This is a genomic window from Streptomyces sp. NPDC033845, from assembly GCF_055576225.1.
Genome location: NZ_JBVIRI010000014.1, coordinates 1 through 57,671, shown reverse-complemented (window position 1 = coordinate 57,671; position 57,671 = coordinate 1). Strand labels below are relative to the sequence as shown.

Sequence of the window (57,671 nt, the reverse complement as noted above, 5' to 3'; positions counted from 1 at the left end):
CAGATCCAGACAGACCCGCCCGGAATCGAACCACATGCCGCTCACCGGTCACCGCCTCGGTTCGCCACTCCGCCGGGGATGCCACCAGAGTGCCCCCGTCCGGTTCCGGACGGAACCCCTCCTGCGGTGGGCGGGTGCTCAGGGGGTGCCGTACTTGGTGTCGGCGGGGGTGTCGAGGGAGAGCCGGTAGCCGCGTTTGACCACGGTCTGGATCAGTTTCGGCGCCCCCAGGGCGGTCCGCAGCCGGGCCATCGCGGTCTCCACGGCGTGTTCGTCGCGGCCCGCCCCGGGCAGGGCGCGCAGCAGGTCGGCCCGGGAGACCACCCAGCCGGGCCGCCGGGCCAGGGCCCGCAGCAGGGCCATCCCGGCGGGCGGGACGGGGTGCAGCGTCCCGTCGAGCAGGACGGCGTGGCCGCGGATCTCCAGCCGGCGGCCGGCCACCGGCAGGGTCCGCGCCCGGGCGGGGAGTTCCTGGCAGAGCGACTGGACCAGCGGTCCGAGCCGGAACCGGTCGGGGGCCACCGTGTCCACCCCGCGCGCCTGGAGCGGCAGGGCGGTGACCGGGCCGACGCAGGCCGCGAGCACCCCGCCGCGCAGGGCGGCCAGGACCTCGGGCAGGATGCCGCGCTGTTCGGCGCGGGAGAGCAGGGAGGCGGCGGCGGGGGCGGAGGTGAAGGCGACCGCGTCGAGGCCGCCGGCGGCGACCGTGTCCAGCAGTCTGTCCAGGGGTGCCTGGTCGGCGGGCGGCATCCACCGGTAGACGGGTACGACGACGACCTCGGCGCCGCCGGCCCGCAGGGCCTCGACGAAGCCCGGGAGGGGTTCGCCGTGGAGTTGCAGGGCGATCCGCCGCCCGGCCACCCCGGCGGCCAGCATCCGGTCCAGGACCTCGGCGAGGGACTCCGATTCGGGGGACCAGGCCTCGACCAGTCCGGCGGCCCGGACGGCCCCCTTCACCTTGGGTCCGCGGGCGAGGAGTTCGGTGTGCCGCAGCCGGTCCAGGAGCTCCTCGCCGATCCCCCATCCGTCGGCCGCCTCGATCCAGCCGCGGAATCCGATGGCGGTGGTGGCGACGACGGTGTCGGGGGTGCGGTCGATGAGTTCCCGGGTGGCGGCCAGGAGTTCGCCGTCGTCGGCGAGCGGCACGATCCGCAGGGCGGGGGCGTGCACGACGGCGGCCCCGCGCCGCCGGAGCAGGGCGATGAGCTCGTCGGCCCGCCGGGCGGCGGTGACCCCGACGGTGAACCCGGCCAGCGGCCCGGGGGCGGCCGCGGCGGGGGTGCTGTCGTCGGTGGCTGTGCTGGTGCCCATCGTGACCTGCCTCGTGGTGCAAAGGGGGTGCGGTTCGGCGCGGCCCGAGCCTGCCAACGCGGCGTGTCAGGCTCGGTTCGCGCGGATTTCGCGGCGGTTACACGGTGCTGAGCCGGGTCTCGGGTGCGGCGCCGGGCGGGGCGGCGGCCGGGCCGGGGAGGGTGTCCCGGGCGGGCCGGCGAAGGTATACCGCCCAGGTGACGGTGCAGCACAGCGCGTAGAAGGCGAGGAAGGTGACGAAGGCGGCGGTGCCGGAGCCGGAGCTGCGGAAGGCCTCCCGGAAGACCAGGTTGATGCCGAGCCCGCCGAGGGCCCCGACGGCTCCGATGAGCCCCATGGCGGCCCCGGAGAGCCGCCGCCCGTAGGCCGCGGCGGCCTCGCCGGTCAGGCCTCGGGCGAGCGCCCGGGCGTGGAAGATGCCCGGGATCATCTTGTAGGTGGAGCCGTTGCCGAGTCCGCTGAGGACGAAGAGGGCGACGAAGCCGGTGAGGAACTCGGGCAGGGACTCCCGGACGGAGGCGTGGATCACGATCCCGGTGGCGGCCGCCATCGCGAGGAAGGCCCCCAGGGTGATCCGGGCGCCGCCCCACCGGTCGGCGAGGGCCCCGCCGACGGGCCGGATCAGCGAGCCGAGCAGCGGTCCGACGAAGGTGAGCGAGGCCGCCTCCAGCGGGGTCCGGCCGAACTGGGTCTGGAGGACCAGGCCGAAGGCGAAGCCGTAGCCGATGAAGGAGCCGAAGGTGCCGACGTACAGCAGGGCCATGATCCAGGTGTGCCGGTCGCGGAGGGATTCCAGGACGGCCCCGGTGTCGTTGGCGACCGGGGCCAGGTTGTCCATCCGCAGCCAGGCCAGGGTGGCGGCGAGCACGATCAGCGGCAGGTAGGCGGCGAGCAGCAGCCGGGGGTGTCCGGCGCCGGCGGTGCCGATGACCAGCAGTCCGGCGAGCTGGACCACGGGGACGCCGATGTTGCCGCCGCCGGCGTTGAGGCCGAGCGCCCAGCCCTTCTTCCGGAGCGGGAAGAAGGCGTTGATGTTGGTCATGGAGGAGGCGAAGTTGCCGCCGCCGACCCCGGTGAGGACGGCGACCAGCAGGAAGGTGGAGTAGGCGGTGCCGGGTTCGGTGACCAGCAGGGCGGCGAGGGTGGGGGCGAGCAGCAGGGCGGCGCTGACCACGGTCCAGTTGCGGCCGCCGAAGCGGGCCACGGCGAAGGTGTAGGGGATCCGGACGAGGGCGCCGACGAAGGTGGCGGTGGCGATCAGGAAGAACTTCCCGGCCGGGTCGACGCCGTACTCCGGGCCCATGAAGAGGACCAGGACCGACCACAGGGACCAGATGGAGAACCCGATGTGCTCGGACAGCACCGAGTAGAGGAGGTTGCGCCGTGCGGTGCGTTCCCCGGTCTCCTTCCAGAACGTCTCGTCCTCGGGGTCCCAGCGCTCGATCCAGCGGCCCCCGCTGCGGGGTGCGGTTCCGGTCATGCACGCCTCCACGGCCATCGCGTCCGTCCGTCTGTCGGTGCGACCGTAGGGAGGGCGCGTTTCGCCGCCGGTCCCCGGCGGGTGACCGCCGGGAAACCTTGCTCTCACCCGCCGCCCGGGCTGGATGTGAGCGGTTCCGGCCGCCAGCTGCCGGCCGGTACGGCGAGCCAGCCGCGGGCGGCGGCCAGTTCGGCGGCGGCGGTGCGCAGCGCGTCGGTCCCCGGGTGGCCGGATCCGCGGCGCCAGACCAGGGAGAGGGGGGACAGCGGCACGGGGTCCACCAGCGGCCGCTTCACACTGCCGGGCAGGTCCGCGAAGTCCACGGTGGCCAGCACCGGGTTGCCGGTCTTGGCCATCACCCGGCGGAACTCCTCCTTGCCCATGGCCACGGGTGCGGGCGGGGCGAGGGCGATGTCCCGGCCGGCGAACAGCCGCCGGGCGAGGTCGGTCCATTCGGCGGTCCGCGGGTTCCCGTCGCCGGCGTAGACGGTGTGGCCGGTGAGCGCGGCCACCGGTACGGCGGTCCGGGCGGCCAGCGGATGGTCCTCGGGCAGCAGCACCGCGAGGGGTTCGTACCGTACGGGCTGCCAGGCGAGCCGGGCCCGGACGGCGGGCGGGAGTCCGCCGACCCGGCCGAAGGAGGCGTCCAGCCGGCCGGCCAGGATCTCGGCGGCGGCGTGGGTGAGCCCGCTCTCGAACCGGGCCATCAGCTCGCTGCCGGGGGCGAGTTCCCGGGCCCGGTCCAGCACCGTGCGGGCGGTGCCGGGGCCGTCGGTGTTGAGGTCGACGAGCAGGGCCCGGGCGGGGTCGGGGGCGAAGGCGGCGGCGAGCTCGCGGTGCGCGGCGAGCACCCGGCGGGCGTACGGCAGCAGCCGCTGCCCGTCGGCGGTCAGTTCCACCTGCCGGGTGGTCCGGACGAACAGCTCGGTGCCCAGCTCCCGTTCCAGCCGGCGGACGTCCCGGCTGAGGGCCTGCTGGGCCAGGTAGAGCCGGGCGGCGGCCCGGGTGAAGTGGAGTTCCTCGGCCACCGCGAGGAAGCCGCGGAGCAGCCGTGGTTCGAGGTCGCGGTCGGTCACCGCAGGAGATTAACAACCGGGCCGGGTGAATGGCGGCCGGACAGGTGTTGGACCGGGCGGCCGGACCGGGCCGACGCTGGACCCATGCCCGCGACCACCACCGCCCCCGCCCCGACCGCCGCCGCTGCCCCGACCGCCGCCTCCGCCCCCGCCCGCCCGTCCCGCCGCTCCCCCGCGGCCCGGCCCGCCCCCGTCGCGTACCGTCCGCGTCCGGCGGCCGGTGGCGGCCCGCTGCTGGGGACCACCGGGCAGACCCTGGTGCTGGCGGCCACCGCCCCGCCGGACGGCCGGACCGCCGCCGGGCGCGGACCCCGCTCGCGGGGAGCCGGGCCCTACCGGCGGCTGCTGGCCACCCCCGGCGCCCGCGGGTTCACCACCGGCAACCTGATCGCCCGGCTGCCGATCGGGATGTTCGGGGTGAGCGCGGTGATGATGATCGCGGGCCAGCGCGGCTCGTACGCCCTGGCGGGGGCGGTGGCCGCCACCGGGATGGCCGCCACCGCGGTGGTCGCCCCCTGGACCGCCCGGCTGACGGACCGGCACGGGCAGGCCCGGATCGCCCTCCCCGCCACCCTGCTGTCGGTGCTGGGCGCGCTCGCCCTGGTCCTCTGCGTCCGCCGGCAGGCCCCGGACTGGACCCTGTTCGCCTGCTACGCGGCCACCTCCGCCACCCCCAACATCGGCGGGCTGTCCCGGGCCCGCTGGACCCATCTGCTGCGCGGGGACCGGGCCGCCCTGCACACCGCCATGTCCTTCGAACAGGCCGCCGACGAGGCCTGCTACATGCTGGGGCCGGTCCTCGCCGCCTTCCTGTGCTCCGCCGTGTTCCCGGAGGCCGGCACCCTGGCCGCGGCCGGCCTGCTGCTCACCGGGATGCTGGTGTTCACCGCGCAGCGGGGCACCGAGCCGCCGGTGGCCGCCGCCACCCGGCGCGGCTCCCCGCTGCGCGCCCCCGGGATCCGGCCGCTGCTGCTGCTGTTCGTGGTCCTGGGCGTGGTGTTCGGGTCGATGGAGATCGCCTCGATCGGCCGGCTGGACGCCCTGGGGCTGGGGGCGGCGGCCGGGCCGGTGCTGGCCCTGCAGGCGGCCGGGTCCTGTCTGGCCGGGCTGGTCTACGGCACCCGGCGGCCGGTGTCCCTGCGGGTCTGCGTGGCGGTGCTGGCCGGGGCGATGACCCTGCCGGCGGCCGCGGCGGCCACCGGGGCGCTGCCGCTGCTGGCGCTGGCCCTGCTGGCGGCCGGGACGGCCACCGCGCCGACGATGGTCACGGCGATGTCCCGGGTGCACCGGCTGACCCCGCCGGACCGGCTGAACGAGGGTCTGACGCTGGCGGTGACGGCGATCCTCGCGGGGATCGCGGCGGGTTCGGCGGCGGCCGGCGTCCTGGTGGAGCACGCCGGTTCCGGCACCGCCTACCTCCTTCCGGCGGCGGCCGCGCTGACGGCCCTCGCCGGGGCCCTGACAGCCACCCGGCGGAACGGGCATCCGGCGTCCGGGTGACCCGGGTCGCGTCCTCACCGGCTCGGTGTCATCATCCGCTTTTACTGGTGGAGGCCTCTCGCCCACCGGCCCGCCGCACAGCGGCCAGCGCCGGATCCATCGCCCTTTCCTCGCGGAGGAAACCCCCTTGCCTTCTTCCCGCAGCCTGCCCGCCGCCCTGGTCGTCGCCGCCGTCACCGCCACCTGTCTGGTGCCGGTGGTGCCGGCGTTCGCCGACTCGTCGAGCCTGAGGTTCTCCCAGCCGTACGTGCCGTCCATCGCCCCCGGGAACACCGGCCGGATCGTGATCGTGGCCTCCAACGGGGCCGATCAGGCGACGAGTTCCGGCTTCCGGATCATCGCTCCGGAGCGGACCACCTTCCCCGAGGCGCGGTTCTACTGGAACGGGCAGCGGGCCGCGGCACCGTGCACCCGCTCCTCGGACGCCCGGCAGCTGACCTGTGAGTCGGGCACCCGGGCCGGTTTCGCCTTCCCGTCGAACGAGCGGACCCGGCTGGGCGTGGCCCTGCGGGTGGACGCGGACGCCCCGGAGGGCACCACCCTGGACGGCGGCGAATGGGCGTCCGGTTCGGAGGGCTCCGCGCTGTTCGCGGTGGCGACTCCGGTGACCGGGCCCAAGGGCGAGAAGGGCGACAAGGGGGAGCCGGGCGGTCACGGCCACGACGGCAAGCCCGGCCAGCACGGCAAGCCGGGGCGCCCGGGCCCGAAGGGCGACCAGGGCGACAAGGGGGACAAGGGGGACCAGGGCGAGCGCGGCGAACGCGGCGAACGCGGTGAGAAGGGCGACCGCGGGGACCGGGGTCCGCGGGGCGACCGCGGTCCGGCCGGCCCGAAGGGCGACACCGGCCCGAGCGGCGGCCCGCAGGGCCCCAAGGGCGACAAGGGAGACCGCGGCCCCGCCGGTCCGCAGGGCCAGCGCGGCCCGTCCGGCCCGCAGGGCCACCAGGGCGAGAAGGGCGACCGCGGCCCACAGGGACCCAAGGGCCACAAGGGGCCCAAGGGCGACCAGGGTCCGCGCGGACCGCAGGGACCCAAGGGCCCGAAGGGCGACACCGGCAAGCCCGGCAAGCCCGGCCACTGCAAGAAGTGCGGCGGCCACCACGAGAAGCCGAAGCCGCACCCCAAGCCCCAGCCCAAGCCGCACCCCAAGGCGGGCAAGGCCAAGATCCTGGCCGGCGGGCACGGTCTGAGCATCCGCTCCGGCCCGTCCACCACCTACAAGCAGACCGGCAAGGCCAAGCCCGGCACGGTCGTCGCCGTCCAGTGCAAGGCCAACGGCCAGAAGGTCGACGGCAACGCCCTCTGGTACAAGCTGGCCGACGGCCGCGGCTGGATCACCGCCCGCTACGCCGAGAACCTCAACAAGATCCCGTATTGCTCCTGACCCGGGCCACCCCGTGACGAAGGCCCCGCGACCGGAAACCGGTCGCTGGGCCCGCACCGAGGACATCCGGTCCATCAGCGAACAGCGCCTCGTCGGCCGGCGCCCCCTCGGCCTGATCACCGACAAGGAGAAGGCCGAGGTCCGCCGATACCTCCGCCTCATGCTCGACCTCTGACCCGGGTCACCGCATGACGAAGGCCCCGCGACCGGAAACCGGTCGCGGGGCCTTCGCCCACATGGGATGAGTGGAGATGGCGGGAATCGAACCCGCGTCCAACGGTGCAGAAGCAGGGCTTCTCCGAGCGCAGTCCGCTGCGCTTTTCTCAGCCCCGGAGATCACACGGACAAGTCTCCGACGGGCTCAGTCACTGTTTGATTTCCCTCCAACCCCCGTGACCGGGGCTAGAGGTTTAGATCCCTTGTTGACGCCAGGATCCGGACCGGGACCACTTCCGGGCTGACGCTCCTCACAGAGGCTTCAGCTCACTGTTATTAGGCAGCGAGGGTGAAGCGGGAGTTATCGCTCTTGGAGTTGGCGATTATTGTTTGCGACATATGGTTAGCGAGATCATTGCCGCTTCCTCGGCTCGCTTCCCCTGCATCGACATCCGCTGTCGAAACCGATCATCCCCATGTTTTGTTAACAAGCTGCTCCCACCGCGAGCGGCGGGTGCTGACGCCATGGTACGCGACGTGGACCACCGCGTGCCAGGAGATTAGACCGTACCGCGCTGCTGGCGGCGGATCGCCGAGATCGTGCGGTTCGTCTCGCGGGTGTCCTGCTTCTCCCGCATGGTCTGCCGCTTGTCGTACTCCTTCTTGCCCTTGGCGAGCGCGATCTCCACCTTGGCCCGGCCGTCCTTGAAGTACAGGGACAGCGGCACCACCGTGTGTCCGGACTCGTCCGCCTTGCGCTCCAGCTTGTCGATCTCCTCCCGGTGCATCAGGAGCTTCCGCTTGCGCCGCGCGCTGTGGTTGGTCCAGGTGCCCTGGCTGTACTCGGGCACGTGCACGTTGTACAGCCAGGCCTCGCCGCCCTCCACCGAGATGAAGCCGTCCACCAGGGAGGCCCGGCCCTGGCGCAGGGACTTGACCTCGGTACCCGTGAGCACGATCCCGCACTCGTAGGTGTCGAGGATCGTGTAGTCGTGCCGTGCCTTCTTGTTCTGGGCGATCAGCTTGCGCCCTTTTTCCTTAGCCATAGTGCGGTCATTTTCGCACTACGGACCCACCCCGAGGCCACCCAATACCCGGACCGCCCGCTCCTCGGCCCGCTCCCCGCCCGCCGTCAGGTCCGGGGTGATCCCCCGGCCGTCCAGACTGCGCCCGCCCGGAGTGCGGTACGTGCCCACGGTCAGCTCGGCAACCGAGCCGTCCGGCAGCTCGGTGGGCAACTGCACGGCCCCCTTGCCGAAGGTGCGGCTGCCCACGGTCACGGCCCGGCCCCGGTCCTGGAGCGCCCCGGTGAGGAGTTCGGCCGCGCTCATCGTGCCGCCGTCCACCAGGGCGACCAGCGGGCGCGCGGTGTCCCCGCCCGGCTCCGCGTACAGGGCGCGCTGCGCCCCCCGTACGTCGTAGGTGGCGACCAGCCCGCCGTCGAGGAAGGCGGAGGCGGCGCGGACGGCCTCGGACACCAGCCCGCCCGGATTGCCGCGCAGGTCGAGGAGGACCCCGGCACCGGCCGGGGCGGCCGCCACCGCCTCGCGGACCCGGTCCCCCGAGCCCCGGCTGAAGGCCGCCACCTTGATCACGGTGGTGCCGCCGGCCAGCCGCCGGACGGTCACCGGCTCGGTGTGCAGCCGCTCCCGGACCAGGCTCCGGGACAGCTCCCGGCCGGACCGGCTCAGCCCCAGCACCACGGTGCTGCCCGCGTTCCCGCGCAGCAGGGTGACCACCGCGGCGGCGGGGAGCCCGGCGACCGCCTTGCCGTCCACGCTCAGCAGCCGGTCCCCGGCCCGGATCCCGGCCCGGTCGGCCGGGCCGCCGGGCTGGACCCGGTCCACCCCGACCCCGTCGGACCCCGGCCGGACCGCGCCGGCCCACAGGCCGACCCCGGTCCAGCTGCCGTCCAGGTCCGCGGCGAACCCGGCGTACTCGGTCCGGTCGTAGACCACTCCCCAGCGGTCCCCGCTGCGGCTGACCACGTCCTGGGCGGCCTTCTTCCCCGACTTCCCCTCGGCCACCGCCTCGGCGGCGGCCCGGCGGACCGCCTCCCGGTCGGCGGTCCCCGGCCGGGCCGGGGCCGCGGGACCGGCCGCGCTGGGCGCCACCACCGGCAGCAGGACCGTGCGGTCCCGCTGCCCGTCGAAGCATCCGGTGCTGGCGGCGGTCCCCAGACCGCCGAGCAGCACCAACGTCAGAACGGCCCCGCGACGCAGGTCACGGGGCCGGATACAGAACGGGGGGAGGCCCGGCATGGCGCCGAGTCTAGGACAAGCACCGCGGCCGGACGGCTGGTCCGCCGTACCGCCCACGGGGCACTTGTCACACCTTCAGGTACTTGCGCAACGCGATGAACGCGGCGAGGGAGGGCATCAGCACGCCGATGACCAGCACCAGCGGCAGCTTGGTCAGCACCGAGTCCCAGCCGATGAAGTTGATCAGCTCCATCTTGTCGCGCAGCCCGGCCCCGTGGTCGATCACGAAGTACTGACCGGCGCCCAGCATGGTGCAGGCCAGACCGGCCCCGATCAGACCGGCGAACGCGGCCTCCATGATGAACGGCACCTGGATGTAGAAGCTGGACGCGCCGACCAGCCGCATGATCCCGGTCTCCCGCCGACGGCTGAACGCCGAGACGCGCACCGTGTTGACGATCAGCAGCAGGGCCACCACCAGCATGATCAGCATGATGCCGAGGGCCGCGTAGTTCAGGTAGTTCAGCATCCGGAACAGGTTGTCCAGGTAGGACCGCTGGTCCTGCACCGAGTGGACCCCGTCACGGCCCGCGAAGGCACTGGTGATGACCTTGTACTTCTCCGGGTCCTTGAGCTTGACCCGGAAGGACTCCTGCATCTGGTCCGGGGTGATGGTGGAGGCCAGCGCGGTGTGCCCGTACTGCTCCTTGTAGTGCTTGTACGCCTCGTCGGCCGACTCGTACCGGACCGACTCGACGATGTCGAGCTTCTTCAGCTCCCCGTCGATCTGCTGCTTCTGCTCCGCGGTGACCGCGCCCTTGCCGCACAGCGCGCCGCCGCCCGAGCCGGCCGAGCCGCCGGGCGCGCCCTTGGCGCTGTCCTCGGCGTCGTTCTTGTTGCAGAGGTAGATCGTGACGTTGACCTTGTCGTACCAGTAGCCCTTCATCTGGCTGACCTGGTCGCGCATCAGCAGGGAGCCGCCGAACAGGGCCAGCGAGAGGGCGACGGAAATGATGACGGCGAAGGTCATCGTCAGGTTGCGGCGGAGGCCGACGCCGATCTCCGACATGACGAACTGGGCGCGCATGGCGTTTCCACGGGCCTTTCAGTGCTGGTAGCCGTACACGCCGCGCGACTGGTCGCGGACGAGACGGCCCTGTTCGAGTTCGATGACGCGCTTGCGCATCTGGTCGACGATCTGCTGGTCGTGCGTCGCCATGATCACGGTGGTGCCGGTGCGGTTGATCCGGTCCAGCAGCTTCATGATCCCCACGGAGGTCTGCGGGTCGAGGTTGCCGGTGGGCTCGTCCGCGATCAGCAGGGCGGGACGGTTGACGAAGGCCCGCGCGATGGCGACGCGCTGCTGCTCACCGCCGGAGAGCTCGCCGGGCATCCGCTCCTCCTTGCCGCCGAGGCCGACCAGCTCCAGCACCTGGGGGACGGCCTTGCGGATCTCGCCGCGCGGCTTGCCGATGACCTCCTGGGCGAAGGCCACGTTCTCGGCGACGGTCTTGTTGGGGAGCAGCCGGAAGTCCTGGAAGACGGTGCCGAGCTGGCGCCGCATCTGCGGGACCTTCCAGTTGGAGAGCCTGGCGAGGTCCTTGCCCAGGACGTGCACCTGGCCGTGGCTCGCCCGCTCCTCGCGGAGGATGAGTCTGAGGAAGGTGGACTTTCCGGAGCCGGAGGAGCCGACCAGGAAGACGAACTCGCCCTTCGCGATCTCCAGGGAGACATCCCTGAGTGCGGGGCGGTTCTGCTTCGGATAGGACTTGGAGACGCTGTCGAATCGGATCACGGGTGCACCACGGTCGCCGGGAGTAGGTGAGCGTGACCATACGCGAACGGGCGCGGGCCCGGGACCCGGCGTCCTGGGTTGCCCCTATATATCCCTGTTGCTCGGGGGCGCTCCGGCCGGTCCCGAGGGCGGGCTGTCGGACGGGCCGCGCCGAATGCCCTCGAAGCTGGCACAGTGGTAGGGGGAACGGATGGGTTCCCACCGGCGTTGTTCCGAGGGACGAGAGGAGGAGAGCGCGTGACGATAGACCGGCTCGTGTGCGCGAACTGCGCCGCGCCCGTCAGCCAGGGCCGCTGCCCGGTGTGCCGGGCCAACCGGGAGCGCCTCCAGCAGGAGCGTCCCTTCGCGGGCCTGAATCCCATGGCGCTGATCGCGCTGATGGTGGTCCTCGTGGCAGCTCTGGCGCTGCTGGCGCACCAGGGCGCGTAGCCCGCCGCCGCGTCCCGATCGTACGGAGAACACGGGAAGGCCCGGACCGAGGTCCGGGCCTTCCTCATGTGCGCGCGTGGGGCACTCGGCCGCTAGGAGGCCTGCTCCTGCTGCTTGCGCCAGCGGATCCCGGCCTCCAGGAAGCCGTCGATCTCGCCGTCCAGCACCGCCTGCGGGTTGCCGACCTCGAACTCCGTCCGGAGGTCCTTGACCATCTGGTAGGGGTGCAGGACGTAGGAGCGCATCTGGTTGCCCCAGGAGCTGCCGCCGTCCTTGAGGGCGTCCATCCGGGCCTGCTCCTCCTGGCGGCGCCGCTCCAGCAGCTTGGCCTGGAGGACGTTCATGGCGCTGGCCTTGTTCTGGATCTGCGAGCGCTCGTTCTGGCAGGAGACCACGATCCCGGTCGGGATGTGGGTGATGCGGACCGCCGAGTCGGTGGTGTTGACGCCCTGGCCGCCGGGGCCGGAGGCGCGGTAGACGTCCACCCGCAGCTCGGACTCGTCGATCTCGACGTGGTCGCTGGTCTCGACGACCGGGAGCACCTCGACGCCCGCGAAGGAGGTCTGCCGGCGGCCCTGGTTGTCGAAGGGCGAGATGCGGACCAGGCGGTGGGTGCCCTGCTCCACGGAGAGGGTGCCGTAGGCGTAGGGGGCCTTGACCACGAAGGTGGTCGACTTGATGCCGGCCTCTTCCGCGTACGAGGTCTCGTACACCTCGGTGGGGTAGCCGTGCCGCTCGGCCCAGCGCAGGTACATGCGCTGGAGGCGCTCGGCGAAGTCGGAGGCGTCGACGCCGCCGGCCTCGGCGCGGATGTTCACCAGGGCCTCGCGCTCGGCGTACTCGCCGGAGAGCAGGGTGCGGACCTCCATCTCGGCCAGCGCCTTGCGGACGGCGACCAGCTCGGCCTCGGCCTCCGCGAGGGTGTCCGCGTCGTCCATCTCCTGGGCGAGGTCGAACAGCACCTCCAGGTCGTCGATGCGCCCGCGCAGGGTCTCGGTCTTGCGGACCTCTGCCTGGAGGTGCGAAAGCTTGCTCGTGATCTTCTGGGCGGCTTCCGGGTCGTCCCACAGGGACGGCGCGGCGGCCTGCTCCTCAAGCACGGCGATGTCTGCCCTCAGCTTGTCGAGGTCCAGGACGGCCTCGATCGACCCCATGGTCGAGGAGAGGGACTTCAGCTCTTCGGATACGTCGACGACTGCCACGGGTCCAGCGTAGCCGGTCCCCGCACGGGGCCGACCGGCGTACCCTCGGGCTATGCCTCTTCTTCTCGTGCGACGTCGACATGTGGACTTCATGCGTGTCACGACCACGAGCTGTCCGCCGCCGGACCGAACCAGTTCCTGAACCGACTGATTCCCCCGGTCCTGTACGGCGGTCCGTGCGGCCCCGGCGCCACCCCTGCCGGCGGTCCCCTCTCCACCCGCCCTCCCACCACGACCGGGAGCAGGACCCCGTGACATCCGAAACGGAGCCGTCATGCCGTCCGCGCACACGACCTCTCTCTCCGCTCTCTCCGCACTTCCCGTGCTCGACCTCTCGCTGGCCGACGATCCCGCCCGCCGGGACGCCTTCCGGGAGGAGCTGCACGTGGCCGCCCGGGACACCGGGTTCCTGCATCTGACCGGCCACGGCATAACCCCGGCGGAGACCGCCCGCATCCTTGAGGTGACCCGGGCCTTCTTCGCGCTCCCGGAGGCCGACCGGCTGGCCGTGAGCAATCTGAACTCCCCGCACTTCCGGGGCTACACCCGGATCGGCCACGAGGTCACCGGCGGTTCCTCGGACTGGCGGGACCAGCTGGACGTGGGGGCCGAGCGGCCGGCGCCGCGGGTGGCGCCCTCGGACCCGGCCTATCTGTGGCTGGAGGGCCCCAACCAGTGGCCGGCGGCCCTGCCGGAGCTGCGGACCGTGGTCCTCGAATGGCAGCAGCGGCTGGCGGCCGTGGCGCACCGGCTGCTGCGGGAGCTGCTCGCCTCGATCGGGGCGCCCGCCGACTTCTTCGACGCCGCCTTCGCGGACCGTCCGCACCTGCACACCAAGCTGATCCGCTACCCGGGAGCCGATCCGACCGGGGGCGGGCAGGGGGTGGGCGCCCACAAGGACTACGGGTTCCTGACCCTGCTGCTCCAGGACACGGTGGGCGGGCTCCAGGTGGTGAAGGACGGCGGCTATCTGGACGTGCCGCCGCTGGACGGGGCCTTCGTGGTGAACCTGGGCGAGCTGCTGGAGATCGCGACGGAGGGCTATCTGAAGGCGACGGACCACCGGGTGGTGAGCCCGCCCGGCGCGGTGGAACGTTTCTCCGTGCCGTTCTTCTACAACCCGCGCCTGGACACCGTGGTGGAGACCGTCCCCGGCGCCTATCTGGAGCAGGCTCCCGGGCTCTCCCACGACGCCTCGAACCCGCTCCACCGGGAGTACGGGCGCAACGAGCTGAAGGGCTTCGCCCGCGCCCACCCGGCGGTGGCCCGCCGCTGGCACCCGGAGCTCGGCGCGGCCTGACCGCACGCCGCCCGGCGGTCCACCGCCCGGCGGCCAGCCGTGCGACCTCCCGCCGTGCGACCGGTCAGGGAGCGGCCGGGGTGGAGGTCTGCTGGTCCTCACGGGGCGGCGGGCTGTCGGAGGACGAGGCGAGCCAGCCGCCCACCCCGATGGCCGCGGCCACCACCACCCCGGCCGTGGTCAGCATCAGCCGGCGCCGCCGGACGGCGTCGGCCCGGTGGCGGGCCGAGCCGGGGCGGTGGCCGCCGGCCGGGCGCGGGACCCGGGCGGTGCCGAGCGCGCCGCCGGCCAGCTCCTCCGGACCGGGCACCCGCATCGAGGTGTGGGTGTCCCGGTTGGAGTCGGTGGCCGTGCCGGGCACCAGCGGGACCACGCCCCGGCGCCGCTCCGCCGGGTCCGGGGCGGGTTCCTCGGCGGGGTCGGGGGCCTCGGCGGGTTCCAGGTCGTCCGGCTCGTCCACGTCCAGTGGGGGCATTCCGGCCAGCGTCGGGAGCATGTCCCGGAGCCGGACGGACATCTCGGAGGCGCGCAGCCGGGAGGCCGGCCCCTTGGCCAGGCACTGGACGATCAGCTGCCACAGCTCGTCGGGGATGCCGGGCAGCGGCACCACGGTCTCGGTGACGTGCCGGCGCAGCACGGCCCCGGGGTGGCCGCCGCCGAACGGGGTGAACCCGGCCAGCAGCTCGTAGAGGACCGTCGCCAGGGCGTATATGTCCACGGCCGCGCGCGGCGGCAGCCCTTCGACGATCTCCGGGGCGAGGTAGTCCGGGGTGCCGATGATCCGGGTGGGCTGGGCGGAGCGCGGGGAGCCCGGCGGGGGGCCGGCCCGGCGCGGAGAGTCGATCAGTTTGGCGACGCCGAAGTCGGTGAGCAGGGCCGGGTGGGCGCCGCCCGGGCCGAGCGGGCCCTGCATGTCCAGCAGCACGTTCTCCGGCTTGACGTCCCGGTGGACCACTCCGGCGGCGTGCGCGGCGGCCAGCGCGTCGGCCACGTCGGCCACGATCGCCACGGCCGCCTCGGGGGCGAGTCTGCGTTCCCGGTCGAGTCTGGTGCGCAGGTCGGTGCCCCGGACCAGGTCCATGACCAGGGCCAGGTCGTTGCCGTCGACGACGAGGTCGCGGACGGAGACCACGTGCGGATGGTCCAGGCCGAGCAGGGCGCTGCGCTCCTGGACGAACCGGCCGACCAGCTCCTGGTCGGACGCGAGGTCCTCGCGCAGGAGCTTGACGGCGACGGGCCCGTCCGGGCCCTCACCGAGCCACACCGTGCCGGCACTGCCGCGCCCCAGGATCTGGTGGGCGGTGTACCGGCTGCCGATCTTCCGTGCCACGACTGCTCCCTCAGCGGCTGGCGTACGCCCCAAAGCTACGCGTCCGAATGAGGGTTGGAGGCCACCAGGGGCCCCGATTCGCGGCGACCTTCACTTCTGCGGGCGAAATCGTGACCCGGAAGTCGACAAATCCACTGACTCGGCGTTACGGAGTGCCGGAACCGCTGCCTCCGCCGTCTCCGCCACCGAGGTCCTTGACCGTGTTCACGGCCGAGGCGCCCCAGTCCCAGAGCTGGTCCCAGAAGCCCTTGGTGGTCCCGATCCAGTCCTGGAGCGGGGTGAGCTCCCAGATCAGCCAGCCGGCCACGATGAACAGCAGGATCGAGAACAGACAGCCCTTGAGGCAGCCCAGACCCGGGATCCGCATGGGGTTGGCGCTGCGCCGGGGTTCGCGCGGGGCGCGCGGCTCCCGGGGGGCGGGCTGCTGGGGCGGCTGCTGCGGGGGCTGGTACTGCGGCTGGTGCGGCTGCGGCTGCGGGCGCTGCTGCTGCGGCTGCTGGTACTGCTGGGGCGGCGGCTGCGGCTGGTACTGCTGCGGCGGAGGCGCGTACTGCTGCTGAGGCTGCTGGTACGGCTGGTGCTGCGGCTGCTGGTACTGCTGCGGGGGCGGCGGGCCCTGCCGGTACTGCTGCGGCTGCTGGGGCTGCTGCGGCTGCCGGGCGGGCCGGCGGCCGGGCTCCTGGTACGGCGGCGCGGGCGGCGGGGCCTGCCGCTGCGGGCGCCGGCGGAGCGGGTCCTCGGCGGGGTCCAGGTACTGGATCTGGGTCTGCTCGTTGCGGTCCCGGGCGGCCTGCATCTGGGACTGCCACGGGTGCGGCGAGTCGGGCCGCTGCACCGGGGGCATCACGGAGGTCGGATCGGCACCCTGGGCACCGGGACCGCCGCCCGGGCCTCCGGTGCTGGGCAGCACCGAGGTGGCGTCGTTCGCGCCGACCGGGGGCAGCACGCTGGTCGCGCCGTTGGGGTCGTAGGCACCCATCGGCGCGGCCTGGAGCCCGGCGGCCAGCACCTGGGTCGGGTCGGCGGCACCCGGGGTCTCGGGCACCGGGGCCGGCGAGGGGTCCGGGGCCAGCAGCCCGCCGACCCCGAGGGCGGCCTCCACGTCGGCCGGCGAGGAGTGCACCCCGATGCCGGCCGCGACCACGCGCAGGGCACGGGCCAGGGATTCGGCGCTGGGCCGCTCGTCGGGCTCCTTGCGCAGGCAGCGCTCGATGACCGTCCACAGCGGCTCGGGCACGTTGGCCGGGCGCTGCGGCTCCTCGCTCAGATGCCGGTGCAGCACCTCCAGCGCGGTGCCGCCGGCGAACGGCGGCCGTCCGGTCACCAGCTCGTAGAGCAGGATGCCGGCGCCGTAGATGTCCACGGCGGAGGTCTGCGGGCGGCCCTCGGCGGACTCGGGCGCCACATAGGCCGGGGTGCCGACGAACTCGTGGGTGCGGGTCAGTCCCGGGGAGTCGGCGAGCCGCGCGATGCCGAAGTCGGTGAGCATCGGGCGCATCTGCCCGTCGCTCTCGTCCAGCAGGACGTTGGCGGGCTTCAGGTCGCGGTGCACCACCCCGTCGGCGTGGCTGGCGGCGAGCGCGTCCGCGATCTGGGCGGTCAGCAGGCTGCCGGCGACCGGGGTGAAGGGGCCGTTCTGCCGGATGTACCTGTGCAGGTCCGGGCCCTCTACCAGGTCCATGACCAGGGCGAGCAGATCGCCCTCGACCACCAGGTCGCGGGTGCGGACGATATTGGGGTGGGTCAGGCGGAGCAGGACCGAGCGCTCCCGCAGGAAGCGCATGACGATGTCGGCGTCGTTGGCCAGTTCTTCCTTGAGTACCTTGATGGCGACCGGCTCACCGGACCCGGCGGTGTCCTGCTGGCGCGCACGCCAGACGGTGCCCGTGGCGCCGCGTCCGAGCGGCTCCTCAAGCAGGTATTTGCTGCCGACTGGCCGCACGTCTCGCGCTCCCCTGCTGTCGCTGTTGCTGTCGACCCACTTTAGGGGGTGTCCCCCGGGTAGACGCGGGGCGAGAGAGGTTGGTTGCCGTACATGCGTGCGAAGGGTGAGGTTGAGGGGGTATGCCGGGGGCGGTTTACGTCCGTATTTGCGTGAAGGAACGATCAAGCAAGATCATTTATTGGCGGGGGTCGGGCGTGTTGTCGGTGACAGGTGCGAGGATGCACCCAGTACGGAACCGCCGGGACGGGAGCCCGGGGTTCCGGCAGACCTGACCGGACGGACGCGTCCGTGCCGGGCGGGGGCGGACCGGGCAGCCATGTCCCGAGGTCCGGGTCCCGCCCGGCGCCGGACGCGCCGCGCAGAAGGGACCGCGACGGCGATGCAGATCCGGCTGACCGTCATCGGGCCGCGCAGCGGCCACCAGCCCGCGCCCGCCACCTGTGACGTACTCGTCACCGCACCCGTCGGCACCCCGCTGTCCGCGGTGGCCTCCGGGCTCGCCGCGACCGTCGGCGGACCGGACACCGGGGGCACCGTCGTGCTCTACGCCGGCGCCGAGCGGCTCGACCCGCAGCGGCGGATCCTCGGCGAGCCGCCGCTGGTCGACGGCGCCGTCCTGGCCCTGCACACTCCCGCCCCGGACACCGCGGGCATCAGCCTGCCGGGGGCCGCGGCACAGCTCCAGGTGGTGGCCGGCCCGGACGCGGGCGGGGTCCACCTCCTCCACCCGGGCCGGCTGCGGATCGGCCGCTCCGGCGAGGCCGACGTCCCGCTCGACGACCCGGACGTCTCCCGGCTGCACTGCGCGGTGGTCGTCGGCGAGGACGGCAGGGTCGGCATCGCCGACCTCGACTCCACCAACGGCACCACCGTCGACGGCAGCACCGTCGGCCGCACCCCGGTCCTCCTCCCCCCCGGCGCGCTCCTCCGCATCGGCGAATCCACCCTCCGCCTCACCCCCACCAGCCCCACCCCCCTCCCCCTGACCCCCGACTCGGAGGGCCACCTCTCCCTCCCACCAACCGCGCGGGGCGGGGTGGAAGGCTCCGGCGGCGCCGGGTACGGGTACGGGAGTTCCGGCGCGGGCGGGCAGGCAGGCTCGGGCCCGGCGGGACAGGGGCCGAACCGCGTCAGCGCGTACGGCAGTTCGGACGCGACCGGCAGCGGCAGTTCCGGCGGCTCCGGGTACGGGAATTCCGGCGCGGCCGGGTACAGCGGCTCTGCCGCAGGCGGATACGGCGCTACGAGCGCGGACGGCAGCTCCGGGTACGGCAGTTCCGGCACGGCCGGGTCCGGAGTCTCGGGTACGGGCGGGAGCGGCAGCTCCGGCGCGTCCGGCCACGGCACTTCGGGCACGAGCCGGTCCGGCACCTCGGCCACGGCCGAGCACGGGAGTTCCGGCGCAGCCGGGAACAGCACCCCGGGCACGACCCGGCACGGCAGCTCCGGAGCGGCCGGGCGCACCGCCGCCGGCGGGTACGGCACGGACGACCCGGCCGGATCCGGAACCTCCGGCACAGCCGGGCACGGCAGGTCCGGCACAGGCGAGTACGGGCGCTCCGGCGGCGCAGCCTCGAACGGCCCCTCGGGCACCAGCGGATACGGAACCGCGGGCACGACCGGGCCGGGCACCTCGGGCACGGCCGGGTACGGAACCGCAGGCACAGCCGGGTCCGGTGCCTCGGGCAGCGCCGGGTACCGCAGCTCCGGCGCAGCCGGGAGCGACACCCCGGGCGGAAGCGGAGGCTCCGGCGCAGCCGGGCATGGCACGGGCGAGTACGGCCGTCCCGGCGCAGCCGCGAACGGCCCCTCGGGCACGGGCAGATACGAAACAGCAGGCACGACCGGCCAGCGGACGGCAGGCACAGCCGGGTCCGATACCTCGGGCACGGCCGGGTACCGCAGCTTCGGCGCAGCCGGAAGCGAGACCCCGGGCCGAAGCGGAGGCTCCGGCGCAGCCCGGCAAGGCAGTTCCGGCACGGCCGGGTACGGCACCTCGGACACGGGCCGGTACGGGAGCTCCGGCACAGTCGGCGGCACCGCCCCGGGCACGACCCGGCACGACAGCTCCGGGGCGGGCGAGTACGGCGCCTCCGGCCCGGGCCGGTACGGCAGTTCCGGCGCGGCCGGGTACGGCAACTCAGGCACGACCGACTACAGGAGCTCCGGCACAGCCGGGAACAGCACCCCGGGCACGGCCCGGCACGGCAGCGCAGGGTCGGCCGGTTACGGCGCCTCCGGCCCGGGCCGGTACGGCAGTTCCGGCGCGGCCGGGAACGGCACCCCGGGCGCGGCCGAGTACGGGAGCCCCGCCGCAGCCGGGTACGGCATCCCCGCGCCGGCGGGCGAGCACGGCGCCCCGGGCGCGGCCGGGCACGGCACCTCCGGCGGCGGGCACGGCGCGGACGCCGGGGCGGCCGGGCGGCCGTTCCCGGCGCAGGCCACGGGCCCGGGGACGTACGGCACGTCCGGCACGTACGGCGCGGGACGCGGCGCGGCGGAACACGCGGCCCCCGCCATGGGCGCGGCGGCGGCCGGCCAGGAGGCATGGCCGGCCCCGGCCGGGCACCCGGGCTGGGGCCCGACGACGGGCGCCCCCGGCGCCACGGGCGCCCATGGCGCGGCCGCACCGGCCGCACCGGCCGTCCCGGCCGCCTCCCCCCGGCCCGGCCGGCCCTGGCACAACGAGCCCCGCGAGCACAGCCGCTCCGGCGAGGACGCCGGCCCGGGCCGCCCCGGACGCCCCGGCACCACCCCGGGCCCCGGCGCGGCCTCCACCACGGCCCCCACCCAGCCCAGCGGCCACGAAGGCCCCGCAGCCCCCACCGGATCCACCGGATCCACCGAGTCCGCAGGGTCCGCAGGGCCGGAGGCCGGGCGCGGCCGCCGCAAGGGCCTCGGCGCCTGGGCCCGGAAGCTGGTCGGCCGTGAGGAGGCCGCCGAGACGGCGGCGCCCGCCGCCGCCCCGGCCGACCTCATGGCGACCCCGTCCGGGGACAACCCCGCCGCCCTGCTGATCGCCGCCCTCGGCCCCACCGAGCAGTTGTGGCCCGGCGCCCCGGCGGAGCCGCTGTCCGTGGCGCTCGGCGCGGGGGCGCCGGTATCGCTGCGGGAGGCCGGCTCGCTCGGTCTGGCCGGCCCCCGTGCCCGGCTGACCGGCCTGGCCCGGTCCGTGGTCGCCCAGCTGGCGGCCCGGCACGCCCCGGGCGAGCTGGAGATCGTGCTGCTGGCCACCGACCGGGCCCAGCCGGTACCGGAGCGGATCCGCGACTGGGGCTGGCTGGGCTGGCTCCCGCACACCCGGCCGGCGCACGGCCAGGACTGCCGTCTGCTGCTGGCGTACGACCGCGACCAGGCCGCGGCCCGCACCGCCGAGCTGACCCGGCGGCTGGACGACAGCCCGCTCGGGGCGAACTGGGCGGCCGCCGACCGTTCGGAGGTCCGCCGGCTCGCCGACGCCTACGACGGCCCGTACACCCTTCTCGTCCTGGACGGCGATCCGGGCCCGGGCGCGCTCCGGGACCTGACCGGCCGGCTGGCCTCTCACGGTCCGGCCGCCGGGATCCATCTGCTCTGCCTCGCCGAAGCCCCGGCCGCCTCGCCGGCCTCCCCGGTGGAGGAATCCTTCGGCACGGCCTGCGCGACCGTGCCGGCCTTCCGGGACTGCGGGACGGTCGCCCTGCTCAGCGGGGACGTGGCCACCGCCGTACGGAGCTTCCCGGTCGGGGCCGGCCGGCTCCTCGGGCACGGCCGGTCCGCCACCGCCGACGGCGTGTCCGCCGCCTGGGCGGAGCGTTTCGCCCGTGCGCTGGCCCCGCTGCGTCCGGAGCCGGGGGCGGCCGGCCGGCCGGCCCGGCCCGCGGCGGCCGCGGCGCTCCCGCAGACCGCCCGGCTGCTCGACGAGCTGGGGCTGGCCCGTGCCACCCCGGCATCGCTGATGGCCCGCTGGGCGGCCGCCACCGACCAGGGCCAGGGCGTCGGCGGGCTGGCCGAACTGATCCTCGGCAGCGGCCTGCGCGGCCCGGTCGGGGCCGAACTCGTCGCGGACGGGCCGCACCTGCTGATCGAGGGGCCGCCCGGCAGCGGGCGCACGGAGCTGCTCCGCTCGGTGGCCGCCTCGCTGTCCTCGGCCGCCCGGCCGGACCGGCTGGGGCTGGTGCTGCTGGACGGGGCGGGCGGCGAGCGCGGCGAGGGGCTGGCGCCCTGTACGGAGCTGCCGCACGTCTCGGCGCACTTGGTGGCCTCCGATCCGCTGCGGATGCGGGAGTTCGCGCAGGCCCTGGGCGCCGAGCTGAAGCGCCGGTCGGAGCTGCTGGACGGGGTGCCGTTCGGCGAGTGGCACGCCCACCGCGAGCTGTCCGACCGGATGGTGTCCCCGCGCCGGCCGAGCGGCGCCGAACAGCGGGGCGCCGGGACGGGGCACGGTTCGGGGGCCGGTGGCGGTCCCGGTGCCGGGACGGGCGCCGGGTCCGGGGGCGGTGCCGGGGACCTGGACTCCCAGCGGACCGGCACCCTGCGGCTGCGTTCGGGTACCCGTACCGACCAGCCGGCAGGCCCGAGCCCGCTGCCCCGGCTGGTGGTCCTGGTGGACGATTTCGACGCGCTGGTCGCGCCCGCCCTGGGCAGCACCGGCCGTCCGGCGGCCGGTTCGGTGGTCCGGGCGCTGGAGGCGGTGGCACGGGACGGCGGACGGCTGGGGGTGCACCTGGTGGCGACCAGTTCGCGCCCCGAGCGCACGGCCGGGACGGAGCCGGCCCGGCTGGCCCGGCTGCGGGTGGAGCTCGACGCGCCCGACCGGCCGGGTCCGGGGCGGGGGCTGCTGCGCTTCGCGGACGGCCGGAGCCTGCCGTTCCAGGGCGGCCGGGTGACCGGCCGGATCCCGCGGACGGCGACCCAGCGGCCCACCGTGGTGCCGGTGGAGTGGGACCGGATGGGAGATCCGCCGGCCCGTCGGCCGGTCCGCGAGCTGGGCAACGGCCCCACCGATCTGGCCCTGTTGGCGAGCGCCCTGGACCGGGCCTCGCACCTGGTCTCCGCGATACCGGTGCTGTTCCCGCCCGCCCCCTGAGAGCACCTGGGGTGGCCCCTGGGTTATCCACAGGGCGGGTAGGCGGTATTGCGGGCCCCTGGGAGTCGGCGTAGACCTGGTGACACGGAACACACCACGGGCATCGGGGGCACGACCATGCGCAGCCGCGAACGAAACCGCACGAACACCGCCAACACCTGGGTGGCGCTGGCCGCGTTGGGGGCGCTGGCGCTGACCGCTTGCGGAGGCGGCGACAAGGACGAGAAGGATCCGCCGGCCGGGGCGGAGGGTTCGCCCAGCGCCTCGGCCGGGGTCCAATTACCGTCCCTGGCCGGGGAGAAGCTTGAGGTCGCGGCGGTGTGGACGGGGCCCGAGCAGGCCAACTTCACCAAGGTGCTGAAGGAGTTCGAGAAGCGGACGGGGGCGTCGGTCAGCTTCGTGCCGGCCCAGGATCCGATCGTGAACTTCCTCGGGACCAAGGTGGCGGGCGGCCAGCCGCCGGATGTGGCGCTGCTGCCGCAGGTCGGGGCGCTGGTCGCGGCGGTGGAGCGGAAGTGGGCGCAGCCGGTGGGTCCGGAGGCCCGGGCGCAGCTGGACAAGAACTACTCGGCGGGCTGGAAGTCCCTGGGCGCGGTGGGCGGCACCCAGTACGGGGTGTACTACAAGGCCGCGAACAAGTCGCTGGTCTGGTACAACGCGAAGGCGTTCGAGGCGGCCGGGGCGCAGGTCCCGAAGACCTGGAAGGAGTTCCTGGCCACCGCGGAGACCCTGTCCGCGTCCGGTGTCCCGGCGGTGTCCGTGGGCGGTGCGGACGGCTGGACCCTGACCGACTGGTTCGAGAACGTCTATCTCTCGCAGGCCGGTCCGGAGGCGTACGACAAGCTGGCGAAGCACCAGCTGAAGTGGACGGATCCCAGCGTCGGGCAGGCGCTGACCACCCTCGGCCAGCTCTTCGGCCGGAAGGACTATCTGGCGGGCGGGCAGACGGGGGCGCTGGCCACCGAGTTCCCGAAGTCGGTGACGCAGACGTTCACCGGTGGTGACCAGCCGGCCGCCGGGATGGTCTTCGAGGGCGACTTCGTGGCGGTGAACATCGCCGAGACCGAGGCGAAGGTCGGTGAGGACGCGCTGGTGTTCCCGTTCCCGGCGGTGGGCGCGAAGGCCCCGGTGGTGTCGGGCGGTGATGTGGCGGTGGCGCTGAAGCCCTCGAAGGGGGCGCAGGCCCTGCTGACGTTCCTGGCCTCGGCGGACGCGGCGGAGATCCATGCCGGGCAGGGCGGGTTCATCTCTCCGAACCGGTCGGTGCGGCCCGAGTCCTATCCGAACGACATCCAGCGGGACATCGCGAAGGCGCTGATCGCGGCGGGTGACGACTTCCGGTTCGACATGTCGGACCAGGCTCCGGCCTCCTTCGGCGGCACCCCGGGGGCCGGTGAGTGGAAGGCCTTGCAGGACTTCCTGAAGAACCCGGCCGACGTGGCGGGTGCGCAGGCGCGGTTGGAGGCCGCGGCGGCCAAGGCGTACGGGAACTGATTCCGGTGCCGGGGACCGCTCGGCGCCGCCACCGGACGGTGGCGGTGGCCTTCCTGCTGCCCGCCCTGCTGCTGCTCGGCGCGCTGGTGGTGCAGCCCATCGGGTATTCGCTCTACCGCAGCCTCTTCGACCGGTCCGGTGACTCCTTCGTGGGGCTCGGGAACTACGGGGAGATCCTGCGGGACGACGCGATCCGCGGGGCGCTGGAGAACACGGCGGTGTGGGTGGTGCTGGCGCCGGCCACGGCGACGGCGCTGGGGCTGGTGTTCGCGGTGCTGACGGAGCGGATCCGCTGGGGCACCGCGTTCAAGATCGTGGTGTTCATGCCGATGGCCATCTCGATGCTGGCGGCGGGGATCATCTTCCGGCTGGTGTACGACCAGGATCCGGACCGGGGCGTGGCGAACGCCGTGTGGGTGGGGGTGCACGACACCTTCGCGGAGAGTTCGGCGTTCCCGAAGGCCCGGCCGGGCCGTGATTCGCCGCTGGTGGCGGCGGGTGGTGGCGCCTTTGTCACCCGTGATCCGGTGCGGGCGGGGGCGCCGGTGCTGCTGCCGCTGGTGGGGGTGGCTCCGGCGGCCCTTCCCGAGGGCACCCGGAGCGCGGCGCCGGCGGCGGCGGAGCCGGGGCGGGTGACGGGGACGGCCTGGCAGGACTTCACCCGGGGCGGCGGCGGCCGGACCAACGCGGTGGATCCGGCCGAGTCGGGCTATGCGGGGATGCGGATCGAGGCGGTGCGGGACGGGAAGGTGGTGGAGTCCACCCGGGCCCGGGCCGACGGCACGTTCAGTCTGTCGGCGAAGGCGGACGGGGCGCTGCTGCGGCTCCCGGCGGCCAACTTCCGGGAGGCGTACGCGGGGGTGGACTGGCTGGGGCCCTCGCTGGTGACCCCGGCGGTCATCGGGGCGTACATCTGGATGTGGGCCGGGTTCGCGATGGTGCTGATCGGGGCGGGGCTGGCGGCGGTGCCGCGGGAGCTGCTGGAGGCGGCCCGGGTGGACGGGGCGAACGAGTGGCAGGTGTTCCGGCGGATCACGGTCCCGGTGCTGGCTCCGGTGCTGGTGGTGGTGCTGGTCACCCTGGTGATCAATGTGATGAAGGTCTTCGACCTGGTCTTCGTGATCGCTCCCGGCTCGGTCCAGGACGACGCGAACGTGCTGGCCCTCCAGCTGTACCGGACCTCCTTCGGGACGGACGCCGATCCGGGGGTGGGCAGCGCCATCGCGGTGCTGCTGCTGCTCCTGGTGGTGCCGGTGATGCTGGTCAACATCCGTCGCCTCCGGAAGGAGCGCACCCGATGACGTCGCCGCGCGAGAACCGGAAGGGCGGGGGGCGGGGCTCCCTGGCGGGCCGGCTGGCGGCCCGGCTGTCGGGCGGGGCGGTCCGGGTGTTCCTGCTGCTGACCGGGGTGTTCTGGCTGCTGCCCACGCTGGGGCTGCTGGTGTCCTCGTTCCTGGCCCCTGCGGACCTGAACCGGGAGGGCTGGTGGCAGGTGTTCGCCGAGCCGGCCCGGCTGACCACGGAGAACTACGGGAACCTGCTGGCGGACGACACCATCACCAGTGCGCTGCTGAGCACGGTGGCGATCACCGTGCCGGCCACGGTGTTGGTGGTGGTGCTCGGCGCGTTCGCCGGATACGCCTTCGCCTGGATGGAGTTCCCCGGCCGGGACTGGCTGTTCCTGGTGGTGGTGGGCCTGTTGGTGGTGCCGGTCCAGGTGGCGCTGATCCCGGTCTCCGAACTCTTCGGGGAGATAGGCCTCTTCGAGACGACCACGGGCGTGGTCCTCTTCCACACTGCTTTCGGGCTGCCGTTCGCCGTGTTCCTGCTGCGGAACTTCTTCGCGGAGATCCCGCGCGAGCTGCTGGAGGCGGCCCGACTGGACGGGGCGGGCGAACTCCGGCTTTTCGCCCGGGTGGTGCTCCCGCTGGGCGGGCCCGCGATCGCCTCGCTGGGCATCTTCCAGTTCCTGTGGGTGTGGAACGACATGCTGGTCGCCCTGGTCTTCGCGGACTCCTCGAACCCGCCGCTGACGGTGGCGCTTCAGCAGCAGGTCCGCCAGTTCGGCAACAACATCGACGTGCTCGCGCCCGGGGCGTTCCTGTCCATGGCCGTCCCGCTGGTCGTGTTCTTCGCGTTCCAGCGCCAGTTCGTGTCGGGGGTGATGGCCGGGGCCGTGAAGTGACCGCTCCGGGATCCCACCGGCCGTGGGGTTGACGGTCCGTAACCCGAATGCCACGTCTCGCGTAACCCGATGATCGCCACACCGGTTCCTGGGCAATATGCCCGCGCCGACCCCTGGATGTGCCGTGCCCCGGTTCAGCGTCATCGTGCCCGCGTACAAGGTCCAGGCGTTCCTGCAGGAAAGTCTGGATTCGGTCCTGTCCCAGTCGTATCCGGATCTGGAACTGATCGCGGTGGACGACGCGTCCCCGGACGCCTGCGGGTCGATCGTCGACGAGTGCGCGGCCCGTGATCCCCGGGTCACGGCCGTGCACCTGGCGCACAACCTCGGCCTGGGTCCGGCCCGCAACGCCGGTCTGGCCCGGGCCACGGGCGACTATGTGCTGTTCCTGGACGGGGACGACACCCTCGTCCCGGGGGCGCTGGAGGCCATCGCCGACCGGCTGAAGGCGACCGGCTCCCCGGATGTCCTGGTGTACGACTACGCGCGCGCCTTCTGGAGCGGTGAGACGGTCCGCAACCGGCTCGCGCACCGGCTCTCGGAGGAGGGTCCGGCCAGCTTCCGGCTGGCGGACCGGCCGGCCCTGCTGGGCATGCTGATGGTGGTGTGGAACAAGGCGTACCGCCGTGAGTTCCTGGAGCGGGAGAACCTCCAGTTCCCGACGGGACTGTACGAGGACACCCCGTGGACCTATCCGGCGCTGCTGGCGGCGGAGTCGCTGGCGGTGCTGGACCGGGTGTGCGTGCACTACCGGCAGCGGCGTTCGGGGTCGATCCTGACCACGACCACGGCCCGGCACCTGGACGTCTTCGACCAGTACGACCGGGTGTTCGCGTTCCTGGCGGGCCGGCCGGAGCTGGAGCGGTGGCGGCCGGTGGTGCACCGGCGGATGGCCGAGCACTACTGCGCGCTGTTCTCGGACCGGGTCCGGCTGCCGCGGGAGGCGCGGGCGGAGTTCTTCCGCCGGGCGGCCGAGCAGCTGCGCCGGCACCGGTCGCCGGGAGCCGGGGTGCTGCCGGTGTCCCGGGTGGACCGGCTGCGGCACACCCTGATGCGGTGGGGCGTGATGCGCCTGTACCAGGGGCTGTCGCGGCTGCGGGCCGCCGCCCTGGTGGCGGCCCGGGCGCTGCGGGCCGGCAGCCGGGGCCTGCGGGAGGCCGGCGGCCGGCTGCAATACCGGGTGCAGCGGCTGCTGCCGCTCCGCTCCGACCTGGCCGTATTCAGCGCCTACTGGCACGGCGGCTACGCCTGCAATCCGGCGGCCATCGAGGCGAAGCTGCGGGAGCTGGCTCCGGGGATGCGTACGGCCTGGATCTGCGGGCCCGGCCATGCCTCCTCCCTCCCCGAGGGCACGGTCCCGCTGCGGCCGGGCTCCCCCGCGTACTGGACGGCGCTGGCCCGCGCCCGCTATCTGGTCAGCAACGTCAACTTCGACCGGTCGCTGGTCAAGCGGCGCGGCCAGGTGCTGCTCCAGACCCAGCACGGGACCCCGCTGAAGCGGGTGGGCCTGGATCTCCAGGACCGTCCGGCGGCCACCCCGACCACGGACTTCGCGGGGCTGCTGCGGGGCGCCGACCAGTGGGACTACCTGCTGTCCGCGAACCGGCACTCCACCCTGGTGTGGGAGAGGGCGCTGCCCGCCTCCTACACCACCCTCGAATACGGCTATCCGCGCAACGACGTGTTCCACCGGGCCACCGCCTCGGACGTGGCGGAGCTCCGCGAGGGGCTGGGCATCCCGGCCGGCTCGACGGTGATCCTCTACGCGCCCACGCACCGCGACTACCGGCGCAGCCGTCCGGACCACCTGGACTTCGAGCGGGTCCTGCGTGACCTCGGCCCCCGCTTCACGGTGCTGGCCCGCGCCCATCTCACCTACGGCGACGTCCCGTTGTCCAGGGATCCGCACACCCGGCTGATCGACGTCTCGGGCCACCCGTCGGTGGAGGAGCTCTGCCTGGCCTCGGACGCCCTGGTGACGGACTACTCCTCGCTGATGTTCGACTACGCCTCCCTGGACCGGCCGATCGTGATCCACGCGGACGACTGGGAGGCCTACGAGGCGGCCCGCGGCACCTACTTCGACCTGCGGGCGTTCCCGCCGGGCGCGATCGCCCGCACCGAGGACGAGCTGGTGGACATCTTCGCCACCGGGCACTGGCAGGGCTCCCGCTCGGCCCAGCTCCGTGCGGCGTTCCGGGCCCGTTTCTGCACCCTGGACGACGGCCGCGCCGCGGAACGGGTGGTCCGCCATGTCTTCCTCGGCGACCCCACCACGGTGCCGCCCTTCACCCCCCTCGAAGAGCGCACCCCCTGCCCCCCGTCCACCCCCGGCCCCCGCCGCCCCGACTCCCTCCCCCAACTGACCACCCCCCGCTGGCCCTAGTCAGGGGCGGTGGGTGGCGCGGCGGGTGGCCAGGGTGAAGGCCAGGGAGACCGCGGCCACGGCCGCGATCGCGGCGCCGGGCGACAGCCACTGCGCCACGGCCCCGGCCAGTGCGGCCCCCACCCCCTGCATGGTCATCCGCCCGGCCGATTCCACTCCCTGCACCTGCCCCCGCACCCCCTCCGGGCTCAGTTCCAGCAGCCGTTCCTGCAACGGCAGGGTCGCCGCGAAGCCGACTCCCGCGAGGAACACCCCGATCGCCGCGGCGGCCACCGGCGGGTGCAGGGCCAGCAGCGGATACGGCGCCGCCATCAGCACCCGCAGACCGAACGCGGCGCGGCGGCGCTGCCGGGCGTCGAGGAGCCGGCCGACGAGCAGGTCGCCGAGGAGCATCCCGGCGGAGGCGGCGGCCAGATAGCTGCCGGCGTGGCCGGGGTCGTAGGAGATGAGCAGTGCTTCGCAGCCGACGACGAGGCCGTTGGGGACCCACAGGTTCAGCAGCAGGGTCCGCTGTGCGCGATGGGCGAGGAGTTCCCGGTTGGCGGTCCAGGTGCGGCTCAGGCCCGGCCGCCGGGTGAGCCGGACGGACCGTTCCCGTACGGTCGCGGCCACCACCGCCAGCCCGGTCCCGATCAGCGCCGCGGAGACCGCGAACAGCCCGTACGGGCTCAGGTGCCGCAGCAGCAGGGCGCCGGCCGCGTAGCCGAGGACACCGGTGATTCCGCCGGCGATGTTCATCAGGGAGCGGGCGGTGGCGTATCCGGCGGCCGGGACGATCTCGGCGAGCAGCCCCATCCGGGTGCCCGCGCCCAGGGACTGGAGGAGGCCCAGGAGGAGCAGCAGGGCGAACCGGACGGCCAGCGGGAGTCCGGGCACGGCCTGTGCGGCGGCTCCGGCCAGGGTGAGGGTCTGGAGCGTCATCAGGGTGCGGCGCGGCCGCTTCCCGTCCGCCACCGACATCAGGGTGAGCGCTCCGAGGACGGCGGCGAAGGTTCCGCCGTACAGGGTGACGGCGGTCAGGAAGGGGGAGCCGGTGCGGTGCTGGACCAGGCTGCCGAGGGCGAACCCGGACAGGGTGCCGGCCGCGACGGTCAGGGTGAACCCGGCGCAGAGTCCGGCGAACTCCCGGTCGCGCAGCAGGCGCGCGTAGCCGGGCGGTCGGGTGCCCCTCTCGTCGGAGGTGACGGCGACGGTGACGGCCGCGGAACCGGTGGGGGACGTGGGGTGAAGTGGTTCGGAAGGCATGAAAAAAGCCTCCGGACATCACCCGGTGCCGGGTGGTTCGGAGGCCAACCCCCGTATTTTACCGTCCTCTAGGGCGCGGCCCGCAAGCCGGCCACCGTCGACTGCGCCAGGCCGTCCAGATAGCCGGCCGTGACCCGTTCGCCGACGACCACCTGTCGCCAGTAGAGCGGTCCGATGGCCAGGTCGAGGGCGCGTTCCGGGTCGGCGCCGTCGGGGAGTTCACCGCGGGCGACCGCCTCGGCCACGATGCCCTCGGCCAGTCGCCGCTGCCCTTCCAGCAGGGCCCCCCGTACCGCTTCGGCGAGTTCCGGGTTCCGGGCGGATTCGACCAGCAGGTCGGGGATCACGGCGGAGGCGACCGGGTGCCGGAGCACATGGGTCATGACCTCCAGCAGGGCTCTGACGTCGCCGTAGAGGGAGCCGGTGGCGGGGGCAGGCAGGCCGTCGGCGGCGAACACCGCGATCAGGTCGAGCACCAGATGGAGCTTGGACTTCCAGCGCCGGTAGACGGCGGTCTTGCCGACGCCCGCCCGGCGGGCGATCCCCTCGATGGACATCCGGGCGAACCCGACCGTCGCCAGTTCCTCCAGCACCGCCGCGCGGATGGCCTCGGTCACGTCCTCCCGGAGGACGGCGGCCCCGGCCGGGGCCCGTCTGGGCGCGCTGGCGGCGGGGGTGGCGGCAGGGTCCTTGGTCATGCACAGAGCATAGCCGCGCACGCCGGCACCCCGGCGTCACGACGATACGGTTGCGTTCCGACGGTCCGGGTCCTACTCTCACCGTAACGACGATACGGACCCGTCCCGACGACCGAACCGGCGAAAGCGACCCCGCGTGACCACCACCAGCCCGGCCCCATCCGCGGCACCGACCGCGGCCCCACCCGCCCCCGCGCGGCGCCCGCCCACCGCCGCGGAGCTCGCGGCCGCCCACGGCCTGACCGTCAGCGGGGCCCGCCCCACCCTCCCGCGGTACGTCCGGGAGCTGTGGGGCCGCCGTCACTTCGTGACCGCCTTCGCCACCGCCAAGATGGCCGCGCAGTACAGCACCCAGCGGCTCGGCCAGATCTGGCACCTGGCCACCCCACTGCTCAACGCCCTGGTCTACTTCTTCATCTTCGGCGTGATCATGCGGGCCAGCCACGGGGTCCCGGACTACATCCCCTTCCTGATCACCGGCGTCTTCGTCTGGGACTTCATCGGCAGCTCCGTCAACGCGGGCACCCGCGCCATCCACGGCAACCTCGGCCTGGTCCGCGCCCTGCACTTCCCGCGCGCCAGCCTCCCCATCGCCACCGTGGTCCAGCTCTTCCAACAGCTGCTGGTCACCATGGGCGCCCTGGTCATCCTGCTGCTGGCCTTCGGCCAGACCCCCCGCCCCGGCTGGCTGCTCGCCGTCCCCGCCCTGCTGCTGATGGCCGTCTTCTGCGCCGGCTGCGCCCTGGTCATGGCCCGGCTCGGCAGCCGCGTCCCGGACATCAGCCAGCTGATGCCGTTCGTGCTGCGCACCTGGATGTACTCCTCCGGCGTGATGTGGTCCATCGACGCCATGCTGCGCAACGACCACCTGCCCGCCTGGGTCTCGCTGGCCCTCAAGGTCAACCCGGCGGCCGTCTACATCGACCTGATGCGGTTCTCCCTGATCGACAGCTTCACCGCCCACAACCTCCCGCCGCACGTCTGGCCGATCGCCGTCGGCTGGGCCCTGCTCGCCGGGGTCGGCGGATTCCTCTACTTCTGGAAGGCCGAGGAGGCGTACGGCCGTGGCTGACACCCCCACCACCCCGGTCCCCACCGTCGTCGCCGACGGCGTCCACGTGGTCTACAAGGTGCTGGGCGCGGGCGCCGGCCGCGGCAGCGCCACCGCCGCCCTCGGCCGGATGCTGCGCCGCGGCCGGAGCGCGGCCGACCGCCCGGCCGTCCGCGAGGTGCACGCCGTCCGCGGGGTCAGCTTCACCGCGTACAAGGGCGAGGCGATCGGTCTGATCGGCTCCAACGGTTCCGGCAAGTCCACCCTGCTCAAGGCCATCGCCGGCCTCCAGCCGCTGGCGGACGGCCGGATCTACTCCCATGGCCAGCCCTCCCTGCTGGGCGTCAACGCGGCCCTGATGAACGATCTGACCGGCGAACGGAACGTCATCCTCGGCGGCCTCGCCATGGGCATGACCCGGCAGCAGATCCGCGACCGCTACGCGGAGATCGTCGACTTCTCCGGGATCAACGAGAAGGGGGACTTCATCTCCCTCCCCATGCGCACCTACTCCTCCGGCATGGGCGCCCGGCTCCGGTTCTCCATCGCCGCCGCCAGGAACCACGACGTGCTGATGATCGACGAGGCCCTCGCCACCGGCGACGCCCGCTTCCAGCGCCGCAGCCAGGCCCGCATCGAGGAACTCCGCAAGGAGGCGGGCACCGTCTTCCTGGTCAGCCACGGCATCGGCACCATCCGGGAGACCTGCGACCGGGCGATCTGGCTGGAACGCGGCGAACTCCGGATGGACGGCCCCACCGACGAGGTCTGCGAGGCCTACGAGGCCTTCACCCGCCGCTAGGCCATACCCTCCTGACCCTGACCCTGACCCTGACCCTGCCTCACCGAACGCGGTCCTGAACGCGGTCCGGCCCCCCGGAAGATCCCGGGGGGCCGGACCGCGTACGCCGTTCCGCTGGACCGCTACGCGTGCGAGCGCAGCAGGCTGCGCATCGTGCGCATGGCCACCGACAGGTTGGCCAGGTCGAAGTCGTCCGAGCCCTGGATCTCCTCCAGGGTGGTCCGGGCGCGGCCGATGATCGCCGCGTTCTTCTCCTCCCAGGCCTCGAAGCGGTCCTGGGGGGTCGCGTCGCCGTTCCCGGCCGCCAGCACGTCGGCGGTCAGGGCGGCGTGCGCGGCGAACAGGTCCTCGCGGATGGAGGCGCGGGCCATCGACTGCCAGCGGTCGGACCGCGGGAGGTCGATGATGCGGTCCATCAGCTGGGTGATGTTCAGCCGGTCGGCGAGGTCGTAGTAGACCTCGGCGACGCCCAGCGGTTCGATCCCGGTGCGGTCGGCGATGGCGACGATGTCCAGGGTCGGGAAGGCCGAGGAGAACCCGGCGACCTTCGCCGCCAGCTCCTCCGGGACCTCGGCGGCGGTCAGTTCGTCCATCACCAGGCGGTACCAGTCCTGGTCGGCGCCGCGCAGCAGCTTGGGCAGCTCGGACCACAGCTGGGCCACCCGGTCGCTGAAGAACTCGATGGTCTCGGTGATCTCCAGCGGCTGCGGGCGGTTGTTGAGCAGCCAGCGGGTGCCGCGCTCGACCAGGCGGCGGGAGTGCAGCCGGATCCGGGTCTGGACCTCGGCCGCGACCTGGTTGTCGAGGGCTTCGACGGCGTCCCAGACCTCGGCCAGGCCGAAGATCTCGCGGGCCGAGAGCTGGGCCCGGACGATCTCTTCCAGGGAGGCGCCGGTCTCCTCGCGGAGGCGGTGCAGGAAGGTCGAACCGCCGGTGTTGACGGTGTCGTTGACGAGCAGGGTGGTGACGATCTCGCGGCGCAGCGCGTGCCCGTCGATCTGCTCGGGGAACTTCTCGCGGAGGGCCGACGGGAAGTAGGCGAACAGCAGCCGGCGCAGGTAGGGGTCGTCCGGGAGGACGGTGTGGATCAGGTCGTCCGCCACCGTGATCTTGGTGTAGGCGAAGAGGACGGCGAGTTCCGGCTGGGTCAGCCCCTTGCCGTTGCCGAGGAGTTCGCGGATCTGCCGGTCGGTGGGCAGGAACTCCAGGGCGCGGTCGAGACGGCCGTCGCGCTCCAGGCGGCGCATGAACCGCTGCTGGGCGTGGAGCAGGCTGGGGGCCTGGGCGATGCCGTTGGCGAGGGCGGTGTTCTGCGCGTAGTTGTTGCGCAGGACGAGCCGGCCGACCTCGTCGGTCATCTCGGCGAGCAGCTTGTTGCGCTGCTTGACCGTCATGTCCCCGTCCGCGACCACGGCGTTGAGCAGGATCTTGATGTTCACCTCGTGGTCGGAGGTGTCCACGCCGGCGCTGTTGTCGATGGCGTCGGTGTTGACCTTGCCGCCCTGGTGGGCGAACTCGATCCGGCCGAGCTGGGTCAGGCCGAGGTTGCCGCCCTCGCCGACCACCTTGACGCGGAGGTCCTCGCCGTTGACCCGGATCGCGTCGTTGGCCTTGTCGCCGACGTCCGCGTGGGTCTCGGCGGTGGCCTTGACGTAGGTGCCGATGCCGCCGTTCCAGAGCAGGTCCACCGGGGACTTCAGGATGGCCTGCATCAGCTCGGCGGGGGTCAGCTTGGTGACCCCGTCCTCGATGCCGAGGGCCTCGCGGATCTGGGCGTTGACCGGGATGGCCTTCGCGGAGCGCGGGTGGATGCCGCCGCCCGCGGACAGCAGGGCGGTGTCGTAGTCGGCCCAGGAGGAGCGGGGCAGGTCGAACAGGCGGCGCCGCTCGGCGTAGGAGACGGCCGCGTCCGGGGTGGGGTCGATGAAGATGTGCCGGTGGTCGAAGGCGGCGACCAGGCGGATGTGCTCGGAGAGCAGCATGCCGTTGCCGAAGACGTCGCCGGACATGTCGCCGACGCCGACCACGGTGAAGTCCTGGGTCTGGGTGTCGTGGCCGAGCTCGCGGAAGTGCCGCTTGACGGACTCCCAGGCGCCGCGGGCGGTGATGCCCATGCCCTTGTGGTCGTATCCGGCGGAGCCGCCGGAGGCGAAGGCGTCGCCGAGCCAGAAGCCGTAGGCCTGGGCGACCCCGTTGGCGATGTCGGAGAAGGTGGCGGTGCCCTTGTCGGCGGCGACCACCAGATAGGTGTCGTCCTCGTCGTGCCGGACCACCTCGTGCGGCGGCACGACCTCTCCGGCGACCAGGTTGTCGGTGATGTCCAGGAGCGCCGAGATGAAGATCTTGTACGAGGCGATGCCCTCGGCGAGCCAGGCGTCGCGGTCCACCGACGGGTCGGGGAGGTTCTTCGCGACGAAGCCGCCCTTGGCGCCCACCGGCACGATGACGGTGTTCTTCACCATCTGCGCCTTGACCAGGCCGAGGATCTCGGTACGGAAGTCCTCGCGCCGGTCGGACCAGCGCAGACCGCCGCGGGCCACCTTGCCGAAGCGGAGGTGGACGCCCTCGACGCGCGGGGAGTACACCCAGATCTCGAAGGCGGGGCGGGGCGCGGGCAGGTCCGGGATGGCCTGCGGGTCGAACTTCATCGACACGTAGGAGTGCTGCTCGCCGCGGGAGTCGAGCTGGAAGAAGTTGGTGCGCAGGGTGGCCTTGATGAGGGTGAGGAAGGCGCGCAGGATGCGGTCCTCGTCGAGCGAGGCGACCTGGTCGAGGGCCCCGTCGAGTTCCTCCAGCATGGCGTCCACGAGCTCGCTGCCGGCGGACTGGCGGCTGGGCGACATCCGGGCCTCGAAGAGCGAGACCAGCAGACGGGTGGTGTGGACGTTGGTGCGGAGGGTGTCCTCCATGTAGTCCTGGCTGAAGGTGGAGCCGGCCTGCCGCAGGTACTTGGCGTACGCGCGCAGGACGACGGCCTGCCGCCAGGTGAGCCCGGCGCCGAGCACCAGGGTGTTGAAGTTGTCGTTCTCGGCCTGGCCCTGCCAGACGGCCGCGAAGGCCTCCTGGAAGCGTTCGCGGGCGTCGTCGCCGAGGTAGCTGTCGCCGTTGCCGGCGGGGGCCGGGAGGCGGAGACCGAAGTCGTAGATCCAGGCGTTGGCGCGGTCGGTGCAGCGGAGCTCGTACGGGCGCTCGTCGGTGACCTCGACGCCCAGGCGCTGGAGGACCGGGAGGACGGCGGACAGGGAGACCTGCTCGCCGGCCCGGTAGATCTTGAAGCGGCGTTCGCCGGGGCCGGCGCCGACCGGTTCGTAGAGGGAGAGGGCGAAGTCGCGGTCGCTGGCGGCCAACCGCTCCAGGTGGATCAGGTCGGCCACGGCCGCGCGCGGCGAGTGGTCGGCCTTGTAGCCCTCGGGGACGGAGGTGCCGTAGCGGCGGAGCAGCTCGGCGGCGCGCTCCTCGCCGCATTCGGCGATCAGCGCTTCCTGGAAGCCGTCGGCCCAGGAGCGGGCGGCGTCGACCAGGCGGCCTTCGATCCGCTCGACGTCGGAGTCGGTCAGCGCGGGCAGTTCGGTGCCCTGCGGGACGCGGACCACGAAATGGATGCGGGAGAGGATCGACTCGGTGTTCCAGGCGGTGAAGTCGACGCTGGTGCCGCCGAGTTCCTCCTGGAGGATGGCGATCAGGCGGAGCCGGACCCCGGTGGTGTAGCGGTCGCGGGGCAGGTAGACCAGAGCGGAGTAGTAGCGGCCGTATTCGTCCTGCCGGAGGTAGAGCCGCAGCCGGCGGCGTTCCTGGAGGTAGAGGACGGAGGTGACGATGGCCTGGAGCTGGTCGACGGGGGTCTGGAACAGCTCGTCGCGCGGGTAGGTCTCCAGGATCTGGAGGAGGTCGCGGCCGTCGTGGCTGGAGGGCGCGAATCCGGCCAGCTCCAGGACCTCGGCGACCTTGCGGCGGATGACCGGAACCCGGCGGACGGACTCGGTGTACGCGGCGGAGGAGAACAGGCCGAGGAAGCGGCGCTCGCCGACCACGTTGCCCTCGGCGTCGAACTTCTTCACGCCGACGTAGTCGAGGTAGCTGGGGCGGTGCACGGTGGCGCGGCTGTTGGCCTTGGTGAGGACGAGCAGCTTGTGCTCGCGGGCCTTGGCGCGGGCGTCGGCGGGCAGCCGGTTGAAGGAGGGCGAGACGGGGTGTGCGTCCTCCTGGCCGGTGTGCTGCGGGTCGGAGCGCAGGATGCCGAGGCCGGTGCCGGGGACGGCCGCCAGGGCGTCGCCGTCGACGAGGTTGTACTCGCGGTAGCCGAGGAAGGTGAAGTTGTCGTCGGCGAGCCAGCGCAGCAGTTCGCGGGCCTCGTCGAGCTCGTGCTCGCGCAGGTCTCCGGCGGTGGGCTCGTTCGGGAGCTCGTCGGCGATCCGGCGGGCCGCCTCGCGCATCTTCTCCCAGTCCTCGACGGCCTCGCGGACGTCGGACAGGACGCGCAGCAGGTCGGCCGTCATCTGCTTGAGGTCGGCGCGGTCGGTCTCGCGGTCGATCTCGACGTGGATCCAGGACTCGACCAGGGAGTCGTGCGGGCGGGCCGTCGCGGGGCCGTGGGCGTCGCAGTCCGGGCCGAGGATCTCGATCAGCTTGCCGGTGACGTCGCGGCGGACGACGACCTGCGGGTGGATGACCACGTGGATGCCGCGGCCCTGCCGGGACAGCTCGTTGGTGACGCTGTCGACCAGGAAGGGCATGTCGTCGGTGACGACCTCGACGACGGAGTGGCTGGAGGTCCAGCCGTTCTCCTCCACGGTGGGGGTGTGGACGCGCACGTTCGCGGTGCCCTGCGGCCGGTTCTCGGCGAGCCGGTAGTGCGACAGGGCGGCACCGAAGACGTCGACCGGATCCCGGTCGGTGAGGTCCTCGGGCGCGGTGTGCAGGTAGTAGCGCTGGAGGTAGGACAGCACGGTGTCCCGGTCGGGCTGCTGTCCCTTCTCGGACCCAGTCGGAAGTAGCCCCCCGGCCGGGCTGTTCTCAGCTACCCGGGCCGCCCGTGCGAGCAGCTCGGCCTTTGCTTCGTCCAGCTTGGTCTGCATGTCCTCATGGCTCCTGTCGCGCGCCGTTGCGTGACGTAGGTGAAGGAAGGAATCGCGGTGAACGCGGGAACGGCTGTCGCCCTCGACGCTATGTCGTCGCGACATGTCACCAGACCGGAACCAGCCAAGATCGGCACAGGGTTCGGGGTCGTCCGGTGGCGGGAATCAGCGAGGGCCCGGGCACGGAGGTACGCCGGGCGCAGGCCGGGGGCCACAGTGCCCCCGATGGCTATCGCGCTGATCACGGGTACAAGGCTATCTCGCCCCACCCCCGGCCCGTCATGAGCTGTATGTGTACAAAACCAGGGGTGGAACTTTGACACTCTGGACAGCGACGGCTGTGCGCACGGGGGTCTACCAGTGGCTATTCGGCCATGGCACGGGCCGTACGGACGGCTTCCTCCAGGGAGTCCACCACCGGGACACCAGCTGATTCCAGACTGGCTCGGCTGTGCGAACCGCCCGTGTACAGCACCGCCCGGGCCCCGACGTGGGCGGCGGCCGCCGCATCGTCCAGGGCGTCTCCGATGAGCACCGTACGCTCGGCGGTCACCCCGTCCGGTATGAGGGCCGACAGATGGCGCACCAGATGTCCGGCCTTGGTGGTGTGCGAGGGGCCCGTACGGCCGTCGACCCGGACGAAATGCTCTTCGATGCCATGCGTCCGGACGAGTGGCACCAGCCGGTCATGGGGCGCGAGGGACAGCAGGGACTGGCTGAGACCCGCCCTCTGCCAGTCGGCGAGGAGCTCGCGGGCACCGGCGGCGAGCCCGGCGCTCTCGGCGACGGCCCAGTAGTGCCGGTGGAAGGTCTCGTCCATCATCTCCCACTCCTGCTCGGTGGGCAGCCGCCCCATGACCCGCTCGTAGAACATCGGCACCGGCACCACGTAGAGGTCGCGGTAGCGCTCCAGGGTCATCGGCTCGAAGCCGAACTCCGCGAAGGAGGCGTTGGTGGCCGCTATCACGGCGTCGATGTCGTGCAGCAGGGTGCCGTTCCAGTCCCAGACGATGTGCGCGTTCATCAGCGCACCAGCCCGGGGATCTCCTGCACGCCGAACCAGAGCAGCTCGTGGTCCTCGGCGCCCTCGACGGCGGCCCGCGCCGTCTCGTCTCCGGCGTCCGCGGCGGGCAGCGCGGCGGCGGCCGCGGCCACCTCCCGCTCGGCCTCGTCCGCGTCCACGTGGACCGCGGCGGCCACCTTCAGCCGGACCGCCCCGTCCAGGGCCACCCGCCCCAGGTCCTCCTCGGCCGCTCCGGGGGCGGCCGAGACCCGCTTCTCGTCCACGTCCACGGCGAGGACCACCCGGCGGCGGGCGGCCGAAGGGTCCTCGGCGAGCAGTCTGAGCGAGGCTTCGGCGGCCCGGCCCAGGGCCGCGTACTCCAGCTCCTCGATGTCGTCCGAGACGTACCAGTCGCGCAGGCCGGGGGTGACGGCATAGGCCCGCAGGGGGGCGGGCCCCAGCTCGCCGGCCTTGTGCGCCTCGGCGAGCCCGGGGAGGGTGAGGGGGACGTACACGCGCATAGCCGGCTGCTTTCCGTAGTCGAGACCACCTCAGAATACGGCGCCCCCGCCCGCCGGGGCCGAGCGGTTCCACGGCCTGTGGACAACCGGCCGGGGAGGGGCCCGCGCGCCTCCCCGGCGTCCACCCCGCGCCGCGCCGCACCTCTTGTGCGGTCCCCCATCGGTTCCTCCGCGGGCCACCCGGATGTACCAAGGCGGCGGGCCCGCGGGACCCCTCCGGGCCCGCTACCGGGCCTCTGTTGCACGGATAGGTGAATCTACCGGGGCCCCTCCGGCACCCTCCGGGGACGTTGCACCGGCCCGCCGGGCCCCGTAGACATCCCCCACTCCATCCGATCAACGAGCAGGGGGACCCCCATGACGACCAGGCCCGGCACCACCCCCGGAGCGGCCGGCGCGCGGCGGGCCCCGGCCCGCACCGGACCGGTGGGGCGCCGCGACCCGCGCGGCCCGGCCGGTCAGCGCCGCGGCGGCGATCCCCGGCGGCTGATGGACCCGCGCCGGATCGCGGCCGCACCGCACGCCTGGTTCGCGGAGGCGCTGCTGGCCGTACTGAGCGGCCGCCGACCCGTCCACTTCCTGCTGGGGCACACCGTGGGCCCGGCCTACCAGCAGCTGGTGGACCTGACCCGGACCGGCCCACCGCACGACGGGCACCGGCCGATCCTGCGGCACTGCGGCCGATTCCGGCCCCGGCCCGGGGTGATCGAGGCCTTCGCCCGGGTGGCGGTCGGCGACCGGGTCACCGCCATGGCCTTCCGGCTGGAACGCGGAACCGACCTCCGCTGGCGCTGCGCCGCCGTGGAGATCGCCCCCCGGCCCTCCTCCCCGTAGTGCGCCGTGCCCCAGCCCACCCGGCTCCGAACCCGGACCCCGCGGGGTGCCGGAACGCCGGACGGCCGGTCCCGCCCCCGGTGCGGGGGCCGGAACCGGCCGTCGGCGTGTGCGGGCCGAAGGCCCGCCCGGTTACTTCTTGCGGCGGCGGCCGCCGGTCGCCTTCGCGGCCTTGCGGCGCTCGGCGCGGGTCAGCCCGTCGCCGTCGGAGGCCGGCCGGCCCTCCGCGTCGAAGTCTCCCTCGACGATGCCGCCCTCGCCGTCCACGGTGGGAGCGGAGAAGTGCAGCCGGTCCGGGCGCTGCGGGGCCTCCAGGCCCTTGGCCTTGATCTCCGGGCGCGGGGCGTCCGCGACGGGGACCTCCTCGACCTGCTGCTCGACCTGGACCTCCAGGTTGAACAGGTAGCCGACGGACTCCTCCTTGATGCCGTCCATCATGGCGTTGAACATGTCGAAGCCCTCCCGCTGGTACTCGACCAGCGGGTCCTTCTGGGCCATCGCCCGCAGGCCGATGCCCTCCTGCAGGTAGTCCATCTCGTAGAGGTGCTCGCGCCACTTGCGGTCCAGGACCGAGAGCACGACCCGGCGCTCCAGCTCGCGCATGATGTCGGAGCCGAGCTGCTGCTCACGTGCCTCGTACTGCTCGTGGATGTCGTCCTTGACGGACTCCGCGATGAACTCGGCCGTGATGCCGGCCCGGTCGCCGGCCGCGTCCTCCAGCTCGTCCACGGTCACCTTGACCGGGTAGAGCTGCTTGAACGCGCCCCACAGCCGCTCCAGGTCCCATTCCTCCGCGAACCCCTCGACCGTCTCGGCCTGGATGTAGGCGTCGATGGTGTCGTCCATGAAGTGACGCACCTGCTCGTGCAGGTCCTCGCCCTCCAGGACGCGGCGGCGCTCGCCGTAGATGACCTCGCGCTGCTTGTTGAGGACCTCGTCGTACTTCAGGACGTTCTTGCGGGTCTCGAAGTTCTGGGTCTCGACCTGCGACTGGGCGGAGGCGATCGCCCGGGTGACCATCTTGTTCTCGATCGGCACGTCGTCGGGGACGTTGGCCATGGCCATGACGCGCTCGACCATCTGGGCCTTGAACAGGCGCATCAGGTCGTCGCCCAGCGAGAGGTAGAACCGGGACTCGCCCGGGTCGCCCTGACGGCCGGAGCGGCCGCGCAGCTGGTTGTCGATACGGCGGGACTCGTGGCGCTCGGTGCCCAGGACATAGAGCCCGCCGAGGTCCTTGACCTCTTCGAACTCGGCCTTCACGGCCGCCTCGGCGTTCTGGAGGGCGCCGGGGAGGGCGTGTGCCCACTCCTCGATGTGCTCCTCCGGGTCGAGGCCGCGCTGGCGCAGCTCCGCCTCGGCGAGGTCGTCGGGGTTTCCGCCGAGCTTGATGTCGGTACCGCGGCCGGCCATGTTGGTGGCGACGGTGACGGCGCCCCGGCGGCCGGCCTGGGCGACGATCTGGGCCTCGCGCTCGTGCTGCTTGGCGTTGAGCACCTCGTGCGGCACACCGCGCTTGCTGAGCTGCTGCGAGAGGTACTCGGACTTCTCGACCGAGGTGGTGCCGACCAGGATCGGCTGGCCCTTCTCGTGCTTCTCCGCGATGTCGTCGACGACGGCGGCGAACTTGGCGACCTCGGTCCGGTAGATGAGGTCGGCCTGGTCCTTGCGCTGCATCGGCCGGTTCGTCGGGATCGGCACGACGCCCAGCTTGTAGATCTGGTGGAACTCGGCGGCCTCGGTCATGGCCGTACCGGTCATACCGGACAGCTTCGAGTAGAGGCGGAAGAAGTTCTGCAGGGTGATCGTGGCGAGGGTCTGGTTCTCGTCCTTGATGTCCACCCCTTCCTTCGCCTCGATCGCCTGGTGCATGCCCTCGTTGTAGCGGCGGCCGGCCAGGATGCGGCCGGTGTGCTCGTCGACGATCATGACTTCGCCGTCCATGACGACGTAGTCCTTGTCCTTCTTGAACAGCTCCTTCGCCTTGATGGCGTTGTTCAGGTAGCCGACCAGAGGGGTGTTCACCGACTCGTAGAGGTTGTCGATGCCGAGCCAGTCCTCGACCTTGGCGACACCCGCCTCGTGGATGCCGACGGTGCGCTTCTTCTCGTCGACCTCGTAGTCCCCGGTCTCCTCGATGCCCTTCAGCGGCTGGCCGGGCTCACCCTTGGTGAGGCGGGTGACCAGCTTCGCGAAGTCGCCGTACCACTTGGTGGCCTGGTCGGCGGGGCCGGAGATGATCAGCGGGGTGCGGGCCTCGTCGACGAGGATCGAGTCGACCTCGTCGACCACGGCGAAGTTGTGGCCGCGCTGCACCAGCTCGTCCTTCGACCACGCCATGTTGTCGCGCAGGTAGTCGAAACCGAACTCGTTGTTCGTTCCGTACGTGATGTCGCAGTTGTACTGTTCCCGGCGCTGCGCCGGGGTCATGTTCGCGAGGATGCAGCCGACGGACAGGCCGAGGAACTTGTGGACCCGGCCCATCATCTCGGAGTCGCGCTCGGCGAGGTAGTCGTTCACCGTGATCAGGTGGACGCCCTTGCCGGACAGCGCGTTCAGGTAGGTGGGCAGGGTGCCGACGAGGGTCTTGCCCTCACCGGTCTTCATCTCGGCGACATAGCCGAGGTGCAGGGCCGCACCGCCCATGAGCTGGACGTCGTAGTGGCGCTGGCCGAGGACGCGCTTGGCGGCCTCGCGGACCGTGGCGAAGGCCTCGGGCAGCAGGTCGTCCAGGCTCTCGCCGTCCTGGAAGCGCTGCTTGTACTCATCCGTGAGCGCCCGCAACTCGGCGTCGGAGAGGTTGACGAAGTCCTCTTCGATGGAGTTGACCTGGTCCGCAATGCGGTGCAGTTTGCGCAGGATCTTGCCTTCGCCTGCACGCATGAGCTTGTTGAAGACGGACACCGAGGTTTGTCTCCTTGCCGATCGGGCCTGGCACTGGTTCGTGACGGGCACGGCAGGTGGGCCCCACCGCAACGGCCATCGTAAGCGAGGAGGCCGCCACGTCGGGAGGTCCGCCGTAGCCCCAGGGCGGCAAGCGCCCCAATTGAGAACGTACGGGGGCCCCTGAAGGTGCCGCCCGCCCGGAAATCCGCCCCGAAAACCGTTCGCCCGGCTCCCCGGCCGACCGCAGAATCCGGGGTATGGAACCGAGCACACTGACCACCGGCCGGCTGCTGCTGCGCCCGCACCTGCCCTCCGACGCCCCCGAGGTCCACGCGGCCTGCCAGGACCCGGAGATCCAGCGGTGGATACCGGTGCCGGTCCCCTACCGCGAGGAGGACGCGGCGGCCTTCGTGGAGAAGACCCCGGCCGGCTGGCGGGACGGCACCGAGTTCAACTACGCGGTCCGGCTCGGCACCGACGGGCCCCTGGTCGGCGCCGTCGCCGTCGCCCCGCGCGGCCCGCACGCCCACGAGATCGGCTTCTGGACCGCCCCCGGGCACCGCGGCCGCGGCTATATGACCGAGGCGGTGGCGGCCGTGGCCCGCTGGGCCTTCACCGAGGCCGGCTGCGTCCGGCTGATCTGGCGCGCCGGGGTCGGCAACACCGGCTCCCGCGCCGTCGCCGAGAAGGCCGGGTTCCGGATCGAGGGGGTGCAGCGGGCCGGCATGGAACACCGCGACACCCTCCGCGACTGCTGGATCGGAGCCCTGCTCCCCTCCGACCTCGGCCTCCCCTCCCGCCTCCCCTACCTGCCCGCCCCTGTCGGCGCCACCTCCTAGGCTGCCTCCCCATGAGTACCGATTCCGTCTCCCTCTCAGCGGACGAAGCACGCCGGATCGCACTGCGCGCCCAGGGGTTCCTCGGCGCGCCCGACCGACGCGGCGGGGTGCGCGGGGTGCTCCGCCACCTCGGAGCCGTGCAACTGGACACCATCTCGGTGCTGGCCCGCTCCCACGAGCTGGTGCCCTACGCCCGGCTGGGCGCGGTGGGCCGGTCCGCGGTGGAGCGGGCGTACTGGACCGAGGGGCACTCCTTCGAGTACTGGTCGCACGCGGCCTGCATCCTGCCGATCGAGGAGTGGCCGCACTTCGCCTTCCGGCGCCGGGCCCGGCGGGCCCGCGGCCACCGCTGGCACGTGCTCCAGGACAAGGAGCGCTCCACCCGTGCGGTCCTGGACCGGCTCCGCTCCGACGGGCCGCTGACCTCCACCGAGCTGGGCGGCGCCAAGAACGGCGGGGAATGGTTCGAATGGTCCGAGAGCAAGATCGCCGTGGAGTGGCTGCTCGACACCGGTGAGGTGGTCTGCGCCCAGCGGCGCGGCTGGAAGCGGGTCTACGACCTGCCCGAGCGGGCCGTCCCCGACGCCCTGCTCCATGACGACCTGGACGACCGGGAGTGCCTGCGCCGCCTGGTCGCCCTGGCCGGGCAGTCCCTGGGTGTCGGCACCCGGGCGGACATCGCCGACTACCACCGGCTCAAGGGCGAGGAGTTCGACTCGGTGGTCGCCGACTCCGGGCTGGTCCCGGTCCGGGTGGAGGGCTGGACCAAACCGGCCTGGGCCGATCCGGCGGCCCTGGCCACCGCGCCCCGCGGCCGGCACCGCACCACCCTGCTGTCCCCGTTCGACTCACTGGTCTGGGACCGTCCGCGCACCGAGCGGATCTTCGGCTTCACCCACCGGCTGGAGGCCTACGTGCCCAAGCCGCAGCGGATCCACGGGTACTTCGCGATGCCGCTGCTGGCCGGCGGCCGGCTCCAGGGCCGGGTAGACCCGGCCCGCGAGGGCAGCACCCTGGTGGCCCGCCAGCTCTCCCTGACCTCCCCGAAGGCGGCCCCCGCCATGGCGGCCGCGCTCCGCGAGGCGGCCGGCTGGGTGGGCTGCGACACCGTCCGCGTGGACCGCGCCCGGAACCCCGCCGAGGCGGCGGCGGTCACCGCGGAACTCGCCGCGCTGGACCGCTAGCGGATCTCCAGGATCTTCTCGCGCATCGCGTAGACCACCGCCTCCATCCGGGAGTGCAGCTGCAGCTTCTCCAGGATGTTGCGCACATGGTTCTTCACGGTGTTCTCGGAGATGAACAACTCCTTGGCGATGTCACGGTTGTTCATCCCGGTGGCCACCAGCTTCAGGACCTCAAGCTCCCGGTCCGTCAGCCGCGGCGCTGGCACCAGCCGGCGCTCGTCGGTGCGCTGGATCATCGACTTGAACTCGGTGAGCAGCTTGGAGGCCATGGAAGGGCTGATCTGCGACTGCCCGTCCGCGACGGCACGGATCGCGGTGGCCACCTCGTCGGTGGAGATCTCCTTCAGCAGGTATCCGGTGGCCCCCGCCTTGATGGCCTCGTAGAGGTCGGCCTCCTCATCGCTGATGGTCAGCATGATGATCTTGGCGGAGGGGGCCACCTCCTTGATCGAGGTGCAGGCCTCGATCCCGCCGCGCCGGGGCATCCGGACGTCCATCAGCACGATGTCGGGCAGCAGGTCGGCGGCCTTGTCCACCGCCTCCGCGCCGTCCCCGGCCTCGCCGACGACCTGGATGTCCTCTTCCTGGGCGAGCACGATCTCCAGGCCTCGCCGGAACAGGGCGTGGTCGTCCACCACGAGCACCCGGATCGGCTCACGGCAGTCCTGAGCGTCCTCGCCGTGCAGAGCGTCCTCGCCGTGCAGAGCGTCCTCGCCGTGCACCGGTCCGAAGCTGTCCGCCATCGGTTCCTCCCCCTGCAGGCCCATGGACCGCCGTGACCCGAACTCCAGTTGACTGCCCGCCATGATTCCATGCCGAAGTGTCCACAAGCCGATCGCTTTCGGGCCGATTGGCTCATACGGGTGCCCCCGCGGTCCGCAGGGGCGGGCCGCGGGGGCACCGATGACGCACGACGACCGTCGTCCGGGGCGGGGCCGTCAGCCGCCGAGCGCACCGCCCGCGCCGCCGGCCTCGACCCCGCCGGAGGTCGCGGCGTCCGGGCTGAGGTGGATGACGCCGTAGTCGTAGGCGTGGCGCCGGTAGACGACGCTGGGCTGCTTGGTCTCGGAATCGACGAACAGGTAGAAGTCGTGACCGACCAGTTCCATCTCGTAGAGGGCCTGGTCCAGCGACATGGGTGCCGCCGCGTGCGTCTTCTCGCGGACGATCAGCGGGCCTTCGCCCTGCACTTCGATCGATCCGATCCGGGTCGTCGGGATCGCGTCCGCCTGCTCCTCGGAGACCACGTCTCCGTTTCCGTTCAGATGCGCGGCGTCCGGCACGACATCGGCGACCTCCGCCGCCGAGAGCCGGCCGTTGCCACGGCGGGTGTGGCGCTTGTCGTGCTGCTTGCGCAGCCGGGCTTCGAGCTTGTCCTGGGCCAGGTCCAGCGCCGCGTACGGGCTGTCGGCGGCGGCCTCCGCACGGATCACCGGTCCTCGCGAACGAAGGGTGATCTCCACTCGGTCGGAACGGTCGGCCTGGCGCGGGTTGTGCTCCTTGGACACCTCGACGTCCAGGCTGATCACCTTGGCGTCGAGCTTCTGGATCCGCTCCGGATTCAGCTTCTCGGCCACGTGCTTGCGGAACCGCTCGGGCACTTCGGTCTTGCGGCCCTTGACGACGATGTCCACGCAGAACTCCGTTCCCGGATCGCCCCGCCCCTCGTCGGGCGAGACGTCTCCCTCTTGCACCAGACTCCGGTGAGCACCGGAGTCTCGGACTTGGCGACTTTCACCTCCTCCTCCCCCATCGGCAAGATCACCACCCCACCGACTTCGGGAGTCGGGAGACACCCTGTGCACACGTGTCCCGACTGCGTCGATGCCCAAGGATCGCCAGTTCCTTACAACCGAACATAGCTCTGATGGCCGGTTGTCGGCACCCGCTACCGGGACGAACCTCCGTTCACCTGGTTACTCCCTCTTACTACCTGCAACGATGCGCGTTCCCCACCAGTTCCAAATCTATTCACGAATCGGTTGCTCCAAACGATTTCCGAGGCCCGCTCCGAGGCCGCTGTGCCACCGCCGGCCGTCCTCGAAGGACTCGGCCGGGGCCGCGACCACCGCCGCGGCCGCCACCCCGAGACCCGCCGACCGCACCGCCCTGGCCGCCTCCGCGAGGGTCGCTCCGGTGGTGATCAAGTCGTCGACCAGGACCAGGGGCGCGCCCGCCGCCACCCGGGCGCCGCCGCGCCGGACCTCCAGCGCCCCGGCCAGATTGACCCGCCTCTCCCCGGACCCCAGGCCCGACTGGTCCGCCACCGCCCGCCGCTGCCGCAGCACCGCCGCCACCCGTGCCGAGCAGCCGCCGCGGCGCAGCTCGGCCGCGGCCGCCAGGGCCGTCCTGCGGACCGGGTCCTGTCCGCGCTCTCGGACCCGCCGCCGGGCCGAGGGCACCGGCACCAGCACCACGGAGGGCCCCCGCCGGGCCGCCCGCACCGCCCCGGCCAGCGCCCGGCCCAGCGGCCCGGCCAGCCCCAGTGCCCCGCGCTCCTTGTGGGCCAGCAGCAGGGCCCGTACGGCCTCCCGGTAGGCCGCCGCCGCATACACCTCGGGCAGCCCGGCCGGTCCCGCACGCGGCCGCACCGTACCGGCCCCCGCTCCCCCGAGCGCCTCCCGGCACCCCTCGCACACCACCATCGGTCCCTCCCCGCACCCGGCGCACACCACGGGCAGGACCAGCCCGCCCAGCTCCCGCCACCATCCGTTCACGAGTCCACGGTGCCGGACCCGGCCGGCCCTCCGCGACCCCTGTGGACAACCCCGGGCCACCCGGCCCGGCCGCCCGAACAAGGGCTGGAAACCGACGCCGAACGGCCGCGTACGACACCGCTACGACGGACGGTGCACGGACGGCACGAAGGACGGGCGGGGGCGAGTACGCAGGCAGGAGCCGGCCGGCAGGCAGGCGGGCAGGAGTAGGCAGGATTAGTACGCAGGCAGGAGCCGGCAGGCAGGCCCCCGCCGGTCCTCAGCCCGGATAGACCGGAGCGCTGCCCCCCGGCGACACGGTCCGCCACTGGGCGCCCGGCGGCAGCCAGACGATCCCGTCGACCGCCGAGTAGGCGGCCACCGGATTCCGCTCGTCCTCGGAGGCGGTGATCTCGCTGAACCCGTTGGCGCCGGGCAGGCTGCCCGCCACCATCGACCCGTCGGCCTGCATGTAGCGGGCCTGCATGACTCCGCCGCTCTCCCGGCCCACCACCAGCAGCCGGCCCTTGGGGGCCCAGCTCATCGCGTTCACCTCGGCCATCTGCGGGGCCGCCGGACGCAGCTCGCGCACCGACACCGCCCCCTCGCCGACAGCCCCGTCGGGCCGTTCCACCCGTCCGATGAACAGGTTCCGGCGGGATCCGTCCTTGGACACCAGCAGGGCGATCCGGACCCCGTCGGAGGACACCTTCAGGGATTCGATCCGGCGCCCCTCCAGCCCGGACACCTCCACCTTCTCGGGGGTGCCCGTACCGTCCGGCACCCGCCACAGCCCCGGCCGCTGCGGGTCCCGGTCGGCCACCCACAGATCGCCGCGGCCGTCCCAGCTGGGTGCGGACAGGCCGTCCTTGACCCGGCTGCTCAGGATCGGCTCGGGCAGCGGCCCGCCGGTGGTCAGCGACACCACGTACAGGCGCTGCCCGTCCTCCGAAACCACCCCGGCGCGCTTCTCCTCGTAGGCGACCGCGGCCGCGCCCACCTTCAGCTGCGGTTCCCCGGCGAGCGGGCCGCCCACCGGTTCGCCCTGGTCGACGGAGTGCTCCGGATCGCTGGGCAGGGCGACGCCGAGCAGCCTGCCGTCGGCGATGAAGTACTGGTGCCGGGGGGACGGCACCCGGCCCGCCACGGTGGCCGCCATGCTCTCCTCGACCCGGCACAGCGTCGAGCCGTCGCCCCGCAGCAGCTCGACCCGGGCCAGTCGCGAGGAGGTGAGGTCGCGGACCGTGTACATCACCTGGGTGGCCATCTTCCGGCACTGCGGCTCGGCGACGTCGTCGGCCTTGCCGTTCAGCGGCACCCGCAGCGTGTCCTGCGCGTCGTAGGACAGCGACTTCGTGCCCTCCTTGAGGGCCGTGCCGGTCGGGAAGCTGGAGCTGACCACCGGGTCGAGCCACTTGGAGGGCCCGGCCAGCAGCGAGGCCACCGTCTGCGTCATCTTGTCCATGCGCGAATCGGGGTCGGTGCGCTGCCGCACGTACACCGGGTCGGCGACCAGGGTGCCGGAGGCGAAGTAGTACTTGTTGACCGGCAGGAAGATCCGCTGGAAGTCGGATTCGCTGAGCACCAGCCCGTCGGGCAGCGCGGCGATCCGCCACTCGTTGTCCCGCTTGACCAGCTGCAGGTACTGCTCGAAGGGCACCCCGCCGGTCTCCGGCTGGTACGAGCCCCGCTCGTCGACGGTGGCGACCTTGTTCCCGGAGAGTTTGAACCGCGGCGCATCGGGTTCTCTGTCGTGCTCGTCCTTCGACCGGCCCAGCCCGGTGGACAGCACGGTGATCGCGGCGCCCGGCTTCCAGCTCTTGGCGGCCTCCGGGGTCAGGTACTGGCGGGCCGTGGACAGCTTCGGGTCGTCGCTGGTCATGGCCTCCAGGAAGCCGCCGACGATCTCGTAGGGGGTGGCCTTCGCGGCCGGCGGCACCCCGTAGACCCGCACCTGCGAGTCGGCGCCCTGCGAGGCCGACACCGGCCGGACCTCCCCGTGGTCGGGCATCGAGGCGCAGCCCGCCAGCAGCAGGACCGCGCCGCCCAGCACGGCCGCGCTCCGGACCCGTCCGGCACCTTCCGCCCGTCGCCTAGCCGTCACCGCGGTCACCCTCTCCTCGCACGTTCTCCGCGGGCCCGCCGCCGGCCCCGCCCGGACCGGGCCGGGCCACCACCCGGGCACCGTTGCCCGGCAGCGCCGTCGGATCGGCCGGTACCGGCATCGCGGTGCTCACCGCGGGCCGGGCCGGGATCGGCGACCGCGGGTCGGAGCCGCCGGCCGGGGCCGGGGCCGTCCCGGGGCCCGACCGGCCCGCGCTCTCCGCGGCGGCCCTGGCCCGGTTGCCCCGGGAGTCCTCCGGCTCCAGCGGGATCGGCGACCCGCGCAGCGGCTCGTCCGCCGTACGGGGCAGGGTCAGCCGGAACTGCGAGCCGCCGCCCGGTTCACCCCAGGCCTGCAGCCAGCCGCCGTGCAGCCGGGCGTCCTCCACCGCGATGGACAGGCCGAGGCCCGTGCCCCCGGTGGTGCGGGCGCGCGCCGGGTCGGCCCGCCAGAACCGGTTGAACACCCTGGTGGCCTCGCCCGGTTTCAAACCCACGCCGTAGTCGCGTACGGCCACCGCCACGGCACCGCCGGCCGAGGCGAGCCGCACCACCACGTCCCGTCCCTCGCCGTGCTCCACGGCGTTGACGACCAGGTTCCGCAGCACCCGCTCCACCCGCCGGGCGTCCGCCTCGGCTATCACCGGCTGGGAGTCGCCGAGCACCCGGATCCGGGTCCCCTTGCGCTCCGCCAGTGGCTCCGCGCCGTCGATGACCCGGCGTACGACGTCCCGCAGGTCTATCGGCTCCGCCTCCAGCGCGGCCGCGCCCGCGTCGAACCGGCTGATCTCCAGCAGGTCGGCGAGCAGCGACTCGAACCGGTCCAGCTGGCCGGCCAGCAGTTCCGCGGACCGGGCGGTGATCGGGTCGAAGTCGGCGCGGGCCTCGTGGATGACGTCCGCGGCCATCCGGACGGTGGTCAGCGGGGTCCGCAGCTCGTGCGAGACGTCCGAGACGAACCGCCGCTGCATCCGCGACAGGTCCTCCAGCTGCTGGATCTTGTTCTGGAGGTTCTGGGCCATCTTGTTGAACGCCTCGCCCAGCCGGGCGATGTCGTCCTCGCCGGTGACCTTCATCCGCTCCTGGAGCTTGCCCGCGGACAGCCGCTCGGCGATCCCGGCGGCCATCCGCACCGGGGTCACCACCTGGCGCACCACCAGCCAGGCGATCGCGCCCAGCAGGACCACCACGAACAGTCCCGCGGTGGCGATGGTGGTCTTGACCAGGTTGAGGGACTCCTCCTCCTGGGTCAGCGGGAACAGGTAGTACAGGTGGTAGGGCTCGCCGTTGATGTCGGTCAGCCGCTTGCCGATGACCAGCGCGGACTCGGCCGGGATGTCCGGGGCGCTGTAGTGGATCTTCGCGAAGGTCTGGTGCGCCCCGGCCTTGGTGTCCACGTCCTTGCGCAGCCGGTCGGGCACGCTGGCCGCCGGATCGACGTCCCCGGAGGCACGCGCCCCGCGCACCCCTCCGGTCCCGAAGTCACCGGCCTCGGCACCGGCCCCGGCACCCAGCGCGACCACCTCGAAGGCGGTCTGCCCGCCCGAGGCCAGCTGCTTGACCAGCCCGTTCATCCAGGTGCTGGCATCCTGGCCGATCTTGTTGTCGACCGGGCCCGGAACCTGCCCGTCCGTAGTGGACGGGGTGTTCGCCTTCTCCTGGGCGACCGCGAACCCGCCCGCCGCCTGGCTCTGCGCCGCCTCCTGCTTGGCGTCGAGCAGCCCGTTCTTGACCTGCCCTATGACCACCAGCCCCAGCAGCAGCACCACGCCCAGGGACATCAGCAGCGTGGCCGCGACCACCCGGAGCTGGATGTTCCGCCGCCACAGCCGGACAGTCGGAAGCAGCGGCCGTCGCACCAGTCGTGCGAGGAGCCGCAGTACGGGGCCGCCGGGCGCCCCGTCCTGGAGCAGCCGGCCGGCCCGGGGGGACCTGCCGGAGTTCATGTTCAGCTCGGTCCGGCCTTGTAGCCGACACCGCGGACGGTGACGACGATCTCGGGGCGCTCGGGATCCTTCTCGACCTTGGAGCGCAGCCGCTGGACGTGCACGTTGACCAGCCGGGTGTCCGCGGCGTGCCGGTACCCCCACACCTGCTCCAGCAGCACCTCACGGGTGAACACCTGCCAGGGCTTGCGGGCCAGCGCGACCAGCAGGTCGAACTCCAGCGGGGTCAGCGCGATCGACGCCCCCTCCCGCTTCACCGAGTGCCCGGCCACGTCGATGACCAGGTCACCGATGGCCAGCTGCTCCGGCGCGGGCTCCTCGGAGCGCCGCAGCCGGGCCCGGATCCGCGCCACCAGCTCCTTCGGCTTGAACGGCTTGACGATGTAGTCGTCGGCACCGGACTCCAGCCCCACCACCACGTCGACCGTGTCGCTCTTGGCCGTGAGCATGACGATCGGCACGCCCGACTCGGCGCGGATCAGCCGGCAGACCTCTATGCCGTCCCTCCCGGGCAGCATCAGGTCCAGCAGCACCAGGTCCGGCTTGGCCTCGCGAAAGGCAGCAAGTGCCTTGTCGCCGTCCGCGACGAACGATGGTTCAAAACCTTCTCCACGCAGCACAATGCCGAGCATCTCGGCCAGCGCGGTGTCGTCGTCGACGACTAGGACGCGTCCCTTCATGGTTGACATCATCCCATTAGCCAATCGTGACCAGGAGTGACCTGCCACACAGCCACCCTACGGAGGCACCCCGACCCCGCCCCGGACCAGGAAATACGGGGGCGGGCCGGTCCGCCCCGAGATCACTCGTGGCACGATGGCAGCCGACCAGCGCCCCCGCCCCTCCGCAAGGGCACCCCTCAAGGAGCGACAGCGACGATGAACGATTCTCCGGGCTGGGCCTCGCCCGGATCCGAACCGTCCGAGAACGACCGCGAGGACGGCCGTCCCGCCGACCCGGCCGAACCGGCGCGGCAGCCGGACGCCTCCGACCGGAAGTGGTCCGCCGAACAGCCCCCGCCCGGCCAGTGGTCCACCCCGGGCACCGGCCAGACCCCGCCCCCCGCCGCGCCGCAGCCCGGCACCGGCTGGGGAGCCGCCCCCGGCTCCTACGGGCCCCCGCAGCCCTCCGGCCCGTACGGCCACCCGGGCGCCCCCGGCGGCTGGGGCAAGCCCCCCGCCGCCAAGCCCGGCGTCATCCCGCTGCGCCCGCTCGGCCTCGGCGAGATCCTGGACGGCGCGGTCACCACCATGCGCACCCACTGGCGCTCGGTGCTGGCGATCAGCCTCACCATCGCCGTGGTCGCCCAGGTCACCATCTCCCTGATGCAGGCCAGCCTGTTCTCCGACCTGGAGACCATCGACGCCGAGGCCAGCACCGAAGAGCTCCTCGACGCCCTCGGCGGCACCGTGATGTCCGGGATCGCCGCGGTCGCCGTCCAACTCCTCGGCACCATCCTCGCCACCGCGATGCTGACGATGATCTACAGCCGGGCCGTCCTGGGCCGCCCCTCCTCGGTGGCCGACGCCTGGCGCGAGTCCCGGTCCCAGCTGCTCAGGCTGGTCGGACTCACCCTGCTCCTCGGCATCGGCGGCGCCGCCGTCATCACCGTCGCCATCCTGCCCGGCGCCCTGCTCGACAACGTCGCCCTGGTGGTCCTCCTCGGCCTGGCCGCCCTGGTACTCGTCCTCTGGCTGTCGATCAAGTTCAGCCTGGCCGCCTCCGCCCTGATGCTGGAACGCTGCGGAGTCTTCACCGCCCTGGCCCGCTCCTCCAAGCTCGTCCAGGGCAGCTGGTGGCGGATCTTCGGCATCACCGCGCTCGCCACCGTGATCGCGTTCTTCGTCGAGTTCACCATCGGCATCCCCTTCGGGATCGCCGCCCTGATCGCCGACGGCGGCTTCACCGACGACCCGGCCATGACCTGGAGCTACCTGCTCGTCGTCGGCATCGGCGCGGTCATCGCCATGACCATCACCATGCCCTTCAAGGCCGGTGTGTCCGTCCTGCTGTACATCGACCAGCGGATCCGCCGCGAGGCACTGGACCTGGAACTCGCCCGCGCGGCGGGGGTCGAGAACTACGGCGGCACCCCCGGCGGCGGCACGCCGCCGACCGGAGGCTGATGCGGTGACCGGCACGGGGGGCCTGCCCACCGGCGACACACCGCCGGTGACGACACCGCGCGAGGCGGCCCGCGAGGCCGCCGAACGCGAACTGTCCAAGTCCATGTACCACGAGAACGACCCCAGCCTCCTGGACCGGGCCTGGCGGGCGTTCCTCGACTGGGTGGACGGACTCTTCGGCGCGGCCTCCGGGGCGACCCCCGGGGGCCCGCTCGGCCTGCTGGTCGTCGTCCTGCTGATCGCCGCGGTCATCGGCCTGCTCTGGTGGCGCCTGGGCACCCCCGAACGGTCCCCCGCCACGGCCGGCACCCTCCTCGGGGCCCGGGCCCGCACCGCCGCCGAATACCGCACCACCGCCGAGACCCACGCGGCCGCCGGCCGCTGGACCGAAGCCGTCCAGGACCGGATGCGCGCCCTGGTCCGGTCCCTGGAGGAACGCACCCTGCTGGACCCCCGACCGGGCCGCACCGCCGACGAGGCCGCCGCCGAAGCCGCCGCCGCCCTGCCCGCGCACGCCCCCGGCCTGCACGCCGCCGCCCGCGCCTTCGACGAGGTCACCTACGGCGGCCGCCCCGCCGACCAGGCCATGTACGCCCGGCTCCGCGACCTCGACACCACCGTGGAACGCACCCGGCCCACCCTGGCGGGAGCCCGCCCATGACCGCACCGACGCCGCCGCCGACAACCGAGCCGCCGACAACCGAGCCGCCGACCCAGCCTCAGACCCAGCCGGTGACCCCGCCGGTGACCCAGCCCGCGGAGACAGCCCTCCCCACCACCTCCACCGCGCCCGCCCCCGCCGTCCTGTGGCGCCGCAGCCGCGGAATCCTCCTCGCCCTCGGCGTGCTCCTCACCACCGGGGCCGTCCTGGCCCTCATCGGATCCGGCACCCGGCACGGCGCCCTCGACCCCCGCTCCGCCGACCCGGCCGGCAGCCGCGCCGTCGCCGAGCTCCTCAAGGACCACGGGGTCGACACCCGGGTGGTGACCACCACCGCCGAGGCCGCCGACGCCGCCGGCCCCGACACCACCCTCCTGGTCACCTCCCCCACCCTCCTCGGCCCCGCCCAGCGCAGCGCCCTGCGCACCGCGATGGACCTGTCCGGCGGCCGCACCGTCCTCCTCGCCCCCAGGGGCGAAGCCGCCCGGGACCTGGTCCCCGGCATTCGCACCCGAGACACCACCGGCGACCCGGTCCGCTCCCCCGACTGCACACTGCCCGCCGCCGTCACCGCCGGCCCGGCCACCACCGGCGACGACCTCCGCTTCACCACCGACAGCCCGTCCGCCACCGGCTGCTATCCGGACGGCGGCGACCCCACCCTGCTGCTGCTCCCCGGCCCGTCCGGCGGCGACACCGTCCTCCTCGGCACCGGCACCCCGCTCCGCAACGAGTCCCTCGCCGAGCAGGGCAACGCCTCCCTCGCCCTCCAGCTGCTCGGCTCCCGCCCCCACCTGGTCTGGTACCTGCCCTCGGTCGCCGACCTCGCCGAATCAGGCGGCGCCGAGCAGAAGACCTTCGTGGAACTCGTCCCGGAGGGCTGGTCCTGGGCCCTGCTCCAGCTCGCCGTGGCCGCCGTCCTGGCCGCCCTGTGGCGGGCCCGCCGGCTCGGCCCCCTGGTCACCGAACGGCTGCCCGTGGTGGTCCCCGCCGCCGAGGCCACCGAGGGCCGCGCCCGCCTCTACCGCAAGGCCGGCGCCCGCGACCGGGCCGCCGAGGTGCTGCGCTCCGCCACCCGCGAGCGCCTGGCCGCGCTCCTCGGCGTACCGCCCGCCCGCGCCCACGACCCGGCCGTCCTGCTGCCCGCCGTGACGGCCGCCCGCCCCGCGGACCCCTCCCGGGACCCGGCCCGGATCCTGTTCGGCTCCACCCCCGGCGACGACGCGGCCCTCGTCGCGCTCGCCGACCACCTCGACGCCCTCGAAAGAGAGGTCCGCACCTCATGACGTCCCCGACCACCGATCCCGCCGCTGACGCGATCCGCGCCCGCGCCTCCCTGGAGGCGCTCCGCACCGAGATCGGCAAGGCCGTGGTCGGCCAGGACTCCGCCGTCACCGGCCTCGTCGTGGCCCTGCTCTGCCGGGGACACGTCCTCCTCGAAGGAGTCCCCGGCGTCGCCAAGACCCTGCTGGTCCGCGCCCTCGCCGCCTCCCTGGAACTGGAGACCCGACGCGTCCAGTTCACCCCCGACCTGATGCCGTCCGATGTCACCGGCTCCCTGGTCTACGACGCCCGCACCGCCGAGTTCTCCTTCCGCAACGGCCCGGTGTTCACCAACCTGCTGCTCGCCGACGAGATCAACCGCACCCCGCCCAAGACCCAGGCCTCCCTGCTGGAAGCCATGGAGGAGCGCCAGGTCACCGTCGACGGCACCCCCCGCGCCCTCCCCGAGCCCTTCCTGGTCGCGGCCACCCAGAACCCCGTCGAGTACGAGGGCACCTACCCCCTCCCCGAAGCCCAACTCGACCGCTTCCTGCTGAAACTGACGGTCCCGCTGCCCTCCCGCGAGGACGAGATCGGCGTACTGACCCGGCACGCCGCCGGCTTCGACCCCCGCGACCTGCACGCCGCCGGAGTACGCCCGGTCGCCGGCCCGGCCGACCTGGAGACGGCCCGACAGGCCGTGGCCCGGGTCTCCGTCTCCCCCGAGATCACCGGCTACGTGGTCGACATCTGCCGCGCCACCCGCGAATCGCCCTCCCTCACCCTGGGCGTCTCCCCGCGCGGCGCGAACGCCCTGCTCTCCACCTCCCGCGCCTGGGCCTGGCTGAGCGGCCGCGACTACGTCACCCCCGACGATGTGAAGGCCCTCGCCCTGCCGACGCTGCGGCACCGCGTCCAGCTCCGCCCGGAAGCGGAGATGGAGGGGGTCACCGCCGACTCGGTCCTGACCGCGATCCTGTCCCACGTCCTCGTTCCCCGCTGATGGCCTTCACCGGACGCGCCGCACTGCTGGCGGCCCTCGGGAGCGTTCCCGTCGGCATCCTCGAACCGAGCTGGACGGGCATCCTGGCCGTCAACGGCCCACTGGCCCTGGCCTGTGCGGTCGACTGCGCCCTCGCGGCCCCGGTCCGCACCCTGCGACTGGCCCGCTCCGGGGACACCTCGGTCCGCCTCGGCGAGACCGCCGACGTGCACCTGACCGTCACCAATCCGGGCAACCGGCCCCTGCGGGCCCGGCTGCGCGACGCCTGGCCGCCCAGCAGCTGGCTGCCGGGCACCGAGTTCGAGGCATCCCGGCACCGGCTACTGGTCCCGCCCGGCGAACGCCGCCGACTGACGACCCGGCTGCGCCCCACCCGCCGGGGCGACCGCGAAGCCGCCCGGGTCACCGTCCGCTCGTACGGTCCACTGGGGCTGTTCGCCCGGCAGGGCTCCCACACGGTTCCCTGGACGGTCCGGGTGCTGCCCCCGTTCACCAGCCGCAAGCACCTGCCGTCCCGGCTGGCCAGGCTCCGCGAGCTGGACGGCCGCACCAGCGTGCTGACCCGCGGCGAGGGCACCGAGTTCGACAGCCTCCGCGACTACGTGCCCGGCGACGACACCCGCTCCATCGACTGGCGGGCCACGGCCCGGCAGCAGAAGCTGGCCGTCCGCACCTGGCGCCCGGAACGCGACCGGCACATCCTGATCTGCCTGGACACCGGCCGCACCTCGGCCGGCCGGGTGGGGGACGCGCCCCGGCTGGACGCCGCGATGGACGCCGCCCTGCTCCTGACGGCCCTGGCCACCAGAGCCGGTGACCGGGTGGACCTACTGGCCCATGACCGGCGCACCCGCGCCCAGGTGCAGGGCCGTCCGGCGGGAGAGGTGCTGGCCGCCTTCGTGAACGCGATGGCACCGCTGGAACCGGAACTGGTGGAGACGGACGCCCGCACCCTGGTGTCGACCGTCCTCCGGAACGCCCCTCGCAGGTCCCTGGTGGTCCTTCTGACGAGTCTGGACGCCGCCCCCGTCGAACAGGGCCTGCTGCCGCTCCTGCCTCGTCTGACCCAGCGCCACACGGTTCTGCTGGCTTCGGTGGCGGATCCCCGGGTGGCGGAGATGGCGGCGTCCCGGGGTTCGGTGGACGCGGTGTACGAGGCCGCGGCCGCCACCCAGTCCCAGACCCAGCGCCGCCGCACCGCGGACGAGCTGTCGCGGCACGGGGTGACGGTGGTCGACGCGACCCCTGACTCCCTGGCTCCGGCACTCGCGGACGCCTATCTCGCCCTGAAGGCCGCCGGCCGCCTCTGACAACCGCATGCAGCAGGGAAAGGGAGGGCACCGGCCCCCTGTTCCCTGCTGCCGTTGCTGCCGTTGCTGCCGTTGCTGCCGTTCCGGCCCGTAAACGCAGAAAAGCCCCGCACCATTTAAGGTGCGGGGCTTCCCCACAATGATTGTTCGGCGGCGTCCTACTCTCCCACAGGGTCCCCCCTG

General features: G+C 73.1%; 43 protein-coding genes and 1 other RNA gene (1 of these 44 running past the window's edge). 20 read left to right on the top strand and 24 right to left on the bottom strand.

The annotated features are described in order from the left end of the window. From ACZ50K_RS26945 to ACZ50K_RS26930, 4 genes are all read right to left on the bottom strand, one after another. On the bottom strand, positions 1 to 36 hold the 5' portion of the coding sequence (locus ACZ50K_RS26945) for a CGNR zinc finger domain-containing protein (protein ID WP_468907845.1). 531 nt of this gene lie to the left of the window's left edge; the window shows 36 of its 567 coding nt (coding positions 1-36); the start codon lies at positions 34 to 36; the stop codon falls past the left edge of the window. A 102-nt stretch (positions 37 to 138) separates the two neighbouring features. Then, a complete protein-coding gene (locus ACZ50K_RS26940; protein WP_468907651.1) occupies positions 139 to 1,311 on the bottom strand; it encodes a uroporphyrinogen-III synthase in 1,173 nt (390 codons plus the stop codon). A gap of 97 nt (positions 1,312 to 1,408) precedes the next feature. Continuing rightward, positions 1,409 to 2,791, bottom strand: coding sequence for a nitrate/nitrite transporter (locus tag ACZ50K_RS26935; protein ID WP_468907649.1), 1,383 nt, complete (start codon positions 2,789 to 2,791; stop codon positions 1,409 to 1,411). 104 nt (positions 2,792 to 2,895) lie between these two features. Then, positions 2,896 to 3,867, bottom strand: coding sequence for a LysR family transcriptional regulator (locus ACZ50K_RS26930; RefSeq protein ID WP_468907648.1), 972 nt, complete (start codon positions 3,865 to 3,867; stop codon positions 2,896 to 2,898). Between the two features lie 84 nt (positions 3,868 to 3,951). Here ACZ50K_RS26930 and ACZ50K_RS26925 point away from each other — a divergent pair, with 84 nt between their 5' ends. From ACZ50K_RS26925 to ACZ50K_RS26915, 3 genes are all read left to right on the top strand, one after another. Then, on the top strand, positions 3,952 to 5,367 hold the full coding sequence (locus tag ACZ50K_RS26925; RefSeq protein ID WP_468907646.1) for an MFS transporter: 1,416 nt from the start codon (positions 3,952 to 3,954) through the stop codon (positions 5,365 to 5,367). Between the two features lie 127 nt (positions 5,368 to 5,494). Beyond that, positions 5,495 to 6,751: an SH3 domain-containing protein gene (locus tag ACZ50K_RS26920; RefSeq protein WP_468907645.1), complete on the top strand. Its 1,257-nt coding sequence runs from the start codon at positions 5,495 to 5,497 to the stop codon at positions 6,749 to 6,751. 13 nt (positions 6,752 to 6,764) lie between these two features. Further along, on the top strand, positions 6,765 to 6,926 hold the full coding sequence (locus ACZ50K_RS26915; RefSeq protein ID WP_468907643.1) for a hypothetical protein: 162 nt from the start codon (positions 6,765 to 6,767) through the stop codon (positions 6,924 to 6,926). 68 nt (positions 6,927 to 6,994) lie between these two features. On the opposite strand, the gene ssrA is transcribed toward ACZ50K_RS26915, so the two are convergent. The 5 genes from ssrA to ftsE all read right to left on the bottom strand — a co-directional run bounded on the left by ssrA (position 6,995) and on the right by ftsE (position 10,903). After that, positions 6,995 to 7,383, bottom strand: a transfer-messenger RNA (tmRNA) gene (ssrA, locus tag ACZ50K_RS26910). Between the two features lie 84 nt (positions 7,384 to 7,467). Next, entirely contained in the window at positions 7,468 to 7,953 is a 486-nt protein-coding gene (smpB, locus tag ACZ50K_RS26905; protein WP_468907641.1) for an SsrA-binding protein SmpB, read from the bottom strand. 18 nt (positions 7,954 to 7,971) lie between these two features. Next, a complete protein-coding gene (locus ACZ50K_RS26900) occupies positions 7,972 to 9,168 on the bottom strand; it encodes a S41 family peptidase (RefSeq protein ID WP_468907639.1) in 1,197 nt (398 codons plus the stop codon). 67 nt (positions 9,169 to 9,235) lie between these two features. Then, entirely contained in the window at positions 9,236 to 10,195 is a 960-nt protein-coding gene (ftsX, locus tag ACZ50K_RS26895; protein WP_468907638.1) for a permease-like cell division protein FtsX, read from the bottom strand. An 18-nt stretch (positions 10,196 to 10,213) separates the two neighbouring features. Continuing rightward, a complete protein-coding gene (gene ftsE, locus ACZ50K_RS26890) occupies positions 10,214 to 10,903 on the bottom strand; it encodes a cell division ATP-binding protein FtsE (RefSeq protein WP_468907636.1) in 690 nt (229 codons plus the stop codon). Positions 10,904 to 11,140: 237 nt separating this feature from the next. Here ftsE and ACZ50K_RS26885 point away from each other — a divergent pair, with 237 nt between their 5' ends. Then, positions 11,141 to 11,332 carry a hypothetical protein gene (locus tag ACZ50K_RS26885; protein ID WP_468907634.1) on the top strand — a complete coding sequence of 64 codons (192 nt, stop codon included), beginning with the start codon at positions 11,141 to 11,143 and terminating at the stop codon, positions 11,330 to 11,332. 92 nt (positions 11,333 to 11,424) lie between these two features. On the opposite strand, the gene prfB is transcribed toward ACZ50K_RS26885, so the two are convergent. Continuing rightward, positions 11,425 to 12,534 (bottom strand): peptide chain release factor 2, encoded by a 1,110-nt coding sequence (gene prfB, locus ACZ50K_RS26880; RefSeq protein WP_468907632.1) that lies wholly within the window; start codon positions 12,532 to 12,534, stop codon positions 11,425 to 11,427. 274 nt (positions 12,535 to 12,808) lie between these two features. On the opposite strand from prfB, the gene ACZ50K_RS26875 reads away from it, so the two are divergent. Continuing rightward, positions 12,809 to 13,834 carry an isopenicillin N synthase family dioxygenase gene (locus ACZ50K_RS26875; RefSeq protein ID WP_468907630.1) on the top strand — a complete coding sequence of 342 codons (1,026 nt, stop codon included), beginning with the start codon at positions 12,809 to 12,811 and terminating at the stop codon, positions 13,832 to 13,834. A gap of 64 nt (positions 13,835 to 13,898) precedes the next feature. On the opposite strand, the gene ACZ50K_RS26870 is transcribed toward ACZ50K_RS26875, so the two are convergent. Then, positions 13,899 to 15,164 carry a serine/threonine-protein kinase gene (locus tag ACZ50K_RS26870; RefSeq protein ID WP_468907628.1) on the bottom strand — a complete coding sequence of 422 codons (1,266 nt, stop codon included), beginning with the start codon at positions 15,162 to 15,164 and terminating at the stop codon, positions 13,899 to 13,901. A gap of 145 nt (positions 15,165 to 15,309) precedes the next feature. After that, positions 15,310 to 17,106 (bottom strand): serine/threonine-protein kinase, encoded by a 1,797-nt coding sequence (locus tag ACZ50K_RS26865; protein ID WP_468907626.1) that lies wholly within the window; start codon positions 17,104 to 17,106, stop codon positions 15,310 to 15,312. Between the two features lie 382 nt (positions 17,107 to 17,488). Here ACZ50K_RS26865 and ACZ50K_RS26860 point away from each other — a divergent pair, with 382 nt between their 5' ends. The 5 genes from ACZ50K_RS26860 (at position 17,489) to ACZ50K_RS26840 (ending at position 28,242) form a co-directional block, all read left to right on the top strand. After that, positions 17,489 to 22,177: an FHA domain-containing protein gene (locus tag ACZ50K_RS26860; protein ID WP_468907624.1), complete on the top strand. Its 4,689-nt coding sequence runs from the start codon at positions 17,489 to 17,491 to the stop codon at positions 22,175 to 22,177. Positions 22,178 to 22,294: 117 nt separating this feature from the next. Continuing rightward, positions 22,295 to 23,671, top strand: coding sequence for an ABC transporter substrate-binding protein (locus ACZ50K_RS26855; protein ID WP_468907622.1), 1,377 nt, complete (start codon positions 22,295 to 22,297; stop codon positions 23,669 to 23,671). Between the two features lie 5 nt (positions 23,672 to 23,676). Continuing rightward, positions 23,677 to 24,972, top strand: a complete 1,296-nt coding sequence (locus ACZ50K_RS26850; RefSeq protein ID WP_468907620.1) for a carbohydrate ABC transporter permease — start codon at positions 23,677 to 23,679, stop codon at positions 24,970 to 24,972. Continuing rightward, positions 24,969 to 25,856: a carbohydrate ABC transporter permease gene (locus ACZ50K_RS26845; protein ID WP_468907618.1), complete on the top strand. Its 888-nt coding sequence runs from the start codon at positions 24,969 to 24,971 to the stop codon at positions 25,854 to 25,856. The genes ACZ50K_RS26850 and ACZ50K_RS26845 overlap by 4 nt, the downstream gene beginning before the upstream one ends. Positions 25,857 to 25,980: 124 nt before the next feature. Then, on the top strand, positions 25,981 to 28,242 hold the full coding sequence (locus tag ACZ50K_RS26840) for a bifunctional glycosyltransferase/CDP-glycerol:glycerophosphate glycerophosphotransferase (RefSeq protein WP_468907617.1): 2,262 nt from the start codon (positions 25,981 to 25,983) through the stop codon (positions 28,240 to 28,242). On the opposite strand, the gene ACZ50K_RS26835 is transcribed toward ACZ50K_RS26840, so the two are convergent. Next, positions 28,243 to 29,487 (bottom strand): MFS transporter, encoded by a 1,245-nt coding sequence (locus tag ACZ50K_RS26835; RefSeq protein WP_468907615.1) that lies wholly within the window; start codon positions 29,485 to 29,487, stop codon positions 28,243 to 28,245. A 68-nt stretch (positions 29,488 to 29,555) separates the two neighbouring features. Beyond that, a complete protein-coding gene (locus tag ACZ50K_RS26830; RefSeq protein WP_468907613.1) occupies positions 29,556 to 30,185 on the bottom strand; it encodes a TetR/AcrR family transcriptional regulator in 630 nt (209 codons plus the stop codon). Positions 30,186 to 30,321: 136 nt separating this feature from the next. On the opposite strand from ACZ50K_RS26830, the gene ACZ50K_RS26825 reads away from it, so the two are divergent. Both ACZ50K_RS26825 and ACZ50K_RS26820 read left to right on the top strand, forming a co-directional pair. Continuing rightward, entirely contained in the window at positions 30,322 to 31,257 is a 936-nt protein-coding gene (locus ACZ50K_RS26825) for an ABC transporter permease (RefSeq protein WP_468907611.1), read from the top strand. Continuing rightward, positions 31,250 to 32,038, top strand: coding sequence for an ABC transporter ATP-binding protein (locus tag ACZ50K_RS26820; RefSeq protein WP_468907609.1), 789 nt, complete (start codon positions 31,250 to 31,252; stop codon positions 32,036 to 32,038). Before ACZ50K_RS26825 ends, ACZ50K_RS26820 begins: the two co-directional genes overlap by 8 nt. Before the next feature lie 122 nt (positions 32,039 to 32,160). Here ACZ50K_RS26820 and ACZ50K_RS26815 read toward each other — a convergent pair whose 3' ends face one another. The 3 genes from ACZ50K_RS26815 to ACZ50K_RS26805 form a co-directional block, all read right to left on the bottom strand. After that, positions 32,161 to 37,113 carry an NAD-glutamate dehydrogenase gene (locus ACZ50K_RS26815; protein WP_468907608.1) on the bottom strand — a complete coding sequence of 1,651 codons (4,953 nt, stop codon included), beginning with the start codon at positions 37,111 to 37,113 and terminating at the stop codon, positions 32,161 to 32,163. A gap of 364 nt (positions 37,114 to 37,477) precedes the next feature. Beyond that, the gene (locus ACZ50K_RS26810; protein ID WP_468907606.1) at positions 37,478 to 38,137 is read right to left on the bottom strand and encodes an HAD family hydrolase; all 660 of its coding nucleotides are present in this window, start codon (positions 38,135 to 38,137) and stop codon (positions 37,478 to 37,480) included. Continuing rightward, complete coding sequence (locus ACZ50K_RS26805) at positions 38,137 to 38,637, bottom strand: DUF6912 family protein (RefSeq protein ID WP_468907604.1); 501 nt, start codon at positions 38,635 to 38,637, stop codon at positions 38,137 to 38,139. The genes ACZ50K_RS26810 and ACZ50K_RS26805 overlap by 1 nt, the downstream gene beginning before the upstream one ends. 357 nt (positions 38,638 to 38,994) lie before the next feature. On the opposite strand from ACZ50K_RS26805, the gene ACZ50K_RS26800 reads away from it, so the two are divergent. Further along, positions 38,995 to 39,471, top strand: coding sequence for an Rv3235 family protein (locus tag ACZ50K_RS26800; protein WP_468907602.1), 477 nt, complete (start codon positions 38,995 to 38,997; stop codon positions 39,469 to 39,471). A gap of 132 nt (positions 39,472 to 39,603) precedes the next feature. On the opposite strand, the gene secA is transcribed toward ACZ50K_RS26800, so the two are convergent. Further along, the gene (gene secA, locus ACZ50K_RS26795; protein WP_468907600.1) at positions 39,604 to 42,375 is read right to left on the bottom strand and encodes a preprotein translocase subunit SecA; all 2,772 of its coding nucleotides are present in this window, start codon (positions 42,373 to 42,375) and stop codon (positions 39,604 to 39,606) included. A 239-nt stretch (positions 42,376 to 42,614) separates the two neighbouring features. Between secA and ACZ50K_RS26790 the strand changes: the two genes are divergently transcribed. After that, positions 42,615 to 43,196 carry a GNAT family N-acetyltransferase gene (locus ACZ50K_RS26790; RefSeq protein ID WP_468907598.1) on the top strand — a complete coding sequence of 194 codons (582 nt, stop codon included), beginning with the start codon at positions 42,615 to 42,617 and terminating at the stop codon, positions 43,194 to 43,196. Positions 43,197 to 43,207: 11 nt separating this feature from the next. Next, positions 43,208 to 44,380 carry a winged helix-turn-helix domain-containing protein gene (locus tag ACZ50K_RS26785; RefSeq protein WP_468907596.1) on the top strand — a complete coding sequence of 391 codons (1,173 nt, stop codon included), beginning with the start codon at positions 43,208 to 43,210 and terminating at the stop codon, positions 44,378 to 44,380. On the opposite strand, the gene ACZ50K_RS26780 is transcribed toward ACZ50K_RS26785, so the two are convergent. The 6 genes from ACZ50K_RS26780 to mtrA form a co-directional block, all read right to left on the bottom strand. Further along, positions 44,377 to 45,123, bottom strand: coding sequence for a response regulator (locus ACZ50K_RS26780; protein WP_468907595.1), 747 nt, complete (start codon positions 45,121 to 45,123; stop codon positions 44,377 to 44,379). The genes ACZ50K_RS26785 and ACZ50K_RS26780 overlap by 4 nt on opposite strands. Positions 45,124 to 45,318: 195 nt before the next feature. After that, positions 45,319 to 46,014: a ribosome hibernation-promoting factor, HPF/YfiA family gene (hpf, locus tag ACZ50K_RS26775; RefSeq protein ID WP_468907843.1), complete on the bottom strand. Its 696-nt coding sequence runs from the start codon at positions 46,012 to 46,014 to the stop codon at positions 45,319 to 45,321. 333 nt (positions 46,015 to 46,347) lie between these two features. Next, entirely contained in the window at positions 46,348 to 47,097 is a 750-nt protein-coding gene (locus tag ACZ50K_RS26770) for a ComF family protein (protein WP_468907593.1), read from the bottom strand. Between the two features lie 259 nt (positions 47,098 to 47,356). Continuing rightward, a complete protein-coding gene (locus tag ACZ50K_RS26765; RefSeq protein WP_468907591.1) occupies positions 47,357 to 49,180 on the bottom strand; it encodes an LpqB family beta-propeller domain-containing protein in 1,824 nt (607 codons plus the stop codon). Next, on the bottom strand, positions 49,170 to 51,125 hold the full coding sequence (gene mtrB / locus ACZ50K_RS26760) for an MtrAB system histidine kinase MtrB (RefSeq protein ID WP_468907589.1): 1,956 nt from the start codon (positions 51,123 to 51,125) through the stop codon (positions 49,170 to 49,172). Before mtrB ends, ACZ50K_RS26765 begins: the two co-directional genes overlap by 11 nt. A 2-nt stretch (positions 51,126 to 51,127) precedes the next feature. Then, the gene (gene mtrA, locus ACZ50K_RS26755; RefSeq protein WP_189828951.1) at positions 51,128 to 51,817 is read right to left on the bottom strand and encodes a two-component system response regulator MtrA; all 690 of its coding nucleotides are present in this window, start codon (positions 51,815 to 51,817) and stop codon (positions 51,128 to 51,130) included. A gap of 186 nt (positions 51,818 to 52,003) precedes the next feature. Here mtrA and ACZ50K_RS26750 point away from each other — a divergent pair, with 186 nt between their 5' ends. Genes ACZ50K_RS26750 through ACZ50K_RS26730 form a run of 5 tightly spaced genes read left to right on the top strand, consistent with a single transcriptional unit; the run spans position 52,004 to position 57,488 of the window. Continuing rightward, entirely contained in the window at positions 52,004 to 53,251 is a 1,248-nt protein-coding gene (locus ACZ50K_RS26750) for a proline-rich domain-containing protein (protein WP_468907587.1), read from the top strand. 4 nt (positions 53,252 to 53,255) lie between these two features. Beyond that, positions 53,256 to 53,912, top strand: a complete 657-nt coding sequence (locus ACZ50K_RS26745; RefSeq protein ID WP_468907586.1) for a DUF4129 domain-containing protein — start codon at positions 53,256 to 53,258, stop codon at positions 53,910 to 53,912. After that, positions 53,909 to 55,198 carry a DUF4350 domain-containing protein gene (locus ACZ50K_RS26740; protein ID WP_468907584.1) on the top strand — a complete coding sequence of 430 codons (1,290 nt, stop codon included), beginning with the start codon at positions 53,909 to 53,911 and terminating at the stop codon, positions 55,196 to 55,198. Before ACZ50K_RS26745 ends, ACZ50K_RS26740 begins: the two co-directional genes overlap by 4 nt. Beyond that, complete coding sequence (locus ACZ50K_RS26735) at positions 55,195 to 56,178, top strand: AAA family ATPase (RefSeq protein ID WP_468907582.1); 984 nt, start codon at positions 55,195 to 55,197, stop codon at positions 56,176 to 56,178. Before ACZ50K_RS26740 ends, ACZ50K_RS26735 begins: the two co-directional genes overlap by 4 nt. Further along, a complete protein-coding gene (locus ACZ50K_RS26730) occupies positions 56,178 to 57,488 on the top strand; it encodes a DUF58 domain-containing protein (protein ID WP_468907580.1) in 1,311 nt (436 codons plus the stop codon). Before ACZ50K_RS26735 ends, ACZ50K_RS26730 begins: the two co-directional genes overlap by 1 nt. The last annotated feature ends 183 nt before the right edge of the window (positions 57,489 to 57,671 follow it).

What these genes read in the sequence shown, in the direction of transcription:
- smpB (WP_468907641.1), bottom strand. Translation starts at nt 7,953, where the DNA reads ATGGCTAAGGAAAAAGGGCGCAAGCTGATCGCCCAGAACAAGAAGGCA.
- ACZ50K_RS26875 (WP_468907630.1), top strand. Translation starts at nt 12,809, where the DNA reads ATGCCGTCCGCGCACACGACCTCTCTCTCCGCTCTCTCCGCACTTCCC.
- mtrA (WP_189828951.1), bottom strand. Translation starts at nt 51,817, where the DNA reads ATGATGTCAACCATGAAGGGACGCGTCCTAGTCGTCGACGACGACACC.
- ACZ50K_RS26735 (WP_468907582.1), top strand. Translation starts at nt 55,195, where the DNA reads ATGACGTCCCCGACCACCGATCCCGCCGCTGACGCGATCCGCGCCCGC.
- ACZ50K_RS26855 (WP_468907622.1), top strand. Translation starts at nt 22,295, where the DNA reads ATGCGCAGCCGCGAACGAAACCGCACGAACACCGCCAACACCTGGGTG.
- ACZ50K_RS26790 (WP_468907598.1), top strand. Translation starts at nt 42,615, where the DNA reads ATGGAACCGAGCACACTGACCACCGGCCGGCTGCTGCTGCGCCCGCAC.
- ACZ50K_RS26900 (WP_468907639.1), bottom strand. Translation starts at nt 9,168, where the DNA reads ATGCCGGGCCTCCCCCCGTTCTGTATCCGGCCCCGTGACCTGCGTCGC.
- ACZ50K_RS26750 (WP_468907587.1), top strand. Translation starts at nt 52,004, where the DNA reads ATGAACGATTCTCCGGGCTGGGCCTCGCCCGGATCCGAACCGTCCGAG.
- ftsX (WP_468907638.1), bottom strand. Translation starts at nt 10,195, where the DNA reads ATGCGCGCCCAGTTCGTCATGTCGGAGATCGGCGTCGGCCTCCGCCGC.
- ACZ50K_RS26785 (WP_468907596.1), top strand. Translation starts at nt 43,208, where the DNA reads ATGAGTACCGATTCCGTCTCCCTCTCAGCGGACGAAGCACGCCGGATC.
- ACZ50K_RS26780 (WP_468907595.1), bottom strand. Translation starts at nt 45,123, where the DNA reads ATGGCGGACAGCTTCGGACCGGTGCACGGCGAGGACGCTCTGCACGGC.
- mtrB (WP_468907589.1), bottom strand. Translation starts at nt 51,125, where the DNA reads ATGAACTCCGGCAGGTCCCCCCGGGCCGGCCGGCTGCTCCAGGACGGG.
- ACZ50K_RS26860 (WP_468907624.1), top strand. Translation starts at nt 17,489, where the DNA reads ATGCAGATCCGGCTGACCGTCATCGGGCCGCGCAGCGGCCACCAGCCC.
- ACZ50K_RS26935 (WP_468907649.1), bottom strand. Translation starts at nt 2,791, where the DNA reads ATGACCGGAACCGCACCCCGCAGCGGGGGCCGCTGGATCGAGCGCTGG.
- ACZ50K_RS26810 (WP_468907606.1), bottom strand. Translation starts at nt 38,137, where the DNA reads ATGAACGCGCACATCGTCTGGGACTGGAACGGCACCCTGCTGCACGAC.
- ACZ50K_RS26925 (WP_468907646.1), top strand. Translation starts at nt 3,952, where the DNA reads ATGCCCGCGACCACCACCGCCCCCGCCCCGACCGCCGCCGCTGCCCCG.
- ACZ50K_RS26805 (WP_468907604.1), bottom strand. Translation starts at nt 38,637, where the DNA reads ATGCGCGTGTACGTCCCCCTCACCCTCCCCGGGCTCGCCGAGGCGCAC.
- ACZ50K_RS26940 (WP_468907651.1), bottom strand. Translation starts at nt 1,311, where the DNA reads ATGGGCACCAGCACAGCCACCGACGACAGCACCCCCGCCGCGGCCGCC.
- ACZ50K_RS26800 (WP_468907602.1), top strand. Translation starts at nt 38,995, where the DNA reads ATGACGACCAGGCCCGGCACCACCCCCGGAGCGGCCGGCGCGCGGCGG.
- ACZ50K_RS26740 (WP_468907584.1), top strand. Translation starts at nt 53,909, where the DNA reads ATGACCGCACCGACGCCGCCGCCGACAACCGAGCCGCCGACAACCGAG.
- ACZ50K_RS26830 (WP_468907613.1), bottom strand. Translation starts at nt 30,185, where the DNA reads ATGACCAAGGACCCTGCCGCCACCCCCGCCGCCAGCGCGCCCAGACGG.
- ACZ50K_RS26845 (WP_468907618.1), top strand. Translation starts at nt 24,969, where the DNA reads ATGACGTCGCCGCGCGAGAACCGGAAGGGCGGGGGGCGGGGCTCCCTG.
- ACZ50K_RS26815 (WP_468907608.1), bottom strand. Translation starts at nt 37,113, where the DNA reads ATGCAGACCAAGCTGGACGAAGCAAAGGCCGAGCTGCTCGCACGGGCG.
- ACZ50K_RS26730 (WP_468907580.1), top strand. Translation starts at nt 56,178, where the DNA reads ATGGCCTTCACCGGACGCGCCGCACTGCTGGCGGCCCTCGGGAGCGTT.
- ACZ50K_RS26835 (WP_468907615.1), bottom strand. Translation starts at nt 29,487, where the DNA reads ATGCCTTCCGAACCACTTCACCCCACGTCCCCCACCGGTTCCGCGGCC.